The sequence below is a fragment of the Streptomyces incanus genome (assembly GCF_042656345.1).
GTDB lineage: Bacteria > Actinomycetota > Actinomycetes > Streptomycetales > Streptomycetaceae > Streptomyces > Streptomyces incanus.
The window spans coordinates 5,979-62,899 of the sequence record NZ_JBHSPC010000007.1; the positions used below are offsets into that span (position 1 = coordinate 5,979).

Genomic DNA, 56,921 nt, shown 5'->3' on the forward strand with positions numbered 1-56,921 from the left:
CGGCAGCGTCGCCGGGCTGCCGCCGTTGGCCTCGTAGCCCGCGACCGCCAGGGCCCGGTAGACCGCGAACTCCGCGGCGGGGTCGGGGGACAGGGTCCAGGGGAGCGCGCCGACATGGCCGTCGATGTGCGTCAACTGGGTCATGGCCTCCGCCCAGCGCTCACCGCGGACCAGGAAGAAGACCAGCAGGTGCCTCACGTGCGCCGCCATCGGGTCGTCGGGGCGGGCCGCGTGCACTGCGTGCAGCGCGCCGTGGACCGCCTTCGTCACCACCTGGCTCTGGTAGAAACCGCTGACCAGGTTCACCTCCGGCAGGTGCTCGAACACCGCGAACAGCGGCATCGCGGCCAGCAGCGAACCCTGCGGTGCCCGCGCGGCCGCGGCCTCCGCGAACGAGTACGCCAGCTCCCGCGAGCCGTGCCACTTCTCGCACCAGTAGTGCAGAGCGGCCAGATGCGCGCCCATGTGGGCCGGCGCACGGTCCAGGATCTTCAGCCAGACCTGCTCGAAGTCCCCGCGCTCGTAGGCCAGTCCACGGGCCACCGAGAGCTCCACGATGTACGGGACCGGGTCACCGGGGGCCAGCAGCGCCGCCCCGCCGCACGCCGCCCTCGCCTCCTCCATGATGATCCGGAACTCGTCCGTGCCGGGCGTCGCCGTACGCCATGCCTGCTGCACCAGGAACTCGGCGTGCACCGCCGCGCCCCCCGCGTCCTTGGGCACCTCCGCACGCCACACCCGCAGCCACTGCCCGCCCGGGGACTCACCGGCCCCGCCGGGCCGCGCGGCGAGCTCCAGCGAGGCGGCGCCCGCGAAGGCCTGCACGCGCTGCCAGCGCAGCTCGCTCGTCGCGTCGGTGCCGGCCAGCAGCTGCTGGGCCCCGCGGTAGTCCTGGGTGCGCTGCACCAGGTCCAGGACATCCAGCAGATCCTGGTCGGGGCCGGGCATGCGGACGTCCAGCTCCTCCTCGAGGGCGAAGCCGTACCCGGCCGGGTCCGCCGCGTCGGGGTGGCCGGCCGGTACCTGCGTGATCCCGCCGCGCCCGCGCCTCAGGAACGGCAGCACCACGAAGCCGATCATGACCGCCGCGAGCAGGACCAAGAGAATCTCCATGTCTCCAGCGAACCAGATCGCGTCCGCACTTGGCCAACGTGGTGCCGGGCCGGCGGGCGACTCGGCTGCCGCCATCGGGGCGTGGGCGGACTACCCTCGGTGCACATGAGCGACACGCACATCAGCCAGCACTTCGAGACGCTCGCGATTCACGCGGGCAACACGGCCGACCCCCTCACCGGCGCGGTCGTGCCGCCGATCTACCAGGTGTCCACGTACAAGCAGGACGGCGTCGGCGGCCTGCGCGGCGGCTACGAGTACAGCCGCAGCGCCAACCCGACCAGGACCGCGCTGGAGGAGAACCTCGCGGCGCTGGAGGGCGGCCGCCGCGGCCTCGCGTTCGCGTCCGGGCTGGCGGCCGAGGACTGCCTGCTGCGTACGCTGCTCGCCCCCGGCGACCACGTGGTGATCCCGAACGACGCGTACGGCGGCACGTTCCGCCTGTTCGCCAAGGTCGTCGCCCGCTGGGGCGTGGAGTGGTCGGTGGCCGACACCGGCGACCCGGCCGCCGTCCGGGCCGCCCTCACCCCGAAGACCAAGGCGGTGTGGGTGGAGACCCCCTCCAACCCGCTGCTCGGCATCACCGACATCGCCGCCGTCGCCCAGGTCGCCCGGGACGCGGGCGCCCGCCTCGTCGTCGACAACACCTTCGCCACCCCGTACCTCCAGCAGCCGCTCGCGCTCGGCGCGGACGTCGTCGTGCACTCCCTGACCAAGTACATGGGCGGCCACTCGGACGTCGTCGGCGGCGCCCTGGTCACGGGTGACGCGGAGCTCGGCGAGGAGCTGGCCTACCACCAGAACGCGATGGGCGCGGTCGCCGGGCCGTTCGACTCCTGGCTGGTGCTGCGCGGCGCCAAGACGCTCTCCGTGCGCATGGACCGGCACAGCGAGAACGCCACCAAGGTCGCCGACATGCTCGGCCGGCACGCGCGCGTGACGAGCGTCCTCTACCCGGGGCTGCCCGAGCACCCCGGCCACGAGGTCGCCGCCAAGCAGATGCGGTCCTTCGGCGGCATGGTGTCCTTCCGCGTGGAGGGCGGCGAGGAGGCGGCCGTCGAGGTCTGCAACCGGGCCAAGGTGTTCACGCTCGGCGAGTCCCTGGGCGGCGTCGAGTCGCTGATCGAGCACCCCGGACGCATGACGCACGCGTCCGTGGTGGGCTCCGCCCTGGAGGTCCCCGCCGACCTGGTCCGCCTCTCCGTCGGCATCGAGAACATCGACGACCTGCTCGAGGACCTCCAGCAGGCGCTCGCCCGTTAGGACGGGCCCCGAGGGCCGTCGAAGCCCGTACGAACGGGGTGGAGCCGTACCCGACGGCGGCTCCGCCCCGAAGGCGCGCGCCCGCGCCTGCCGTGTGCGGCTCGGAGGGCCGTACACGGCTCGGTTCAAGGGGGGCGTACCCGGCTCGGCTCAGGAGGCGGGCGGCTCCTCCTGCCCCGGTACGTCCTGTGCCGACATCCGTGCGGACAGCGCGCCGTTGAAGCGCGTGAGGAGCGCGCAGAACGCCTCGCGCTCCTCCTGCTCCCAGTCCTGCGTCAGTTCGGCCATCAACTGACGCCTGGAGGAACGGACTTCCTCCAGGCGTGAGCGCCCGCGCGGAGACAGTTGGAGCACCACCGCCCGGCCGTCCTCGGGGTGCGAGGTGCGTTTCACCAGACCGGTGTCGACCAGCGGGGCCACCTGGCGGGTGACCGTCGACGAGTCGATGCCCATGCTCGCGGCGAGCGCCTTGACCCCCATCGGGCCTTCGTTGTCGAGGCGGTTGAGCAGCAGATAGGCGGCGCGGTCCATGAAGTTGCGCACCTGGCCGACGCCGCCGAGCCGGGTCTGTTCGGCGCGGCGGGCGAACAGCGCCACCTCGTGCTGCAGCGTGTCGAGGAGGCCGGTGTCACCGACGGTCGTCGCGTCCATCGACATGTCAGGTGTTGTGGGCATGGCCGGAGGCTCACTTCGTGAAGGGCTGCTAATTGGGGGACAGGGTACGCGGCTGGGAGGCGGGCTGTACCGGCGCTGCGCAAAGCCGGGTCCGTCCGCTGGTCGTCGCGCACGCCCGCGTCCGTGAACTGCGATGCTGGAGTCATGAGCTACGGCACGGCTGACTCCTTGCGCACCGTCACCCTCGACGATGTGCGCGGTGCCCGGAAGATGCTCCAGGGTGTCGCGCGGGTGACCGCGATGGAGAGCAGCAGGCACCTGTCCCGCACGGTGGGCACGCCGGTGTACCTGAAGTGCGAGAACCTCCAGCGGACGGGTTCGTTCAAGCTGCGCGGCGCGTACGTCCGGATCGCCGGGCTGCTGCCGGAGGAGCGCGCCGCCGGTGTCGTCGCCGCGAGCGCCGGGAACCACGCGCAGGGCGTCGCGCTCGCGTCCTCGCTGCTCGGGGTGGGCTCGACGGTGTTCATGCCGAAGGGCGCCCCGCTGCCGAAGATCAGCGCCACCCGGGAGTACGGCGCCGAGGTGCGCCTGCACGGCCAGGTGGTCGACGAGGCACTGGCCGCCGCCCAGGAGTACGCGGCCGGGACGGGCGCCGTGCTCATCCATCCCTTCGACCACCCCGACATCGTCGCGGGCCAGGGCACCGTGGGGCTGGAGATCCTGGAGCAGTGCCCGGAGGTGCGCACGATCGTCGTCGGCACCGGCGGCGGCGGGCTGGTCGCCGGGATCGCGGTCGCGGTGAAGGCACTGCGGCCGGACGTACGGGTCATCGGGGTGCAGGCGGAGGGCGCGGCCGCGTATCCGCTCTCGTTGGCGGCCGGGCACCCGGTGTCGGTGCGCAACCCGGCGACGATGGCCGACGGCATCAAGGTGGGGCGGCCCGGCGACGTGCCGTTCGGGATCGTCGGGGAACTGGTGGACGAGGTCCGCACCGTCACCGAGGACGAACTGTCGGCCGCGCTGCTGCTGTGCCTGGAGCGGGCCAAGCTGGTGGTGGAGCCGGCCGGGGCGAGCCCGGTCGCGGCGCTGCTGAGCCGTCCCGACTCCTTCGAGGGGCCGGTCGTCGCGGTGCTGTCCGGCGGCAACGTCGACCCGGTACTGATGGAGCGGGTGCTGCGGCACGGGATGGCGGCGCAGGGCCGTTACCTGGCCGTACGGCTGCGTCTGACGGACCGGCCGGGCGCCCTCGCGACGCTTCTCGGGGCATTGTCGGTGGCCGACGCCAATGTCCTCGACGTGAGCCATGTACGGACCGACCCCCGGCTCGGGCTCACGGAGGTGGAGGTCGAAATGCACCTCGAGACGAAGGGCCCGGAGCACCGCGCCGAGGTCGACCAGATCCTGCACGACGCGGGCTACACGGTCATCGACTGACCCCACGGTCACCCTTCGTCACTCGTTCGTGTCAATGCATTGAGAGACGCGATACATCGCGTTATGGTGTGTGTCGCGCGTCCCGTCCCGGTGTGGCAGGGGCGGTCGGGCGCGGCAAAGAAAGCGGCAAAGAAAAGCGCGTATTCCTAGGCTTCCAGAAGAATCCCCGATGACGTGGAGACTCATATGCCAGGCGCCATCTATGCCGAAGGCCTGGTGAAGACCTTCGGCGACGTAAAGGCACTGGGCGGCGTCGACCTCGATGTTCCCGAGGGCACCGTCCTGGGCCTGCTCGGGCCGAACGGCGCGGGCAAGACCACCGCGGTCCGCTGCCTGACCACCCTGCTGCGGCCCGACAGTGGAAGGGCTGTCGTCGCGGGGATCGACGTGCTCCGGCAGCCCGACGCCGTGCGCCGTTCCATCGGCCTGTCCGGGCAGTTCGCGGCGGTCGACGAGTATCTGACCGGCCGCGAGAACCTGCAGATGGTCGGGCAGCTCTACCGGATGAGGGCCAAGGCGGCGAAAGCGCGCGCGGACGAACTGCTGGAGCAGTTCCACCTCGCGGACGCCGCCGACCGCACCGCGAAGACCTACTCCGGCGGTATGCGCCGACGGCTCGACCTCGCGGCGGCCCTCGTCGTCTCACCGCCCGTGATGTTCATGGACGAGCCGACCACCGGCCTCGACCCGCGCAACCGCCAGCAGCTGTGGGACGTGATCAAACAGCTCGTCTCCGGCGGCACGACGCTGCTGCTGACCACCCAGTACCTGGAGGAGGCCGACCACCTCGCGCACGACATCGCGGTGGTCGACCAAGGCCGGGTCATCGCCCAGGGCACCTCCGACCAGCTCAAGGCCCGCACCGGCGGAGAGCGCGTCGAGGTCGTGGTGCACGAGCGGGGGCACATCGGGTCCGCTTCCGCCCTCCTGGACAGGTTCAGCCTGCGCGGCTCCGGCAAGGGCGACACCAAGGTCGAGGAGCACATGCGCAAGATCACCACGCCGGTCTCCGGCGGCGCGAAGCTCCTGGCCGAGATCATCCGCGAACTCGACGCCCGCGGCATCGAGATCGACGACATCGGCCTGCGCCGCCCGACCCTCGACGACGTCTTCCTCTCCCTCACCGGTCATGTCGCGGAGGCCGAGGGGGAGGGCGGCGAGCAGCCCGGCGCCGCACAGGACGGCACGGGACAGGGACGCTTTCACAGGAAGGAAACCGCCAAGTGAGCGCCGTCACCGACGCCGTGCGGATCGCGGCACCCGGCAACCCCATCGGCCAGTCGATCAGGGACTCCCTGATCGTCGCCAAGCGCAACTTGATCAGAATGGCCCGAATCCCCGAAATGCTCATTTTCGGGCTGATCCAGCCGATCATGTTCGTGGTGCTGTTCAGCTATGTGTTCGGCGGCTCGATCAACGTCCCCGGTTCGGGTCTCAGCCCCTCCGGATACCGCGAGTTCCTGATGGCGGGCATCTTCGCGCAGACCGTCACGTTCGCCACCGCCGGAGCCGGCGCGGGCATCGCCGACGACATGCACAAGGGCCTCATCGACCGGTTCCGCTCCCTGCCCATGGCCCGGGGCGCGGTCCTCACCGGCCGCACTCTCGCCGACCTGGTGCAGACGGCCCTGACCCTGGTGGTCCTCGCGGTCGTCGCCGTCCTGGTCGGCTGGCGCACGCACGAGGGTTTCGGCAAGGTGCTGGCCGGATTCGGCCTGCTGCTCCTGCTCGGCTACGCGTTCTCGTGGATCGGTGCGCTGATCGGCCTTTCCGTACGCACCCCTGAGGCGGCGACCTCCGGCGGCCTGATCTGGCTGTTCCCGCTGACGTTCATCTCGAACGCGTTCGTGCCGTCGGAGAACATGCCGTCGTTCCTGCAGATCATCGCGAACTGGAATCCGTTCAGCGCCACCGTGCAGGCCTGCCGCCGGCTCTTCGGCAACCTCCCCGCGGGCTATCCGGTGCCGGACGCCTGGCCCATGCAGCACCCGGTGTGGGCCTCACTGATCTGGTCGGTCGCGATCATCCTGGTCTTCAGGACGCTCGCCGTGCGCAAGTACCGCTCGGCGACGGCCTGACGGAGTCCCTGGCAGCCTCCTGTACGGGAGGCTGCCCCAGGGACTCCGTCCGGACCTTCGCGGGTGCCACGTCGCGGGGAGCGGAGTCAGCCCTTGTACGGCTCGGCCTTGAGGATCTTCACCGAGGCCTTCTTGCCGTTCGGCAGCTCGTATTCCGCTTCCTCGCCGACCCGGTGGCCGCTGACGCCGGAACCCAGCGGGGACTGCGGTGAGTACGTCTCGATGTCCGCGCTCGCGTATTCACGCGAGGCGAGGAGGAAGGTCAGCGTGTCGTCCTCGTCGCCGTCGAAGGCGATCGTGACGACCACGCCGGGCGCCACCGTACCGTCGGCCGCCGGCGCCTCACCGACCTTGGCGCTTTCGAGGAGCTGGGTGAGCTGCCGCACGCGCAGCTCCTGCTTGCCCTGCTCCTCCTTGGCCGCGTGGTACCCGCCGTTCTCCCGCAGGTCGCCCTCCTCGCGCGCGGCGGCGATCTTGGCGGAGATCTCCGTACGCGCGGGACCAGTAAGGTACTCAAGCTCGTCCTTGAGCTTGTTGTACGCCTCCTGGGTCAGCCAGGTGGCATTCTCGCTGGTCTGGGTCACTGGTGCTCCTCGTAGGTACGTGGGAATACAAAGCATCGCCCTCCCTGAAGGATGTTCCTCCACGGATGGGCGAAACCACGAGCCTAACAATTCAGCGACGAAAGGGGGAGGACATAAGCCATCAGAATCATGTTTCCGCAGGTCAGTGGCCCTGTATTCCCCACAGTACCCGGACCGGCCGGGTTCAGTCGGCGTGGCAGCCGAGCAGCTCGGCCGAGGTGCCCGGAGAGGTCGTACGAAGCGTGACGACCTTGTCGATGCGGGTGTCGTCCCCGCCGAAGCGGAAGTCGGCGCGGCCCACCTCGGCGCCGTCCTTGGCCTGGGACCGCACTGTGCAGTAGCCCTCGACCCCGGCGTCCTTGTGGACCTCCAGGCGCACCTGCACCGCCGTCTTCGAGGTCTCGAAACCGATCAGCTCACCGCTGATCTCGTTCTTGACGACGTGGTGGTAGCCGAACCAGCCGAACAGGGCGAGCATGACCACGGCCAGGCCCGCACCGACGATCTTGAGAGTACGGTCCGCACGTTCGTCCGAAGAGCGGCCGTAACGGCCCTCGGGCGGTCGCGTGCTCGCCGTGCTCATGAACGTCTCCTCGGCAGGAACGGGACGCGCGCCTCCGGGGAGGCCCGGAACCGGGCTCCCGGAACAGGGCTCCCGGAATTATTCATCCCTGGCTTCGGTCACTATAGAAGCCTTCCGTCCACCGCCCGCCCGCCACCCCACCGCGACGTCCCACGGGACGGCCGCCGGCGGGTGCGCGTGCCGGGTGCGCGGGGCGCCTACCGACTTGAGGAATGAGTCTTGACTGACCAGTTGCGACTGATGGCCGTGCACGCCCACCCCGACGACGAGTCGAGCAAGGGCGCGGCCACCATGGCGAAGTACGTGTCCGAGGGGGTGGACGTGCTGGTCGTGACCTGCACGGGAGGGGAGCGCGGCTCCATTCTCAACCCCAGACTGCAGGGTGATCCGTACATCGAGGAGAACATCCACGAGGTACGCAGGAAGGAGATGGACGAGGCCCGGGAGATCCTCGGGGTGAAGCAGGAATGGCTCGGCTTCGTCGACTCCGGCCTGCCCGAGGGCGACCCGCTGCCCCCGCTGCCCGATGGCTGCTTCGCCCTGGAGGACGTGGACAAGGCGGCCGGGGAGCTGGTGCGGAGGATCCGCGCGTTCCGTCCCCAGGTGATCACCACCTACGACGAGAACGGCGGCTACCCGCACCCCGACCACATCATGACCCACAAGATCACGATGGTGGCATTCGAGGGCGCGGCGGACACCGGGACGTACCCGGAGGACGAGTTCGGCCCGGCCTTCCAGCCGCTGAAGCTCTATTACAACCAGGGTTTCAACCGCCCCCGCACCGAGACGCTGCACCAGGCGCTGCTGGACCGCGGCCTGGAGTCGCCGTACGGGGACTGGCTCAAGCGCTGGGCGGAGTCCGGGCACAAGGAGCGCACGCTCACCACGCACGTTCCGTGTGCGGACTTCTTCGAGATCCGTGACAAGGCCCTGATCGCGCACGCCACACAGATCGACCCCGACGGGGGCTGGTTCCGGATCCCGATGGAGATCCAGAAGGAGGTCTGGCCCACCGAGGAGTACGAACTGGCGAAGTCCCTCGTGGACACCTCCCTCCCCGAGGACGACCTCTTCGCGGGCATCCGCGACAATGCCTGACATGAGCGCAAGCGCAAACCTGGCAATGAGCCACCTGGTCACCCTCGCCGAGTTCGACGAGGACAAGGCCACCCCCGGTGTCCTCGGCTTCATCGTGTTCGCGGTGATGGCCCTGGCGGTCTGGGGCCTGATGAAGTCGATGAACCGGCACATGAACCGGGTCGACTTCGCCGAGCCCGGGTCCCGGGCGGCGGAAACCGAGAACGCCGGGCGGCCGGCCGCGGACGCGACAGAGAAGAAGAAGCAGGGCTGATCCGCACAGCCTTCCGGCGGCCCCGGAAGGCTGCGCGGCGGCACACTGCGCGGCAGCAGGCACACCGCGGGGCGGTGTGCTGCGGGGCGGTACACCGCGGGGTCGCCCGCGTCACAGGGTGGACCGCGTCACAGCGGTGCCCGCCTGCCCGGTCGCCCGCCCGGCCGGTTTACTCGCGTCGCCACGCCACCGGTCGACGCGGACCCACGACAGGGTCGTGTCGGCCTGCTCCGGGCGGTCGGTCCAGGACGTCTTCCGTCCCCGGTCCGTACCGTCACCGGTCCGTACCGTCACCGGTCCGTACCGTCACCGGTCCGTACCGTCCCCGGTCCGTACCGTCCCCGGTCCGTACCGTCCCCGGTCCGTACCGTCCCCGGTCCGTACCGTCCCCGGTCCGTACCGTCCCCGGTCCGTACCGTCCCCGGTCCGTACCGCTGCCGGCGGACAGCAGCAGTCGCCGGTGGTTCCGGCGGCGCCGGTCGCGCACGCCGGGCACGAGGTCCTGGAGCGCACCGCGTCATCCCACCGGGCCGCCCCGCGTCCGCGACCCCATGGGCACCCCCATCACCTCGCGTGCGTGGCGGCCGGGGACCATGCCCAGGCGCCAGGCCTGCCAGCCCGCCTCCAGGCTCGCCCCCCGCTCCAGCAGCAGCTGGTAGGCGTCCACGTAGTCGCCCAGCTTCTCGTCGCGGGCGGCGTGCGTGGTCCGGCCGAGCTGGGCCAGCTCCTCCTGGGCCACCGCCGTACCGACCTCCGTACCGCCCGGGGCCGCGTACGGGAGCAGGGTGCAGCGCAGGAACCGGGCCCAGTCCTCGCCGCGCCGGTCCCCGTAGGACGCGAACAGCGCCGCCGCCTCGTCGCACAGGGCCAGCGCCTGCTGGGTCCGGGCGTTGCCCGCGTCGACGACCGCCAGCTCCAGGCAGGTCCACGCCTCGCCGTGGGCCACCCCGATGCGCTGGAAGTCCGCGCGGGCGTCGACCAGCAGCTGACGGGCGAAGCCGGAGTTGCGCAGCGAACCGGTCTGCGCGGCCCGCTGGTCGCGGGTGACGCGAGCCGAGTGGTGCCGGGCGCAGGCCAGCCCGTACACGTCCCGCATCCGGGAGAACATGGTGCGGGACCGCTCCAGTTCGCGCACCGCCCGGTCCAGGTCCCCGGTCTCCTCCAGCGCCTGGCCCAGGTAGTACAGCGTCCACGCCTCCCCGCGCGCGTCCTCGTTGTCCCGGTGCCGGGCGGCGGCCCGCCGCAGGTCCTCCACCGCCGGCGAGGCGTCCCCCTCGACCAGCCGGGCACGGGCCAGCTGGGTCAGCGCCCACGCCTCGCCGCGGGCGTCGCGGGTACGGCCGTACAGCTCGAGCGCGGTGCGCAGCTCCGTCTCGGCGCGCGGGACGTCGCCCAGCCGCAGGTTCAGCTGCCCGAGCTGGAAGTGCGCCCACGCCTGGCCGTGCACGGACTCGCCCGCCCGGTGCAGCACCAGCGACTCGGTGAGCAGGTCCAGGGCCTCGGACAGCCGGGCCCGGTCGCGTTCCACCGCGGCCAGCGCGTGCATCGTCCATGCCCGGTCGGTGGCCAGCTGGGGCGCGGACTGCAGGTCCATCGCCTCCCGCAGCCGCGCCGACGCCTCCGTCAGATTGCCCTGGTGGTGCAGGGTGATGCCCAGCGAGGTCAGGGCCCGCGCGGCCCCCGCGTCGTGATGTGCCTCCCGGTACAGGTCGACCACCGACGTCAGGGTCGTCCGCGCCTTGTCCAGCTCGCCCAGCTGACGGGCCGCGATACCGGTGCGCCACTGCACCGAACGCACCAGCAGCCCTTCGTCCACGGCCTGCGCCAGCTCGCTGATCTCCCCGAGCCGGTACAGGTCGCCGCGCAGCAGGCAGTAGTCGCACAGGGCGCCGAGGAGGTTCAGCACCGCTCCCCGGTCGACGCCCTCCGCGTGCCGCAGTGCCGCCGTGATGAAGCTCGACTCGTCGTCCAGCCAGCGCAGCGCCTCGTCCAGCGAGGTGAAGCCGTACGGGCCGAAGCGGTCCGAGCGGGTCGACATGTTCCCGTCGACCAGCCGCAGCACCGAGTCGGCCAGCTCGGCGTAGTTCACGATCAGCCGCTCCTGGGCCGCCGCCCGCTCGGCCGGGTCCTCCTCGTCGAGGAGGCGGGCCAGCGCGAAGGCGCGGACGAGGTCGTGCAGCCGGTAGCGGCCCTGCCGCACCGGGGTGATCAGACCGGCCCGGGACAGCGCCTCCAGATGCCGCCGCGCCTCGGCCTCGTCGGTCCCGAGCACCGCGGCCGCCGCGGCCGCGGCCAGCGAGACCCGGCCCGCCAGCGCCAGCCGTCGCAGCAGCCGCCGCAGCGTCTGAGGCTGGTCGGTGTAGCGCAGCCACAGGGCGCGTTCGACCGGGGCGACCGGGCCGTAGGCGCTCAGGTCCGAGGCCAGCGCACGCGGCGAGCGCGCACCCAGCGACGAACCGGCGATCCGCAGCGCCAGCGGCAGACCGCCGCACAGCTCCCGGATCCGCTCGGCGGACTCGGCGTCGTAGGGTTCGGACGCGTCCTGCGCGGCGTCGGCCAGCAGCTCCTCCGAACCCGCCGGATCCAGTGCCTCCACGTGCAGCTGGTGCACCCGGGCAGGCAGATCGTCGGGCAGGCCGAGCGGCGCGCGGGAGGTCACCAGGACCAGGCTGTCGGAACGCTCCGGCAGCAGGGTGCGGATCTGCTGCGGGTCCGCGGCGTCGTCGAGGACGACCGTCACCGGCATGCCCGTCACGTGCTGGTGGTACAGCTCGCTCAGCCGTCTGACCTGCTGGTCGGGCGAGGACCGCTCACGGAACAGCAACTGCTCGCGGGGCGCCCCCAGCCGGTTCAGCAGATGCAGCAGTGCGTCCCGGGTGGGCAGCGGCGCCTCACCGGGGCTGTCGGCGCGCAGATCGACCACGCAGGCGCCGCGGAAGTAGTCCTTCAGGTCGTGCGTGGCGCGCACCGCGAGCGTGGTCCGGCCGCTGCCGGGCGCCCCGTGCAGCACCACCACCGTCGGCAGCGTCCGAGTGGTCGCCCGCGCGGCCTGCACCCACTGCCGGATCTGCGCCATCTCCCGCCGCCGCCCCGCGAACGTCCCCACCGGCTCGGGCAGGTGACCGAACGACTGCTCGAGGACACTGCGCCCGCGGGCCGCCGCGCTCTTGTCGGCGCCGCGCAGCCGCGGTCCCGTCTGCTTGGGTCCGGTGGACGCGGCGAGCATCCGCTGCTGGTCCAGGAACGGCCGGATGCCGCGCACCTCCAGCGCCGTCAGCCACTGCAGCCGCAGCTGCTCGGGCCCGCCCGGCTGGCTCACCGCGCCGGCCCGGTGGTGGGCGGCGGGCACATGCGCGCCCACGACCTTCACCACGGTCGCCGCCGCCCCGGCCACCCCGACGGCCACGCCCGTGCCGAGCGCCGTCCCGGTCCCGGTGCCGAGGACGAGGTCGGCGACCACGGCTGCCGCCCCGGCCACCCCGGCCACGAGCAACGGCGTCCCGGCGCCCTCGCGGGCGTACCGCTGGCGGAAGGTGAGCTGCCCGGCCGCCGCGTCGTCCAGGGCACGGGTGTACGCCTCGTACTCCTCGGCCGCAGTCCGCGCCATCGCGTCCAGCGCGCCGTGCGCCCTGGACAGCAGTACCTTTCCGTCGGTGCGCCCGCCCGACCGGCGCACCTCTTCCTCCACAGCCCGTGCCAACAGCCGCTCGGCGTCCGCACGATGACTGTCCCGCATGTCACGTCCCCTCCGGCGGCCCCGGGTCGCACCCGGTGTGCCCGGCTGTCCTCGGGCCCCTCCCGTCCCCTCCCCGAGACCCTCTCCGGTTATGCGCGGGCCGAGTGTCCTGTACACGCCATATCCCTGGGGGAGGGGAGCGAGGCCCCTCCGAGGAGACACCCGAGTGGACATCCGCTCGGACGTCCGGGCGGATATCCGGGTAACGGGCGGCGGCCGGGCGCATGGGCACAGCGGTGCCGTGCCGGTACTGGGGCAGGATGGACCCATGCCGAACCGACTGGCCCACGAGACGTCCCCCTACCTCCTTCAGCACGCCGACAACCCCGTCGACTGGTGGCCCTGGTCGGACGAGGCCTTCGCCGAGGCGCGCGAGCGGAACATGCCCGTCCTGCTGAGCGTCGGGTACGCGAGCTGCCACTGGTGCCACGTGATGGCGCACGAGTCGTTCGAGGACCAGGACACCGCCGACTACCTGAACGCGCACTTCGTGAGCGTCAAGGTGGACCGTGAGGAGCGGCCCGACGTGGACGCCGTCTACATGGAGGCCGTGCAGGCGGCGACCGGGCAGGGCGGCTGGCCGATGACCGTGTTCCTCACCCCGGACGCCGAGCCGTTCTACTTCGGCACCTACTTCCCGCCCGAGCCGCGCCAGGGCATGCCGTCCTTCCGACAGCTGCTCCAGGGCGTGCACCAGGCCTGGGACGAGCGCCGGGACGAGGTCGCCGAGGTCGCCGGGAAGATCGTGCGGGACCTGGCCGGACGGGAGATCTCCTACGGTGACGCGCAGCTGCCCGGCGAGGAGCAGCAGGCGCAGGCGCTGCTCGGTCTGACCAGGGAGTACGACCCGCAGCGCGGCGGATTCGGCGGGGCGCCGAAGTTCCCGCCGTCCATGGTGATCGAGTTCCTGCTCAGGCACCACGCCCGCACCGGCGCCGAGGGCGCCCTGCAGATGGCGCGGGACACCGCCGAGCGGATGGCGCGCGGCGGAATCTACGACCAGCTCGGCGGAGGCTTCGCCCGCTACTCCGTCGACCGGGACTGGGTGACCCCGCACTTCGAGAAGATGCTCTACGACAACGCCCTGCTGTGCCGCGTCTACGCCCATCTCTGGCGGTCCACCGGGTCGGAACTCGCGCGCCGGGTCGCGCTGGAGACCGCCGACTTCATGGTCCGCGAACTGGGCACGCCGGAGGGCGGGTTCGCGTCCGCGCTCGATGCCGACAGTGACGACGGCACGGGGCGGCACGTCGAGGGCGCGTACTACGTCTGGACGCCCGCGCAGGTGCGGGAGGCGCTCGGCGAGCAGGACGCCGAACTCGCCGCTCGGTACTTCGGGGTGACCGAGGAGGGCACCTTCGAGGAAGGCGCTTCCGTACTCCAGTTGCCGCAGCTGGACGAGGTGTTCGACGCCGAACGGGTCGCCGGACCCGGCGGGATCAAGGAACGGCTGCGCGCGGCGCGCGGCGCCCGTCCCGCTCCCGGCCGGGACGACAAGGTCGTCGCCGCCTGGAACGGGCTGGCCATCGCCGCGCTCGCCGAGACCGGTGCCTACTTCGGCCGGCCGGATCTGATCGAGGCCGCCGTCGCCGCCGCCGACCTGCTGGTCCGGGTGCACCTCGACGATCACGCCCGGATCGCCCGGACCAGCAAGGACGGCCGTGTCGGCGGCAATGCGGGCGTCCTGGAGGACTACGCCGACGTCGCGGAGGGCTTCCTCGCGCTGGCCTCGGTGACGGGGGAGGGGGTGTGGCTGGAATTCGCCGGGCTGCTGCTCGACCACGTGCTGGCCCGCTTCGCCGACCCCGAGTCGGGCGCCCTGTACGACACGGCGTCCGACGCCGAGCGGCTCATCCGGCGTCCGCAGGACCCGACGGACAACGCCGTTCCGTCCGGCTGGACGGCCGCCGCGGGCGCGCTGCTCGGGTACGCGGCGCAGACCGGCTCCGCGGCCCATCGCACCGCCGCGGAAAGGGCGTTGGGCGTGGTGAAGGCGCTCGGTCCGCGGGTGCCGCGGTTCGTCGGCTGGGGGCTCGCGGTCGCCGAGGCGGCGCTGGACGGGCCGCGGGAGATTGCGGTGGTCGGCCCGGCGCTCGACGACCAGGCCACAACAGCCCTGCACCGTACGGCACTTCTGGGCGTCGCCCCGGGCGCGGTGGTCGCCGTAGGGACGCCGGAGAGCGACGAGTTCCCGCTGCTGGCCGACCGGCCCCTGGTGGGTGGTGAACCGGCCGCGTACGTCTGCCGCAACTTCACCTGTGACGCGCCGACGACCGATCCCGATCGGTTGAGCGCGGCCCTGGGCGGCTGAGGCGGCGAAGAGGGCAGGCTGCGGCTGGGTCCAACCAGGATTTCTGGTCGCCCAGTCGACCTGGGATCGAGGAAACCGGCCACAGGGTGGCTCGATTCGGACGCAATCGGTCGCCTGAAGCAACGACAGGCAACAGGTTCTTTATCCGAACACCTCCCGGATTTCACAACTCCCCCCTAATGTCTGCACAGTGACGTGACAGGCGTGTCGCCGTGCGAGTGGTGCGCCGTCATGCGCCGGGGGATCTGGGATCTGGGGGGATCTGTTTGCTCACGTCTGTGTTCATCTCTGTCGTTTCGCTGGCCTTGTTCTGGATGGCCGCGTTCACTCTGTGGTGGCAGATGCACGCCTGGCGCACGCCGGAAGTGCTGGCCTCCACCCGGTTCAGCAGTCCGGACGGCGGGGAGCACCGGTCCTTCTCGCTGCTGTTGCCCGCCCGGCACGAGCAGGCGGTGCTCGACCACACCATCCAGCGACTGCTGGAATCGAGCCACACCGACTTCGAGATCATCGTGATCGTCGGCCACGACGATCCGGAGACCGCCGCGGTCGCCGAGGCGGCGGCCGACCGCGACCCACGCGTCCGGGTCGTCGTCGACACGCATGAGAAGAAGAACAAACCGAAGGCCATGAACACGGCGCTGCCGCACTGCCGCGGCGATGTCGTCGGGGTCTTCGACGCCGAGGACCAGGTCCACCCGGAGCTGCTCGCCCATGTCGACCACGCCTTCCGCTCCACGGGCGCGGACGTCGTCCAGGGCGGGGTGCAGCTGATCAACTTCCACTCCAGCTGGTACAGCCTGCGCAACTGCCTGGAGTACTTCTTCTGGTTCCGCTCGCGGCTCCATCTGCACGCGCAGAAAGGTTTCATTCCGCTGGGCGGCAACACCGTCTTCGTCCGCACCGACGTGCTGCGGGCGGCGGACGGCTGGGACCCCGACTGCCTCGCCGAGGACTGTGACCTCGGCGTCCGGCTCTCCAGTGTGGGGAAGCGGGTCGTCGTCGCGTACGACTCCGACATGGTGACCCGGGAGGAGACCCCCGGCTCACTGATGTCGCTGCTGAAACAGCGCACCCGCTGGAACCAGGGTTTCCTCCAGGTGTACCGCAAGAAGGACTGGAAGCAACTGCCCACGTTCGGGCAGCGGATGCTGGCCCGCTACACCCTGATGACGCCGTTCCTGCAGGCGTTCACCGGACTGGTCATCCCGCTGAACGTGGCGATCGCGCTGTTCCTCGACGTGCCCGTCGGCATCGCCTTCGTCACCTTTCTGCCGGCCGTCACCGCCCTGGTCACCTTCGTGTTCGAGGTGGTCGGGCTGCACGACTTCGGCAAGCAGTACGGGCTCCGGGTCCGCTTCGCGCACTACCTCAAGCTCGTCGTCGGCGGCCCCTTCTACCAGGTGCTCCTCGCCGGCGCCGCGATCCGTGCCGTCTGGCGCGAGCAACGCGGTCGCAACGATTGGGAGTTGACCACTCATGTCGGCGCACACCTCGCTGCGGACGACGTGACCCGAGAGGACGTTCTCGCGTGACCTCCCCCCTCCCCGCGGCGAACACCGCGGGAGCGATGACCGCTGCCCGAAGCCGGACCACCGGGGCCACCGGGGCTGTCGAGACCGTCGAGACCGTCGAGACTGTCGGGACTGCTGGGGTCGTCGGGACCACCGAGGTCGCCGGGGTCATCGGGACCACCGGGGCCGCCGAGACCGTCAGGGTCGTCGGGACCGCCGAGGTCGTCGGGGCCGCCGGGGCTGCCGGGACTGCCGGGACCATCGAGATCACCGGGGCCGCCGAGACCGTCAGGGTCGTCGGGGCCGCCGAGGTCGTCGGGGCCGCCGGGGCCGCCGGGACTGCCGGGACCATCGAGATCACCGGGGCCGCCGAGACTGACAGGGCCGCCGAGACTGCCAGGGCCATCGAGATCGCCGGGGCTGTCGAGACTGCCAGGGCCATCGAGATCGCCGGGGCTGTCGAGACTGCCGGGTCTACCGGGGCCGTCGGGGTTGTCGAGTCTGCCGGGACTGCCGAGGCTGTCGGGATCACCGGGACTGTCGGGGTCGCCGGGGTCGTCAAGACTGCCAGGGCCGTCGAGACCGCCGGGACTGCCGGGACCGCCGGGACTGTCGGGGCCGCCGGGATCGCCGGGGCCGCCGGGGTCGTCAAGACTGCCAGGACCGCCGGGACCGCCGGGACCGTCGGGATCACCGGGGCCGCCGAGTCGGCCCCGAAGGTCCCCGTTCAGCGCGGTTCCGCGCCCGGGGCCGGTCCCACCCGCATCCGTCGGCCGCCGGAGCCGCCGAGCCGCCTGCGCTCCTCCCGCTCCGACCTCCTCCTGTGCGGTGTCCTCCTGGTGGCGATCCTCGTCGTCCAGGGCTGGAACATCGGCTCCTATCCGACCCTCAGCGACGACGAGGGCACCTATCTCGCCCAGGCCTGGGCCGTCCAGGAGGGCAGGGGCCTCGCCCACTACACCTACTGGTACGACCACCCGCCCTTCGGCTGGATCCAGCTCGCCGTGCTGACCTGGATCCCCGCGACGATCAGCCCCGAGTCGATGACCGTCGGCACCATGCGCGCCGTGATGCTGCTGATCAGCGGTATCAGCGCGGTCCTCGTCCACGTCCTCGGACGGCGGTTCGGGCTGCCCCGTTGGGCGGCCGGCCTCGGCATGGTCCTGTTCGGGCTGTCCCCGCTGTCGGTGGTGCTCCAGCGCGAGATCTTCCTCGACAACCTCGCGGTGATGTGGACGCTGCTCGCGTTCACCCTCGCCGCCTCCCCGAGCCGTCACCTCTGGCACCACTTCGGCGCCGGGATCGCCGCCGCCACGGCGGTGCTCACCAAGGAGACGATGCTCGTGGTCCTGCCCGCCCTGTTCGTCACCGCGTGGCTGCACAGCCACCGGGACACCCGCAAGTTCGCGCTGACCGGAGCCGTCACGGCCTGTGCGCTGATCGGGTTCTCGTATCCGCTGTTCGCCCTGCTCAAGGGCGAGCTGTTCCCGGGCGGCGGGCACGTCTCCCTGTGGGAGGGCGTCCAGTACCAGCTGACCAGACCCGGTTCGGGATTCATCCTCGACCAGGGCTCCGGCTCGTGGGGCGTCCTGCAGTCCTGGCTGTACTACGACCGGGTGCTGCCGCTGGGCGGCCTGGCCGGCGCGCTGCTGCTGCTCGCCACCTGGCGCTGGTCGGTCACCGCCCGCGCGCTCGCCGGACCGGCGCTCACCGTGGCGGTCCTCGCCGTGCTCGCCCTGCGCCCGAGCGGCTACCTGCCCGCCATGTACGTGATCCAGGCGCTGCCGTTCCTCGCGCTGGTCCTCGCGGGCGGCACCGCGAGCGTCGCCCACGCCGTACTGCGCCGATGGCGGTCCGACACCGAGCGCCGGTCCGTCGGGTACGCCCGGTACGCGCTTGCCGCAGCCCTCGCCCTCGCCGCCTGCGCCTATGTCGTGCCCCGCTGGTACGACGGTGCCCGCACCGCCGTCACCGCCGACGCCAACGCCCCCTACGAGGCCGCGTCGCACTGGATGGCCACCGAGGTGGCCGACCCGGGCGGCACCCGGGTGCTGGTGGACGACGCGATGTGGCTGGACCTGGTGCACGCCGGGTACCGGCCGGGGCTCGGCGTCATCTGGTTCTACAAGGCCGACCTGGACCCGGCGGTGACGAAGACGATGCCGCGCGGCTGGCGGGACATCGACTACGTGGTCGCCTCGCCGACCGTACGGCGCGACGCGGTGGACCTGCCCAACGTCGAGGCGGCCATCGAGCACTCGGAGCCGGTCGCCGTGTTCGGCACGGGCGCGGACCGTATCGAGATCCGCCAGGTCATCGCCACCGGAGGTACCCGATGAGCCAGGAGTCCACGGTCCACGGCGAGCTGGAGGCCCCGGCCCCCGACGCCGCCCCGGCCCCCGACGCCGCTCCGGCCACCGCGGGCGTGCCGGAGCCCGGCGCGGTCACGATCGTCGTGCCGACGTTCAACGAGTCGGCGAACGTACGGCAGTTGCTGCGGCTGATCACCGAGTCGGTGCCGGCCCGGCTGCCCTGCGAGGTCCTCTTCGTGGACGACTCCACCGACGACACCCCCGACGTCGTCCGCGAGGCGGCCCGCGACTGCCCCTTTCCGGTGACCGTGCTGCACCGGGAGGAGGCGGTGGGCGGCCTCGGCGGTGCCGTCGTGGAGGGCATCGGGGCGGCCTCCTCGGACTGGGTCGTCGTCATGGACGGCGACTGCCAGCACCCGCCCTCCCTGGTACCGGAGCTGGTGGCGACGGGGGAGCGGGCGCAGGCCCAACTGGTCGTCGCCTCCCGGTACATCGAGGGAGGCAGCCGCGCCGGGCTGGCCGGAAGCTACCGGGTGGCCGTCTCGCGCGGGGCGACCTGGCTGACCAAGTCCCTTTTCCCGCGGCGGCTGCACGGCATCAGCGACCCGATGAGCGGCTTCTTCGCCGTCCGCCGCAGCGCTGTCACGGCCGACGTCCTCAAGCCCCTCGGCTACAAGATCCTCCTCGAACTGGCCGTCCGCAGCCGCCCCCGCACGGTCGGCGAGGTGCCCTTCGTCTTCCGGGACCGGTTCGCCGGGGAGTCCAAGTCGACCGTCAAGGAAGGGCTGCGCTTCCTGCGGCACCTCGTCGGGCTGCGGATGGAGTCCTCGCCGGCCCGCATGATCGCCTTCGGGCTGATCGGGCTGACCGGCTTCGTGCCCAACCTGCTGGCGCTGTGGGCGCTGACCGGGGCGGGCCTGCACTACCTGCCGGCCGAGATCGTCGCCAACCAGTTCGGCGTGGCCTGGAACTTCCTGCTGATCGAGACACTGCTGTTCCGCGAACGGCGGCGGCACCGGCACTGGGCCGACCGCACGGCGCGGTTCGCGCTGCTGGCCAACGCCGATCTGCTGCTGCGGCTGCCGCTGATCGCCCTGCTGGTCGGCCGGTTCGGGATGGCCGTACTGCCGGCCACCGTGCTGGCCCTCGTCACCACCTTCGTCCTGCGCTTCGCCGCCACCGAGGCGCTGGTGTACCTGCCCCGGAAGGGCCGCACCCGGAAGGGCCGCACAGCCAAGAGCCGCACCGCAAGGCGTCGTTCAGAAGAGAGCCGCACCGAAGAGAGCCGCACCGAAGAGAGCCGCACCGAAGAGAGCCGCACCGAAGAGAGCCGCACCGCAAGGAGCACCGTATGAGAGCGCACCGTACGAGAACGCCTGTGCGAGCCGGACGCCGTACCGCCCTGCTGGCCGTCGGCGCCCTGACCAGCGGTCTTCTTCTCACCGCCCCGCAGCCCGCCTCGGCCGCCAACCTGATCACGAACCCCGGGTTCGAGACCGCCGGCGCGGACGGCATGCCGCACTGCTGGGAGAAGTCCGGCTGGGGCGACAACGACTTCTCCTTCACCACCACCTCCGACGCCCACTCCGGCGACAAGGCGATGAAGGTCGAGCTGACCCGCCGCACCGGGGGCGACCGCAAGGCGCTGATCACAGAGTCCGCCGAGTGCGCGCCGGTCGTGACGCCGGGCAAGCAGTACGACCTGGGTCTCTGGTACAGGACGACGACTCCGGACGCGTCCCTCACCCTGTTCCGGCACGACGAGACGGCCGGCTGGCAGTACTGGACGGATCTGAAGACGCTGGACATGCGGCCCGCCGTCTGGACCGAGGCCACCGTGCGCACCCCACAGGTCCCGGCCGGCACCGACCGCATCTCCTGGGGTGTCTCCGTCTACGGCACCGGCGCGGCCACCACCGACGACTACACGATGGAGCAGGTCGCCGAGCCGGTCCCGGACCCGGGCTGTACCGGTACCGCCCGGGAGTGCGCCGACGGCACGTGGGAGGTGCTGCCCACGCAGAACCCGGTCCGTTCGATGCACTCCGTGGTGCTGCACAACGGCAAGGTGCTGCTGATCGCGGGCTCCGGCAACAGCGAGGAACTGTTCGAGGCCGGCACCTTCACCAGCGCCGTCTACGACCCCGAGGACGGCACGTACGAGGTCGTCCCCACGCCGGACGACATGTTCTGTGCCGGACACGTGCAGCTCCAGGACGGCCGGGTGCTGGTGATGAGCGGCAACAAGGGCTATCCGTCCGCCGACGGCACGATCGGCTACCAGGGTTACAAGGACTCGTACGTCTTCGACCCGGAGACCGAGACCTACACCAGGACCAACGACATGAACGACGGCCACTGGTACCCGTCGGCGACGATCCTCGGCAACGGTGACGTGATCAGCTTCGGCGGTCTGCGCGAGGACTCCACCGGTTCGGTCACCGCCGACCTGTGGTCCGACGCCGAGCAGCGGTGGCTGCCGATGAACCGGGTCAACCAGACCTGGTCGTACTGGGGCCTGTACCCGTCGATGATCCTCATGCAGGACGGGCGCCTGTTCTACTCGGGCAGCCATGTCTTCGGCAACAACATCCCGGGCACCGGCTCCGCGATCTACGACTACGACGCCAACACGGTCACCGAGGTCCCGGGCCTGCGGAACAAGGACGAGCGGGACCAGTCGGCGAGTGTGCTGCTGCCCCCGGCGCAGGACCAGAAGGTGCTCACCCTGGGCGGTGGCAACATCGACTCCAACCCGGACGCGAACCGGCTGACCGACATCATCGACCTCAAGGAGGCGAACCCCTCCTACGTCGCCGGGCCGCCGATCCCGCAGGGCACGGTCGACCACGGCGACGGCCCGGTGCAGCAGACCGGCGACCAGGGCAAGATGTACGTCTCCGCGGTCCTGCTGCCCGACGGCAAGGTGCTGGAGACCGGCGGCGCGCTGCACAACCGGGCCGACCCGGTCTTCGAGACGTCGGTCTTCGACCCGGCGTCGGAGACCTTCGATCCGGTGGCTGTCGACCCTCAGGCGCGCGGCTACCACTCCTCGGCGTTCCTGCTGCCCGACGGCCGGGTCATGACCACGGGCGACAACCCGGGCAACGGCAGCTGGAACCACAACGTGTCGGTCTACAGCCCGCCCTACCTGTTCAAGGGCGAGCGGCCGGCGATCACCTCGCTGATCGACAGCGAGTGGACCTACGGCGACACCCAGCGGATCACCGTCGACCGGCCCATCGCCAAGGCCGAGCTGATCCGCCCGGCGGCCGTGACCCACTCCTCCGACCCGAACCAGCGGTTCGTGGATCTGCCCCTGTCCGTCGACGGAAACGACGAGAACACTGTCGACCTGAACGTGACGAGCAATCCCGACCTGGCGCCGCCCGGCTGGTACATGCTGTTCGCGGTGGACGCCCATGGCGTGCCCTCGGTCGCCGAGTGGGTGCACCTGCGGGGTCCGGCGGCGCTGACCGCCCAGGACGCCGGCGCCCATGTGCACGACTTCGCCGAGGCCCCACAGGGCAAGGTCACCGGGCCCGGGAGGAAGCGCGCCGCGGAGCCGGTCCCGCCGGCCGTCTCGGGCTGCGACCGGCACTACGGCTCGGCCAACGTCTGCGTACCGACCGCCTTCCCGGCCGAGGTCGGGGCGACGGCCGCCGCCCGCTGCACCTGGCTGAAGCAGAACGACTACGGCACGCTCGAGGTCAACGGCAAGGACGACCCGCTGCGGCTGGACAAGAACCGCGACGGCGTCGCCTGCGGCAAGGGCGACGTCCGGCGCGGCTGAGCACGGGCCGCACGGAGCTTTACGAGCCTTACGGAGCCGTACGGCGAAGCGCTGAACGGGCCGGGTTGCTCAGTTCCCCTGGGCGACCCGGCTCAGCGCGCGTTCCACGATCGCCTCCAGCTGGTCGTGGTGCGCGCCCCGCCAGTAGACGCGACCGCAGTCGGTGCACTGGGCGAACACGTCGTACGAGCGGTGCGTGCCGTTCTTCAGCTGGTCGGCGACCTCGTCCTTGGTGGCGGCACGGAGCAGCCCGTTGCAGGCGGTGCAGCGGGTCCAGGGGCGCAGCTCGGGCCGGAACCGGTCCAGGACGTACGGGAGCTGCTCGTCGGGCCCGGTGCTGTAGACGAACGCGCCGGCCCACAGTTCCCGGCGGCGCAGCAGTCCGCGGTCGCGGCTGAGCATCACCCGCTTCTCGGACGCGGACCGGGCGGCCAGGGCGGGGTCGCCGATGTCCGTCGACTCGTACGCCGTGTCCACGCCCAGCAGCCGCAGCCGGCGGGCCAGCGTGCCGAGGTGGACGTCGAGGAGGAAGCGGAGCGGGGCGCCGGGTACGCGCTGGGGGTGTGCGACGGGGCGGACGGTGACCGACTCGCCCGCGGCCGGGAGGTGCGAGACGGGCACCTCCCGGCCGTCCACGAGCAGCGCGCCGACCTCGGTCAGTGGGACGCCGAGGGACTCGACGACGTGACCGAGGGTGGAGACGCCGTCGGCCGGGGCCCTCGTGGCGCCGGTGGTGCGTGCCCGGGGGACGAAGACGAGCAGTTCGGGGGCGAACTCGACGTGGATCTCGGGACCGTTCACCGGGCCAGGATGTCATGTGCGCGGCCCGCGGCCCCGGGATTTCCGGGTGCTCCGGCCGAGGGCCGCGAGGGCGCCCCTCGGCTCATCCGTGCTGGTAGGCCACCAGGGAGATACCCACGTAGTGGGCGATGAAGGCGGCCAGGGTCAGGGAGTGGAAGACCTCGTGGAAACCGAACCAGCGCGGTGACGGGTTGGGCTTCTTGAGCCCGTAGATCACCCCGCCCGCGCTGTAGAGCAAGCCGCCGACGATCACCAGGACCAGGACGGCGATGCCGCCGGTGCGCATGAAGTCGGGGAGGTAGAAGACGGCGGCCCAGCCCATCGCGATGTAGCAGGGGGTGTAGAGCCAGCGCGGGGCGCCCACCCAGAACACCCGGAAGGCGATCCCGGCCAGGGCGGCCGCCCAGATGCCCCACAGCAGCCACTGGCCCTTGGCCTCCGGCAGGAGCAGCAGGGTGAGCGGGGTGTAGGTGCCGGCGATGATCAGGAAGATGTTGGCGTGATCGAGGCGCCGGAGCACGCCGTCCATGCGCGGACTCCAGTCGCCCCGGTGGTACAGGGCGCTCACGCCGAACAGCAGGCAGGCCGTCAGCGCGAAGATCGCGCAGGCGACACGGCCCCGGGTCGAGTCGGCGAGGGCGACGAGCACCAGCCCGGCGACCAGGACGGCGGGGAACATGCCCAGGTGCAGCCAGCCGCGGAGCTTGGGTTTGACCGGGTGCGGGAGGTCGAGCGGGACCGGGCCGCGGCCTTCGGCCGGCTGTCCCGCGGGTGTGTCAGGCGCGTCGGGGGCGTCGGAGGCGAACGCTGTCATAGCCGCCATCGTACCTACGGAACCGTAAGTTACGGGTCGGTGCACCAAAATCGACCCTGTCGGGGTTGCCATCTTCTCATGTGACGTACTCGCCGGTAGGCCCATGGTGCGTTCCGGGCCGAGCGGGGAGCCGGGAGGGGGCGCGAGGGGTCGCGGGCGAGGCGGTAAAAGGATGGCCGGGTGAACGTAACGTGCCCGTAAAGAGACCCGGCGTGCATGTGTGCCCTTCCGGAAACCGTGGCCAGCGTCACTCTGCTCACATGTGAGACCCCCTGGACAGATGGGCACTCGCATCGGAGGATCATATGAGTGCGGTCGGCACCGGATGAGCGCCCAAAATCTCACCGTGAAGCATCCGGGCCGCAGCCCCCACGGGGCCCTCCAGACAAAGAACCCTCACTTAGGAGCAATCGTGGCGCGCGACATCGCGGCTCCCAGCGTCCCCACCACCCACCAGGGACTCATCTCCTGGGTCAACGAGATCGTCGAGCTGACCCAGCCGGACCACGTGGTCTGGTGCGACGGTTCCGAGGCCGAGTACCAGCGGCTGAGCGAGGAACTGGTCGACAAGGGCACGTTCCGCAAACTCGACCCGATCAAGCGCCCCAACTCCTACTACGCGGCATCCGACCCCAGCGACGTCGCCCGCGTCGAGGACCGCACCTTCATCTGCTCCGAGAAGGAGGAGGACGCCGGGCCCACCAACCACTGGAAGGCCCCCGGCGAGATGCGGGAGATCTTCACCGGTGAGAAGGGCGTCTTCCGCGGCTCCATGAAGGGCCGCACGATGTACGTCGTGCCCTTCTGCATGGGCCCCCTCGGCTCGCCGCTGTCCGCGATCGGTGTCGAGATCACCGACTCCGCGTACGTCGCCGTCTCCATGCGCACCATGACCCGCATGGGCCAGGACGTCCTGGACGAACTCGGCGACGACGGCTTCTTCGTCAAGGCGGTGCACTCCGTCGGCGCCCCCCTGGAGCCCGGTCAGAAGGACGTGCCCTGGCCCTGCAACCGGACCAAGTACATCTCGCACTTCCCCGAGGACCGCGAGATCTGGTCCTACGGCTCCGGCTACGGCGGCAACGCCCTGCTCGGCAAGAAGTGCTACGCCCTGCGCATCGCCTCCGTCATGGCCCGCGACGAGGGCTGGCTCGCCGAGCACATGCTGATCCTCAAGCTGACCCCGCCGCAGGGGGAGTCGAAGTACGTCGCCGCCGCCTTCCCGAGCGCCTGCGGCAAGACCAACCTCGCCATGCTGGAGCCCACGATCTCCGGCTGGACCGTCGAGACGATCGGCGACGACATCGCCTGGATGCGGTTCGGCGAGGACGGCCGCCTCTACGCGATCAACCCCGAGGCCGGCTTCTTCGGCGTCGCGCCCGGCACCGGCGAGCACACCAACGCCAACGCGATGAAGACCCTGTGGGGCAACTCCGTCTTCACCAACGTCGCCCTCACCGACGACGGCGACGTGTGGTGGGAGGGCATGACCGAGGAGACCCCGGCCCACCTGACCGACTGGAAGGGCAACGACTGGACGCCCGAGTCGGGTACCCCGGCCGCCCACCCCAACGCCCGCTTCACCACCCCCGCCGCCCAGTGCCCGATCATCGCGCCCGAGTGGGAGGACCCCAAGGGCGTGCCGATCTCCGCGATCCTCTTCGGCGGGCGCCGCGCCACCGCCGTACCCCTGGTCACCGAGTCCTTCGACTGGAACCACGGCGTCTTCCTCGGCGCCAACGTGGCCTCCGAGAAGACCGCCGCCGCCGAGGGCAAGGTCGGCGAGCTGCGCCGCGACCCCTTCGCCATGCTGCCGTTCTGCGGCTACAACATGGGCGACTACATGGGCCACTGGATCGACGTGGCGAAGGACAAGGACCAGTCCAAGCTCCCGAAGATCTACTACGTCAACTGGTTCCGCAAGAACGACGAGGGCAAGTTCGTCTGGCCCGGCTTCGGCGAGAACAGCCGCGTCCTGAAGTGGATCGTGGAGCGCCTGGCGGGCAAGGCGGACGGCGTCGAGACCCCGATCGGCGTCCTGCCGACCAGGAAGGCCCTCGACACGGACGGCCTCGAACTGGCCGACGCGGACCTGGACTTCCTGCTCAGCGTCGACAAGGAGGTGTGGCGCGAGGAGGCCGCCCTGGTCCCCGATCACCTCAACACCTTCGGCGACCACACGCCCACCGAGCTGTGGGACCAGTACAACGCCCTGGTGCAGCGCCTGGGCTGAACCGCCCGGCACACAGACTCCGCGGCCGGTTGGGATGGGATGCCCTGACCAGCGATCGTCACGACCGGCCGCGGGACAGACCGGCGAGGCTCCGCACAACGGCGTGCGGGGCCCTGGGCCTGTCGTCACCCTCCCGCCCGCCCCGGCGGGACAGGGCGACGACAGGCCTTCGCCCATGTCAGCCACGTCCACCACCGTGCCCGTACGAACGCGTCGACGGCCTCCGGGGCCTGGGCGGTGATCCCGGCGCCCACCCGGGATCGAGCAACGCGGTCAGCAGCTCGGTGAGCCGCCGGCCTTCACGCCGCCACGGCCAACTGCTCCCTCCGGCGGCTCAGGCTGCGTCGGTGTGGTGTGCGGTGAAGGTCACCCGGGTGTCGTTGTCGTCGAGGGCGATGTTCAGCGTCGCGTCCAGGGCCGTGGCCAGCTTGGCGAGGAGCGGCAGTGTCGGGACGGTGTCGGAGCCTTCGATCCGGGAGATCTTCGCCTGGCTGAGACCCGCGCGGTCGGCCAGCTCGGTCTGGGTGAGTCCGAGCTCGGCGCGCCGGTCGTACACGGCCTTCGCCAGGGCCATGGACAGCCGGATCTCGCGGCGGGCCTCGGCCACGTCCTCCGGCTCGGTGAGCCCCTCGGCGAGCTTTCGTTGACGCAGGGTCTTCCAGCGGCTGTGGCTCATGGCTCCACTTCTCCCTTCTCGATGGTGCGGATGAACTCGTCATGGGCGGGGCCGTGTTCGGCCTCGCACACCTTCTTCGCGAGTTTGGCGCGCCGGACCTCGGCGTCTTCCCGCATGCGCGTCTTGCGGAAAACGGTCAGCAGGGCCGCAGTGCGGTCCGGGGCGAGCCAGTACGTGAGACGTACAGCGGCACCGTCGAGCGTCGGGCGTAACTCGCGGACTCCGTCGCCGAGATGGCGGGCGTAGGGCTCGCCAAGAGCGTCGGCGTGGTCCGCGAGTAGCCCGACGTATTCGTCGATCTTGAGGAAGTGCTCGGCTGGCAGAGCTTCCAGCCAGTCCCGTACCTCGGGTTCGAGCTCGATGGTGAAAGCGCATCCACACCCACCACGTTATATGTCGTCAACGACATATAACGTGGTGCGTGCCGTTTCGGTCCTTGCTGCCCGTGGCCGGGGCAGCGCTCCTCGCCCTCTGGGGCCGCCCCCTCATCACCCGGACCGTCCTCGAGGGCAACCTCGGGCCCGGACAGTAAGCGGTGGAACCTTGGCCTCCATGCCAGGTCAAGCAGGCGCTCGCCGACATCTCCGCCTGGAAGCTCGGCCTGCACGGCGTCGACCCGGAGGCGAAGGCGGCCCTCACCGCCGCGGCTGACACCGGGGTCTGGAAGAACGGCGACAAGGCCGCGCTGAACACCGTCTCCGGCCACCGCGACGGCTTCGCCACGCTCTGTCCGGGCGTCGCGCTCTACTCGGCGCTGCCGGAGATCCGCCGCACGGCGGGCGCGTCGGAGTACACGGGCCGATCCAGCGGACGTGGGCTGACCCGCGTCCGCGAGCCGATCGCGCGGGGAAACGGCGACGGGGCGCTCCAGGCAGCCCGCCCGGAGCGCCCCGTCGGCCGTGTGCGTGGTGCGAGGCGCCCGGTCCGCGCCTCGCTGTGGGTGCACGCGGACCGGGGCCGTTGGCGGGAGCCCCGGGGGGCGGGGCTCAGCGGGACGCGAGTTCGCGTGACTCGAGGGCCGCGGTGTGCGCGTCCATCCGCTCGGCGGCCAGGATCGCGGCCACCGTGTCGGCGCGGGACGCGGCGACGACCAGGGCGCGGCCCGCGAGGGCGTGCGCCTGTCGGTGCAGGGCGGTGACGCAGGGCGCGCTCCCGCTCGTGGTCGCCGACGCACGGGCCGGCTCACGTCCTCCCCGCAGGCGGGTCACCTGCTCGGCGAGCCGCTCGGCCGCCGTGTCCAGATCGGCCGAGGGTGCCGCGGCGCGCAGCTCGTCGGTGACGGCGAGCAGTGCGTCGAGATGGCCCGCGAGCTGAGTGTCCAGCTCTTCCTCGCGAGAGCGGCGGGGGAAGTCGTGAGGAGTGCCGGCCATTGCGCGGTGGACCGACTTGGTGCGGATCGGTTCATACATGGATGGCCTCCAGAGTGCTATCAGGAAGCCATCCTAGCTTAGAATTCGTCTAAAGTTGATTGCTTGACAGGATCGGACGAAGTGAACACGTAGCGTCAGGGCTGGTGGTAGCCGTCCAGGAAGCGGGCGATCCGGCCCACCGCGTCCCGCAGGTCGTCGGCCGACGGCAGGGTCACCACCCGGAAGTGGTCGGGCTCGGACCAGTTGAAGCCCGTGCCGTGCACGACCATGATCTTCTCGCTGCGCAGCAGGTCGAGGACCATCTGCCGGTCGTCCTTGATCTTGAAGACATTGGGGTCGAGCCGGGGGAAGAGGTACAGCGCCCCCTTCGGCTTCACGCAGGTCACGCCCGGAATCTGGGTCAGCAGTTCGTACGCCGTGTCCCGCTGCTCGCGCAGCCGGCCGCCCGGCAGTACCAGGTCGTTGATCGTCTGGCGTCCGCTGAGCGCGGCGACCACGCCGTGCTGGCCCGGCATGTTCGCGCACAGGCGCATGTTCGCCAGGATCGTCAGGCCCTCGATGTAGGAGTCGGCGTGCGCGCGGGGCCCGGAGATCGCCATCCAGCCCACCCGGTATCCGGCCACCCGGTACGCCTTCGACATGCCGTTGAAGGTGAGGGTGAGCAGGTCGGGGGCGATCGATGCGGTGGGGGTGTGCGTGGCGTCGTCGTAGAGGATCTTGTCGTAGATCTCGTCCGAGCAGACCAGCAGGTTGTGCCGGCGGGCGATGTCGGTCAGGCCCTTGACCATCGCCTCGTCGTAGACCGCGCCGGTCGGGTTGTTCGGGTTGATGATGACGAGCGCCTTGGTGCGGTCGGTGACCTTGCGTTCGATGTCGGCGAGGTCCGGCATCCAGTCGGACTGCTCGTCGCAGCGGTAGTGCACCGCCGTACCGCCGGACAGGGCGACGGCCGCCGTCCACAGTGGATAGTCCGGCGACGGGACCAGTACCTCGTCCCCGTCGTCGAGCAGCGCCTGCATCGCCATCACGATCAGCTCGGAGACGCCGTTGCCGATGTAGACGTGCTCGACGTCGGTCTCGATGCCGAGGGTCTGGTTGTGCATCACGACCGCCCGGCGTGCGGCCAGCAGCCCCTTCGCGTCGCCGTAGCCGTGCGCCGACGACACGTTGCGGAGGACGTCCTCCAGGATCTCGGGCGGGCACTCGAACCCGAACGCGGCCGGATTGCCGGTGTTGAGCTTGAGGATGCGGTGCCCGGCCGCCTCCAGCCGCATCGCCTCCTCGAGCACCGGGCCCCGGATCTCGTAACAGACGTTGGCGAGCTTGGTCGACTGGATCACCTGCATGGGGGGAGCTTACGGCCCGGTAACGCCGTGTGCGGTGTGTTATCCGCTACGTGAGACGTGTCGGTTCGGGTGATATGTCGGACGGTCCGCCCCGGGGGCGCCCCGGGCGCCGTCGTCGAGGTCGCCGTCGCGGCTGCCGTGGGAGCCGCCTTCACCACCTTCGCGCCGGGCCTCCCCGTCGCGGGCGCCTCTCCTGCCGCCTGCGCGGGGAGGGTGGTCCGGGCGGCGGGACCTTCCGGCCGGAAGGCCGGAAACGGCGTCTTGCCCCCGGGCTGCGGCGTATTGACAATGCGCATGTCAATCAATCCTGTGGGCGGCCGCAGGAATCCCGCCGCCTTTCGCAGGATCCGTCGCTGGAGGGGACCCCCTATGAGAAAGCCTCTCGTCGTCGCGCTCTGTGCCCTGGCCCTGGCCGGGGCGGGCGTGACCCCCGCGGTCGCCGCCGCGCCCGCCCCCACGGGCGCGGACACGGCCACGGGTACCGGCGCGGGTTCGGGTTCGACCGCGGTGCTCGACCTCGTCGACGGCGTCGCCGGCGCCGCGGCGGACACTCTGTCCGGTCTCACCGGGCCAAAGGCCGCCGCGGTGAACTTCGCGGGCACCGTCTCGCTGAGCAACTGCTCGGGCTCCGTCGTCCGCCTGCCCCGGTCGGCGAGCAGCGACCCCGCGCTGGTGCTCACCAACGGCCACTGCCTGGAGAGCGGCTTCCCCGCGGCCGGCGAGGTCCTCGTCGACCGGGCGTCCAGCCGTACCTTCGGACTGCTCAACTCCGCCGGCACCCGGGTCGCCACCCTGCGCGCCAACCGGCTCGTCTACCTCTGATCTTGGCCAGTGCTCCGCCCTTCAGGGCGGGGGTGAAGGCCGTCCTTGGCCCGGAGGCGCGGAGCGCCGGAGTGCTCTTCGTCTCCGGGGTGACGGTCAGCCGGGACGCTGCCGGCTTTCGATGTACTGCTTGACGACGGTCAGGGGTGCCCCGCCGCATGATCCTGCGAAGGAGGAGCCGGACCAGAAGTGTCCGCCCCACAGGTACCGGCGGACCTGCGTGCTGTCCTCTCCCCCAGCCCTCGGCCGGGAGGTGCCCCCAGGCGGAGCCTGCGGGAGCTGACGCCCTCGAGGGAGTCGACCGGCCTGGAGAGCTGGACAGTGGGAGGGTGGTGCACCAGCAGGTGGACGTGGTCCCGTTCGCCGTTGAACTGTTTCAGCCCGGCCTCGAAGCCGGCACAGACCTCCCGCATGACCGCCTCGGCGCGGCATGGTGTCGGTGAACGCATTCCGCCGGTACTTCGTAACAAAAACCAAGTGAACATGCAGGTGGTGAACAACATGGCGGCCGGTTCCGACATCGGGATTCGGGTGCCGGCGCGGTGACACCAACCATGGCTATTCTCGCGATCGTGAGTCGAGACACCCTGGTCAAGCGGCAGTTCGGGCATCGTGCCCGGCTTGCACTGCCCCCTGCCGGGGTTCGCGCGGTGGATGATCAGGCGCACGCGGCCCGCACCCTGTGGAACCTGCTGCACGCCTGGTGGCAGATGATGCCGAAGCAGAAGCGGACACTCCACCACGCGGACGCCGCGATCCGCCAGGCCCGTATGGATATCGACTTCCTGGCCGTCCTGCCCGCGCAGGCCGCGCAGGCGGTACTCAAGGCGTATTTCCGGGCGTGGAAGAACTGCTGGGAGCACCGGGCCGACGCCCCGAACTTCAAGGGCCGCATCCGCACGGTGATGTCCGTGGACATCCCGCAGGGCCGGGATCTGCACATCGTCCGGGTGCACCGCCGCTGGGGGCAGGTCAACCTTCCCAAGGTGGGCCGGGTCCGCTTCCGCTGGACCAAGGACCTGCCGGTGGGCAAACACGCAGGCCCGGAGAACCGGATCACCGGGGCCCGGCTGGTCAAGGACGTGCTCGGCTGGCACATCGCCTTCCGCGTCCAGACCCTTCGGGCCGGGCCCGAGCCCCACCAGGGGCCGGACATCGGCATCGACGTCGGTATCACCGTGCCGATCGCCTGCTCGGACGGCACAACCTACGAGCACGGCGCATGGCTGACACCGAAGGAGAAGACCAGGCTCCTGCATCTGGAGCAGCGCGCCGCGCGGCGCAAGCGGCACCGCAGGCCCGGCGAGCGCACCAGCGGCCGGCTGCACCGCACCTATGACCGGATCGCAGGACTGCGCGCGAAAGCCAAGCGCCGGGCCCTGGACTGGCAGCACCGCACGACCACCGCCATCGCCCGCACCTACGCCACCGTCGTGGTCGAAGCCCTCACCATCCCGAACATGGTCAGATCCGCCAGGGGAACCATCGAGGAGCCGGGGAAGAACGTCGCCCGGAAGTCCGGGCTGAACCGCTCCATCAGCGGTGAGGCCTGGGGTCGCACGGTCACCCTGCTGACCTACAAGGCCGCCCGGTACGGCGGCACCCTGCACAAGGTCCCCGCCCCTGGTACCTCCAGGCGCTGCTCGGCGTGCGGCTTCACCACGCCCGGCAGCCGGGAGTCCCAGGCCGTGTTCGTGTGCAGGAAACCGGACTGCGGCTGGTCGGGCAACGCCGACCACAACGCGGCCCGCAACGTCCTGCACCTGTACCGGACGGGCCTCGCGCCCCTCCCGGCTGCCGGGAGGGCAGTCGTCAGGCGCGCCAAGCGCGTCAAGCCCGCCACCGCAAGGTAGGCAGGAATCTCCTCCCTGAGTTCGCGAAGGGAGGAGAGCACTTCAAGCGACCATGACCGACACCGACGCGGCGGTCTACCGGCTCAGCACCACCTACGCGCAGATCAAGAGCACGTACGGCATCGACCCGCTCACCCTCGACAGCGCCCGCCCGGCCGCCGGCACCGCCATCAGCGTGGTCTCCGGGTACTGGAAGCGGATCTACACCTGCTCCGTCGACGGATTCGCCTACCGGTTGAAGGAGGGGGACTGGACCTGGAAGGACTCGGTCCGCTACACCTCCGCCTGCGACACCATCGGCGGTACCTCCGGCTCACCGGTCGTCGACGTCGCCACCGGCAAGGTGGTGGCCGTCAACAACACCGGCAACGAGGACGGCGCGCGCTGTACGGTCAACAACCCGTGCGAGGTCGACGCGAACGGCGTCGTCACGGTCCGCCGGGGCATCAACTACGCCCAGCAGACCTACCCGTTCACCGCCTGCTTCGGCACGGGCAGCAGGCTCGACCTCGGCGCGGGCGGCTGCACCCTGCCCAAGCCGTAGGCGCGGGGCCGGCCGGATCGGACATGGAACAGGCCGGACGGGTGGTCAGCGGGGCGACCTGCGGACCGCCCGCCCCGCCAGTACGCCGGTGCGCCGCCCGTCCTCGATCACGAACCGCCCGTCGACCAGCACGTACGGGATGCCCGTCGGCGGTGTCCGGGGCTGCTCGAAGGTGGAACCGGCGGCCACCGTCCGAGGATCGAAGAGCACCAGGTCCGCCTTGTAGCCCTCGCGGACCAGCCCGCGGTCCGCGAGCCGCAGCCGGGCGGCCGGCCGGGACGTCAGATGCGCGACGCACTCCTCCAGCGAGAGTACGCCCAACTCCCGTACGTACCGCCCGAGATACTGCGGGAAGGTGCCGTACGCGCGCGGGTGCGGCTTGGCGCCCTGGAGGATGCCGTCCGAGCCGCCGGTGTGCACCCGGTGCCGCATGATCTCCCGCACGTTCTCCTCGTGGCCGACGTGCTGGAGGATCGACGGGACCAGCCTGTCCTTGAGCAGCAGCTCGCGGGCGAGGGCCCACGGGCTCTCGCCGCGCAGCGCGGCCGACTCCTGGACCGTGCGGCCCACGTACTCGCCCAGCGCGGGGTCGCCCACCCCGGAGATCTCGATGGTGTCCCACTCGATGGGCACGCCGTGACAGCCGTCCGAGCCGGTGACCTCCAGATGATGCCGGATCCGCTCGGCCGTCGCGTCGTCCGCGAGCCGCCTGAGGATCTCCTCCGGACCGCCCTCGCTCGCCCAGCTCGGCAGCACGGCGACCAGCGTGGTGCAGCCCGGCGTGTACGGGTACGTGTCGAGGCTGATGTCGGCGCCGGCGGCGAGCGCGTCGTCCAGCAGCGCCAGCAGCTCGGGCGCCCTGCCCTTGTTCACTCCGAAGTTCATCGTCGCGTGCGCCAGGTGCAGCGGGCAGTCCGCCTCCCGGGCGAGCGTCACCATCTCCTCGTACGCCTGGAGCGCGCCCGCGCCGTAGGAGCGGTGGTGCGGGCAGTAGTAGCCGCCGTACCGGGCCACCACCCGGCACAGTTCGGTCAGTTCGGCGTCCTTGGCGTACATGCCGGGCGTGTACGTCAGCCCCGACGACATGCCGACCGCGCCCTGCTCCATGCCCTCGGCGACCAGGTGGCGCATCCGGTCCAGCTCGGCGGGGGTGGCCTCCCGGTCCTCCCAGCCGACGGCGAGCGCGCGGACCGTGCCCTGCGGGATCAGGTACGCGGCGTTGACCGCGATGCCCCGGTCGAGCCGGTCCAGGTACTCGCCCACCGACCGCCAGTCGAAGTCGATGTCGTCCCCGCCGCCGTTCCACCCGGCGATCGCGCGGCGGACCTCGCCGAGCGTGCGGTCGTCGACCGGCGCGTACGACAGGCCGTCCTGGCCCAGCACTTCGAGGGTGACGCCCTGTGCGGCCTTGGCGCTGTGGTCGGGGTCGCGCAGCAGCGCCAGATCGCTGTGGGCGTGCATGTCGATGAAGCCGGGGGAGAGGACCAGCCCCTCGGCGTCCAGTTCGCGGCGGGCCTTCGGACGCTGACAGCCCGCTGCCGCAGCCTCCTTCACGATCGAGACGATACGGCCGCCGTCGACGACCACGTCCGCGCGGTACGCGCTGTCGCCGGAGCCGTCCACGACGTCGGCGTCCCGGATGACGAGCTCTTCCATGCCACGGCCCCCTAGAAGAACGTACGGATGTAGTCGACCACCGTGCCGTCCGCCTCCGCCACGGGAATGAGTACCCATTTGTCGAAGGAGGTGCACGGGTGGGAGAGCCCGAGGCCCAGCCAGTCGCCGACCTCCAGATCGGCCTCCGGGGCGGTACGCAGCCAGGCGTGCTGGTCGGAGAGGGAGACGACCGAGATCCCGGTCGCCGGGCGCTCCGTGCCGCCTCGGCGGACCACCTGGGCGAACGGCAGGTCGAGGTCGTAGGCCGCGTCCCGCTTGCCCGCGTTGGCGAAGGCCTGCTCGGCGGACGGCCGGGACACGATCTGCGTCCACAGCCGGAACGCCGGTTCCAGCGCACCTTCCTCCGGTACCCGGTTGAACGGGGTCAACTCGCGGTAGTGCCCGTCGTCGTGCGAGACGTACGCCCCCGAGCGCAGCAACTTCAGTACGGGCAGGGAGAGTTCGGGAATCTCCGCGAAGACGTCGGCCACCGCGTCGAACCAGGCGCTGCCGCCCGCGCTCACCACGATCTCGTCGAGGCCCGCGAACCGCCCGGCCTTGTCGAAGTCCACCGCCAGGGCCACCAGGCGCCGCAGCCACGCCCGCACCCGCTCCGGGTCGGCGTCCGGCACCTCGCCCTCGTACCCGGCGACCCCGGCCAGCCGCAGACCGCGCGCACCCGCCACCGCGTCGGCGACGGCGGCGCACTCCGCCTCCGTCCGCACCCCGGTCCGCGCGCCCTCGCCCCCGGCCAGCTCGACCACGACGTCCACCGGGCGGGCGGACCCGGCGAGGACCGCGTCCATCAGCTCGACACCGCGCACGGAGTCGACGTAGCAGACGAAGCGGAAGTCCGGGTCGGCGTCCAGGTCGGCGGAGATCCGGCGCAGGGCCGCCGGGTCCACCAGCTCGTTGGCGAGGAAGACCCGCCGCACGCCGAACGCCCGCGCCACCCGTACCTGATGCGGCACCGCGAGCGTGATGCCCCAGGCGCCGTGCTCGATCTGGCGCCGGAAGAGCTGCGGGGCCATGGACGTCTTGCCGTGCGGGGCGAAGGCGAGGCCGTGCCGGGCCGCGTACGTCTCCATCAGCTTCAGGTTGTGCTCCAGGCGCTCGGCGGACAGCGCGAGCACCGGGGTGGTGAAGCCGCCGGTGAACAGATTCCGGCGCTGGGCGGCCAGCTCGCCGACGGTCAGCCCGTCGGCGTCCGGCGGGAGGCCCTTGAAACGGTGGTCGACGCGTTCCTCCGTGAGCTGCGTGTAGGCGTCGGAGCCGGGGCCGAGGACCATCAAAGCCTCCCTGATCTGGTGTGTTGCGTTCCCTGCAACACCCATTGCGTATGTCGCTTACCGCTGTCTAACATCTCGGCCACACGGGGTCAATGGAACCGGGTTCCGGCGGCCGGCGAGGACAATGCGGGCAGACACCGACGATCCGCCCCCGCCCGGCCCCGCGCCACCCGTCCCGCCCCCGCCCCGCACCACCGACACCGCCCGACCCCGCCGCATCGAGGAGCCACTCCACCGTGACCGCCACCGGACCCCGCCCCGCCCCCGACGTCGTGGAGACCGTCGATGTCGTCGCGCTGGGCGAGTCCATGGTGACGTTCCTGCCCTCCCGGCCGGGCCCCCTCGCCGACGTGCCCTCCTTCGAGCGCGCCATCGGCGGCGCGGAGTCCAACACCGCCTGCGTCCTCGCGGCGGCCGGCCACTCGGCGCGCTGGATCAGCGCGGTCGGCCGGGACGGCTTCGGCGACCACCTCCTGCGGGCGATCGGGGACTACGGCGTCGACGTGTCGTCCGTCCGGCGCGACCCGCACCGCCCCACCGGCATCTACTTCCGCACCGCCGGCGACCGCGCCACCGACGCCCACGAGGTCGCCTACTACCGGGCGGGCTCCGCGGCCTCCGCGATGACCACCCGCACCGTCGACCTGGCCGCCGCCCGCGCCGCCCGGGTCCTGCACCTGTCCGGCATCACCGCCGCCCTCTCCGCCGGCTGCCTGGACCTCCTACGGGAGCTGACCACTCGTCGCCCCGGCCGTCCGCTCGTCTCCTTCGACGTCAACCACCGGCCCGGACTGTGGCGCGACAGCGACGCCCACGGCCCCGAGGTGCTGCTGGAACTGGCCCGCGGCGCCGACCTCGTCCTCGTCGGCGACGACGAGGCGCGCGAGGCCTGGGGCCTGCGCGACGCCGCCGCCGTACGCGAGGCGCTGCCCGAGCCGGAGATCCTGGTCGTCAAGCACGGCAGCCGCGGCGCCACGGCCTACGGCCCGCACGGCGCTCGGACGTTCGCCCCCTCCCTCGGTGTGGACGTCGTCGCCGCCGTCGGAGCCGGGGACGCCTTCGCCGCCGGGTTCCTCTCCGCCACCCTGCGCGCCCTGCCCGTACGGGACCGGCTCCGGCACGGCCACCTCATGGCCGCCGCCGCCCTCACCGTCCCCGGCGACCTCGCCGCACCTCCCGCCCGCGACCTGGCCGACCGGCTGGCCGCCCTGGACGACACGGCGTGGGGGAGACTGCGTCTCGGCCCCGGTTGGACCGAGACCGCCACCGCGGGCGCGCACACGGACGCGGGCGCGGACCGGGCCGAGGAGGAGGTACGTACCCCATGAGCCAGACCGTCGACCGCGCACTGAGCATCCTGCCGCTGCTCGCCGAAGGGCCCGCCGACCTCGGGCAGGTCGCCGACCGCCTCGGCGTGCACAAGTCCACGGCCCTGCGGCTGCTGCGCACCCTGCACGAGCACGGACTCGTCTACCGCCAGTCCGACCAGCACTACCGGCTCGGCGCCCGCCTCTTCGCCCTCGCCCAGGAGGCGATGGAGAACCTCGACGTCCGCGAGATCGCCCACGCCCACCTCGTCCGTCTCAACGAGCAGTGCGGCCACACCGTGCACCTCGCCGTGCACGAGGAGAACGAGGTCCTCTACATCGACAAGGTGGAGAGCCGCTACCCGGTCCGCATGTACTCGCGGATCGGCAAGCCCGTCGCCATCACCGTCGCCGCCGTGGCCAAGCTGCTCCTCGCCGACCTGCCCGAACACGAGCGCCGCGCCCTCGCGGAGAAGCTCGACTACCCCCTGTACACGTCCCGTTCGACGCCGGGCCCGGCCGCGTTCCTGCGCGAGCTGGAGAAGGTGCGCGAACAGGGCTGGGCCACCGACCTCGGCGGCCACGAGGAGTCCATCAACTGCGTCGCCGCGCCGATCCGCGGCGCCGACGGCCGGGTGGTCGCCGCGATGTCGGTCTCCGCGCCGAACGTCGTCGTCACCGCCGACGAACTCCTCACCCTGCTCCCGCTGGTCCGCCGCACCGCGGACGCGATCAGCGGCGAGTACTCCGGCAGAACTCCGGCAGAACTCCAGTGAAGGACCACCCCGCATGACCGAGAAAACCGAGAAAGTCGCCCTCACCCCGAGCACGCACACCACCCCGCCCGCGAAGTTCTCCCACGGCGTGCGCAAGGGCAACATCCTCCAGGTCGCCGGCCAGGTCGGGTTCCTCCCCGCCGAGGAGGGCAGGCCGCCCACGCCCGCCGGCCCCACCCTGCGCGAGCAGACCCTCCAGACCCTCGCCAACGTCAAGGCGATCCTCGAAGAGGGCGGCGCGACCTGGGACGACGTGATGATGATCCGCGTCTACCTCACCGACGTGGGCCACTTCGCCGAGATGAACGACCTCTACAACACCTACTTCGAGGAGCAGGGCCTCACCCAGCCGCCCGCCGCGCGCACGACCGTCTACGTCGGCCTGCCCGCGGGGCTCCTCATCGAGATCGACGCACTGGCCGTACTGGGCTGACGCGCACTCACCCCTCACCCTTTCCGGTCACCACCCCGCACCCCGCACCCCGTATGCCACGGCACGGCGTCCGCCATCCCTGTGACGCCGTGCCGCGATTCCCCATGCCCGAAAGCTTCATGTGCTCAAGCAGAGGACCCCCGAATGTCCCAACCGTCCCTTTCGCTCGCCGCCGGCGCCGCGGCCGAGACACCCCCGCACACCGGCGGGTTGCTCCTGCTGATCGACGGCACCGCCGGTCTGCTGACCGTCGCCGCCATCGGTATCGCGCTGCTTCTCTTCCTGATCATCAAGGTCCGGCTCCAGCCGTTCGTCGCCCTGCTCGGCGTCTCCATAGCCGTCGGCCTGCTGGCCGGCCTGTCGGTCACCGAACTCTTCGGCACGGTCCAGCGCTCGGACGCGGTGTCCACCATCGAGTCCGGCATGGGCGGCATCCTCGGCCATGTCGCGATCATCATCGGCCTCGGCACCATGCTCGGCGCGATCCTCGAGGTCAGCGGCGGCGCCGCGGTCCTGGCATCGCGGCTGCTCGGCCTGTTCGGCGAGAAGCGGGCCCCGCTCGCCATGGGCCTCACCGGCCTGATCTTCGGTGTCCCGGTCTTCTTCGACGTCGGCATCTTCGTCCTCGCGCCGATCGTGTACGCCGCCGCCAAGCGCTCCGGCAAGTCGATCCTGCTCTACTGCCTGCCCCTGCTCGCGGGCCTGTCCGTCACCCACGCCTTCCTGCCCCCGCACCCCGGCCCGGTGGCCGCCGCCGGACTGCTCGACGTCGACCTCGGCTGGGTCATCCTCATGGGTGTCGTCACCGGCCTCCCGGCCGTCGTCGCCGCCTGGGTCTACTCCGCCTGGATCGGCAAGCGGATCTTCGTCGCCGTACCGCAGGACATGGTCGAGGCCGCCGAGGAGTCCCGCCAGGCCGTCCTCGACGAGCAGCGCGATGGGGGTGCCCCCTGCTCGAGCGAAGCCGAGAGCTTGGGGGACGGCGTCGCGCCGCGCGAGACGCCCGTGCCGCTCGGCACCGTCCTCGGCATCATCGGTACGCCGCTCATCCTGATCCTCGCCTCGACGTTCTCCTCGATCGCCCTGGACGAGTCCACGCTGCGCTCGGTCGTGGAGTTCTTCGGCCACCCGTTCGTCGCGCTCACCCTCGCCCTGTTCATGGCGTACTACCTGCTCGGCATCCGGCGCGGCTGGTCCCGCAAGTCCCTGGAGACCGTCTCGACGTCCTCGCTGAAGCCGGTCGGCAACATCCTGCTGGTCGTCGGCGCCGGCGGTGTCTTCGGCGCGGTCCTCAAGGGGAGCGGTGTCGCCCAGGCGCTGTCCGACACGTTCAACGACGTCGGCCTGCCGGTGATCGTCCTGTCGTACCTGATCTCCGTGGTGCTCAGGGTCGCGCAGGGCTCGGCGACGGTGGCGATCGTCACGACGGCGGGCATCGTCGCCCCGCTGCTGTCCGAGGGGGACCACTCGCAGGCGTTCGTGGCCCTGGTCATCATGGCCATCTCGGCAGGCTCCATCTTCGCCTCGCACGTCAACGACGGCGGCTTCTGGATGGTCGCCAAGTACTTCGGCATCAGCGAGCGGGACACGCTGAAGACATGGACGGTGCTGGAGAGCGTCCTGTCGGTGGCGGGCTTCGTGGTCGCGGCGGTACTCAGCTTGTTCGTCTAATGCCTGATGCCTGATGCCTGACGCCCCGTTCGTCCGGCTCCGCGCGTGCGTCCAACCCTGTGTGATCATCCTCCGATTCGTACGAACGGTGGGGCGCATGTAGGCGTCTGATAACGAAGTGAGGGGCTGACTGTGCTCCACACAGGATCGTCGACCATACTCATCCGGTGTGGAGCAGCGCATAGGTTCGAGCAGCCAGCCCCAGCCCCTGGAAGGCGCCGGATTCGACCCGGCCTTCATCCCCGGGCTCACCGCACCCGTGTCCGGCACGTCCGACCGCAAGGCGGACGTGAAGGACGCGCAGGGCGAGGAGGAACCCGAGGACGCGAAGCCCGCCTCGGAGCCGGAGGACGCGGCGCCCGAGACGGACCCGGTCACGGAACCGGGGGCGACGACCTCGCTGGAGAAGCCCGGGACCTCCGAGACCTCGGAAGCTTCTGCGTCCTCCGAGTCCTCCGAGTCCTCCGAGTCCTCCGAGGAGGAGCCCGTCCCCGACGGCCCCGTCTTCGAGGCGTCCGACCGCCGCGCCGAGGTCGTCGCCGATCACAGCGGCGTACGGCTCCGCCTGGACGACCAGGCGTGCGAGTTCCGCTGGGACGAGATCGGCGCGGTGGAGACGGAGACCGCCCGCTTCGGCAAGCGGTACACGGTCACCGTCCACACCACGGAACGCCGTTGGTACCCGCTGGAGATCGAGGCCACGTCCCGCAGCCATTTCGCCACGTGGGACACGGAACTGGACGCGGTCCTGGACGCCTACTTCGACGACGGGGCAGCCGAACCCGAGACGCCCGAGGCGGACTCGTCCGAGGCGGACACGCCCGACACCGACTCGTCCGACACGGACGCCAAGGCCGGGAAGCCCGAGCCGGACGCCGACGTGGGCCCGTCCGAGGACACGGGCGAGTCCAAGCCGGACGCCGACGTGGGCCCGTCCGACGACACGGACAAGCCCAAGCCGGACGCCGACCTCGTGGGCTAGGCACCACGACGGCTCCTCGCGCCGGGCGGCGCCGCTAGCCGCAGTACTGCGCCGCCTTGCCGATGGAGCGGTACATGCAGTCCGCGTTCTCCAGGAGCTGCAGGACGGCATCCCGGTTCCGGGACGTCTCCCGCTCGATGACCTCGTCGGGCGGGTAGAAACCGCCGCTCGACGAGGACCGCGGATACATCTCGTAGGTGTAACCGAAGATCTTGTGGGTGCCCCACAGGTAGTCGTCGATCGACCCGTCCGTGATGTACAGATCGCTGGACTGCTCGGCCGTGTAGCCGTTGCTCGCCGCCATCTTCTGACCGACCGTCCGGAAGGCGGCCTGGTCGTCGGCCGTCATCCCGGTCGTGGTGTCGGAGTAGGTGTAGCCGAAGGGCCACAGCACCAGCTCGCTGTACGTGTGGAAGTCGACGCCCGCCTTGATCTGCTGCACGCCCCCCACGACCCGGCTGCGCACGAAGTCGGCGACGACCTTCACCTCGGGTGCGGATTCGGGAGCCGAACCCCGGTAGGTCTCGGAGGACGTGGAGCCGGAGGAGCCGTTGCAGCAGCCCCAGCGGTAGTCCCAGTTGCGGTTCAGGTCGGTTCCGACGTTCGACGAACCGGAGTTGGGCTGCCGGTTCTTGCGCCATGAACGGTAGGAGCCGGTGGCGATGTCGTACTCGCCGCCGTCCGGGTTGAGGTCCGGGACGATCCAGATCTCCCGGCCGTTGACCATGTTGGTGATCCGCGAGTCGCTGCCGTATCCCGCGCCGAGTTCGCGCAGCAGATACAGCGCCATCTCCACGGTCAGGTGCTCGCGCGCGTGCTGGTGGTGGGTGAACAGGACCTCGGGCTCGTTCTCGTCCGTCGTCACGTTGTCGCTGATCTTGATGGCGACGATGTCCCGGCCCTGGTAGGACCGGCCGATCACCCGCTTGCTCATGATGTTCGGGTACGCCGACAGCCGCTGGTCGATCTCCGCGTTCATCTCGGCGTAGTTGTGGTAGCGGGAGTCGGCCGAGGGGAAGTCGAACAGACGCAGATCGCCGGCGTCGGACGAACGGTCCGGAGCCGCGCCCAACGGCGTGATTGCATAGCCCTGCTGACGCAGGGTGCGGATCTGCTCCGCGCGGCCGGAGACGACCACCGTCTCCTCGTCGGCCTCGTCCACGGTGACCCCGGCCCGCTGAATCGCCGTACGGGTCACGGGAGTCGTGTGCTGATGGATCTCGTACTGGCGGATGTCGTCGGCCGACGGCGCCGCCCGTTTCGCGCTGTCGGCGCCGGCCTCCGTGGCCGTCATCGACACGGGCGCGGCGAGGGTGAGGGCGAGGAGCGCGGCGAGCACGGCGGAGCGTCTGCCGCGTGTGCGAAGTCGCATGAAGTCTCCTTGTGGGAGGTGGGGTTGTCCATGGCGACGTGCCTGGTGCGGTGTGCGGTGCCGCAATCCTGCGCGTGTGACATGATCAGGTCAATACCGTCGTGTCGGCCGACCACTCGACCAGGTGCATCCGGTGAAGATCCCCGCACGCCCCCTTGTCCCGTCGGCGCCCATCCGCTTTCTTGACCTTCATGGCGGACACCATGGGAAACACCCAGGACACCGGAGCACCACCCCACGGCCCCGGCCCCCAGCCCCGCAAGTCCAGTTGGCGCTACATCGGCCCCGGCATCGTTGTCGCCGCATCCGGTCCGCGACGCGGCGCCCCCGTACCGCCGGCGCTGTCGCCGAGGTGATGCGAACGCGTGTGTCTGTGGTCGCTGGTGGGGGTGGTGGCTGTGGGATCGGGGTGTGTCTGTGCGGCTGTCGTACGTATGGTCCTTCGGAGGGCCCGGGGTGGCGGAGTGTCCCGGCGGGGCCGTGAGGGGGCGAGGTGGCGCAGGTGAGGGCGGATGCGGGGGTCGGGCATGCCCGGTACACCTACCGGTTGCGCGTGTCGTGCGCTGCCCGTACCGTCCTGGCGGCGGAGTGGGACCGGTGCCGCTGGGTGTGGAACGAATGCGTCGCCAAGTCCAGGGCCGTGCACCTGCACAACAAGTCCACCGGGCAGAAGGCCACATGCGGCCCGGCTCGGCTCGACAGGATGCTGACCGAGGCCCGCGCCCGTACGCCGTGGCTGCGTGGGGGCTCGTCGGTTCCCCAGCAGCAGGTCATCCGCGACTTCGGTCGCTCCCGCGCCAAGGCGCACAAGAACATCAAGGAGCGCCTGCCCATGGCGCGCCGGGCCGGGATGCCGAAGTGGAAGACCAAACGCGAGGCACTGGCGACCCTCAACTACACGAAGCGCGGGTTCCGGTTGAAGGACGGCCGGCTGCACCTGGCGGGCGGCGTCGTCCTGGCGGTGGTCTGGTCGCGGGAGCTGCCGGCCGAGCCGTCCTCGGTACGCCTGTACCAGGACGGCCTCGGGCATTGGTACTGCTCGTTCGTCGTCCCCGCCCAGGTCCAGCCCCTGCCGGAGACCGGTCACGTCCTCGGCGTCGACTGGGGTGTGAAGGAGACCGCGACCACCACGTCCGACGCGCACGACCTGCCACACGCCGAGCACGGCAGGAAGGCCCGAACGAAGCTGGCCCGGTACGACCGGATGATGGCCCGCCGCAAGCCGAAGAAGGGCGAGCCCGCATCGAAGGGCTACCGCGAGGCGGGGAAACTGCGGGCGAAGGCCCACAAGAAGGTCGCGAGCCAGCGTGCGGACACCGGGCGCAAGTGGGCCAAGAAAGTTGTCCGCGACCACGACATCATCGCGGTCGAGAACTTCCGCCCGAAGTTCCTGGCCAAGACCACCATGGCCCGCAAAGCAGCCGACGCCGCCATCGGCGCCACCAAGGCCGCCCTGCTCGAGATGGGCCGCAAGCACGGGCGGGACATGCGTCTCGTACATCCCGCGCACACCACGATGGACTGCGCGCACTGCGATGCGAGAGCCAAGCACGCACTGCCGCTGGGTGAACGCACCTACACCTGCGCCGCCTGCGGAACCGTGTCCCCGCGGGACAAGAACTCCGCACGCGTGATGCTGATCCGGGCTGGTCTGGCCCCGGCTGGTGCCGAGGGCGGAAGACCTCCCGGAGCGCTGCTCCGGGAGGCGGCCTGAGCCAGGAATCCCCTTCCCTTCAGGGAGGGGAGGATTCAAGTCGCTGATCGGCGTGTGGCACGGGTGAGCCTGATGTTCGCCGACTTCGTGACGCGCGGCCGGAAGAAGGCGAAGGCGTCGACGGGCGAGGCCATCGCGTCGGGCCGCCCGGAGAAGTCCTGGCCGTTCCGCGCCTACCTGCTGTGGCTGACCTTCCCGCCCATGATCCTCCTGTTCGAAGGCCAGCCCTTCCGCCTCATCATCATCTACGGCGTCCTGGGCGCCGCCTTCATGCCCTTCCTTGCCCTGACCCTGCTCTGGCTCCTCAACTCCGCCCGCACACCGCGCGAATGGCACAACGGGGCCCTCAGCAACAGCATGCTCGTCATCGCGGGCCTCCTCTTCCTGGTCCTGTGCGTCAAGCAGGTCTGGGACCATCCCTGGTCGGAGTTCTTCTAGCGGTCAGGCCAGGCCAGGTCGTCCCACCGGGAGCTGAGGGTGATCTTCCGGAGTTCCTTCATGCTCAGCGCGGGGGCGTCGCGCGTGGCGTCCTCGTGCTGAGCGCCGGTGTTGAAGGCGCTGATCACCACACGCATGCCGTCGGCCCGCAGGGTGTCGACGGTCCACATGACGACACCGACGGCGCCCTTCTCTCCCGGCCCCTGCTGGGTAGCGACCCGGGTTCCGTCGTCCAGCATCTCGGCGGAACCGTAGAGCCGGTCCGCGTCATCCAGGCTGCGGTGCTGGACGTTGAGCTGGACGAAGCTCTTCCCCTCGCCGTCGTCGACGACGAGATAGGCGTACTCCTCCGGCAGATCCGGGAACACGGCGGTCGAGCGCTCGGTACTGCTGCGCCGCCGCCGGTGGGTGAGGAACGCGCGGGTGAGCACGGTCTGCGCGTACCCGGCGGGGTTGTCCACGCGGGAAACCCGCCCCCAGTGCACGTACACCCGCCCGAGTGTCTCCTGGACGAGGTCCTCGGCGAGGTGCGTGTCCCCGGCGGTGAGCAGACACGCGGACCGGTACAGATGCCCGGCCCGCGCCACCGCGAAGTCCCCGTACCCGCCCTCGCGGCCGTCCTTCCCCATGATCGCATCCCCCTCGGCTCACCCCACGGTTCTCACCTCATTGATGCGCCGGGCCCGGGGGAATGTTTCACCCCCACGTCACACCAGGCCTCCGTTGGCCCGCAGGATCTGGCCGTTCACCCAGTGGCCCTCCGGGCCGGTGAGGAAGGCGACCACCTCGGCGATGTCCTCCGGGGTGCCGAGCCGCTCCAGCGCGGGGGCCTTGGCGAGCGGGGCGATCTGCTCGGGGGTCTTGCCTTCGAGGAACAGGTCGGTGGCCGTGGGTCCGGGGGCGACCGTGTTCACGGTGACGTCCCGCCCGCGCAGCTCGCGGGCGAGGATCAGTGTGATCGCCTCGACGGCGCCCTTGCTCGCCGTGTACGCGCCGTAGGCGGGGAGCTGCGTGCCGACCACGGAGGTCGAGAAACCCACGAACGAGCCGCCCGCACGCAGCCGCCGCGCGGCCTGCTGGGCGACCACGAAGGTGCCGCGGATGTTCGTGCGGTGCACGGCGTCGAGCACCGCCAGGTCGAGGTCGGCGATGGGGGAGAGCGCGAGCCGGCCGGCGGCGTTCACGACGACGTCCACACCGCCGAACTCGCCCTCCGCCCGATCGAACAGCGCGGCGACCGCATGCTCGTCCGCCACGTCCGCCCGTACGGAGATCGCCTGCCCGCCGACCGCGGTGATCGTCTTCACCGTCTCCTCGGCGGCAGCCGTGTCGCCGGCGTAGTCCACCACGACGGCCAGACCGTCCCGGGCGAGCTTCAGGGAGACCGCCCGGCCGATGCCGCGCGATCCACCGGTCACGACGGCGACGCGAGCGGCCGACGGTGCGAGGGCTTCAGGGTTCGTAGTCATGTCTTCCACGATGCGCACAGACGACCGGTGGAACCAGGGGACGACACTCCCTGTGTCGCTGACCCGGCCGACCCCACCGGCACCGGCTTCACAGCAGGTGGTCGGCCTTCCCCGCCTTGATGTCGAGGATCATGCGCCGCAGGGCGTCACGGCTGTCGGTGAGGTAGTCGTCCTCGGAGCCGGCTATGGCGATGTAGCCGTTGCCGTCCTGGTCGGTACCGAGGCGGAAGCAGGCCGATCCCTCGGCGCAGAACGGTTCTTCCCAGACGATGTCGAGCATGGTGATGTCTCCTTAAAGCCGGCTGGCGATGTCCTGGATGAAGCCGTGGGAATCCGCGGGCGACAGGGCGTGCTGCTCCATCCAGTCGAGCTGAGCCCGGTACTTGGACAACTGTGCTTCGTGGTAGATGAATTCCGGGCCGTGGGTGCTGTCGATCTGTACGGTGTCGAGGCGCCGTACCGGCCCTTCCATGTAGACGACGGTCTGACCTGCGCCAGGAAAGGCTCCGGCTGCGAATGGAATGACCTGCAACGACACGTGAGGCAAGTCGGACATGGTGAGCAGGTGCTCCAACTGCCCACGTGCCACTTTCGGTCCGCCGAACTGCATGCGCAGAGCCGCTTCGTGGAGTATCCCGACGTATGCGGTGGGGTTGTCGCCTTCCAGTACTCGCTGACGTTCCAGGCGGTGTGCCAGCCGTAGCGCGACCTCATGTTCTGGCAGCGGAGGCAGCGCGGCCTTGAACACGGCTTGTGCGTGAGCAGTCGACTGGAGCAGTCCGGGCATGTGGATCAGGTGCACACTGCGTAGGCGTACCGCGTGGTGCTCCAACTCGGCGATGTCGAGCAGCCCGGCCGGGAGGCTGCCCCGGTACTTGTCCCACCAGCCCTGTCCTGCAGACCGTGCCATCTCGACAAGGGCGTCAACGTAGGCATCGTCGTCGCAGTCACAGTTGCAGGCCAGCGTGCGCAGCCGCTCGGGGCTGATGGCGCGAGTACCGGACTCGATGTTGGAGATCTTGCCCCGGTCCACACCGAGTAGTCCGGCGGCGAACTCGCCGGTCATACCGGCAGCCGTACGCATCCTCCGGACCTCTGCACCCAGCCTCTTCTGACGTTCGGTCGGCGACGTCCTCGCGCCCATGCTGCCCCTTCTCTGGCTCGCGCCACTCTATGGGGTGCCTTTGTTGCCAAATGTAGGGGCAACATAACCCCGTCATGCTTACATCGAGTAGCGCACAAGCTACCTGGCGCAGTCGGCAGTGCGTCGCGCAAGCCTGCCCGCGTGATGGAGCCACCGACTGCCGCCGGCCGTCATCGACCACTGACCACTGACCACTGACCACTGACCACTGACCACTGACCACTGACCGCCGACCGCCGACCGCTGCCCATGGCAGGGCGCTGCCGTACCTCACCGAAGGAGCCACCGATGTCTGTGTCCCGCTGCCCCGTCGCACCCACGCTCTCCGCCGCTCCCACGGCCCCCGTCCCCGAAACCCTGGCCTACGGCTTCACGCTGCCCGCGCAGCTCACGAGCCCGGCGCTGGCGCGAGCGGCGTCGCGCGAGGTGCTGAGGGCGCACGGGCTGATGGGCCTGCTGGACCCCGTGCTGCAAGCGGTGAGTGAGCTGACGGCGGTGGCGTGCCAGTTCACGGCGTCGGCGGACGTCTACCTCTCCCTCCGCTACCGTGCCTCCGCCCTCCAGGTGATCGCCTACGACAGTCACCCGCGCCACACCCACCCCAAGCTGGCCACGGCCTGCGACACGCGCCGCCGCGCGGCCCTGCGCTTCCTGTCCTGCGTCTGTCGTGCCTGTGGAGGCACCTGGGGCTTCGGAGAGGCGCGCGAACCGGGCGGCGGCACCCGCATGTGGGCAACGCTGCCCAGTACGGGCGCGAGGGCGTACGGCAGCCCACCCGCCCCTGTGTCCCTGCCGTCAAAGTGACCCGCCCCGCAGGGTGGCTTACTGAAAAGCGTGAACACTCGGCGCCCAACTGTCACACATGTGCTCAAACGGGCGATATCAGGACAGAGGAAGTCGAACTGTTCACGCTTTCGGGAGGGTGTGCGGTGCTCCCGGCCGCGACCGGCAACCGTGGTTCGGCTGAGGGCACCGCTCCGCCCGTAGCCGTGCGGGTGGAGCGGCGCCCTCGAGGCGGGGTGACCGGGGGGAGTTCGGTTACGGCAGGGCGTGGACGTGGGGGCCGACCGTGTTGGACCAGGCGTTGCCGGCGGTGGCGTCCCAGTTGGTGGACCAGGTCATCGCGCCGCGCAGGCTCGGGTAGGTCCGGGACGGCTTGAAGGTGCCGCAGTTCGTGCCGCGCGTCAGGCAGTTCAGGGCGTTGTTCACCACGGTCGGGGAGACGTAGCCGCTGCCCGCCCCACGCGTGGAGGCCGGGAGGCCGAGGCCCACCTGGGACGGGTCGAGGCCGCCTTCCAACTGGATGCAGGCCAGCGCGGTCAGGAAGTCCACGGAGCCCTGGCTGTAGACCTTGCCGTCGCAGCCCAGCATCGAACCGCTGTTGTAGTACTGCATGTTGACGACCGTGAGGATGTCCTTCACGTTCAGCGCGGTCCGGAAGTAGGAGTTGGACGTGGACTGCATGTCGATGGTCTGCGGAGCCATCGTCAGGATCATGCCCGGGCCGGCCTTCGCGGACAGCGACCGCAGTGCCTGCGTCATGTAGGTCGTGTTGAGGCCGTTCTCCAAGTCGATGTCGACGCCGTCGAAACCGTACTCCTGCATCACCGTGTACACCGAGTTCGCGAAGTTCGTCGCGGAGGCGGAGTCGTTCACCGAGACGGTGCCCTTCTCGCCGCCCACCGAGATGATGACCTTCTTCCCGGCCGCCTGCTTCGCCCGCACGTCCGCCTTGAACTGGGTGACGGTGTAGCCGTTCAGGCCCGCCGAGTCCAGGTTGAAGGTGACCGCGCCCGGCGTGCCCGTCGCGTCCGCGAAGGCGACCGCGATGATGTCGTACTGGCCGGGCACGTCCGAGATGCGCTGCACCGCCGCGCCGTTGTTGAAGTTCTGCCAGTAGCCGGTCACCGCGTGCCGGGGCAGGACACCGCCGCCACCGCCGTTGCCCTCCGTCGTCCGGGCCGTCACCGCCGTCGACTTGGGGGACTCGCCCGCCGCGTTGGTCGCCGCGACCTGGAAGGAGTACGAGGTGGAGGCCGCGAGGCCGGTCACCGTCGCGGACGTGCCCGTCACCGCCGTGATTCTCGTACCGTCACGGTAGATGGTGTAACCCGTCGCGCCTGAGACGGAGTTCCACCTCAACGACGCCGTCGACGACGTCGTACCCGAGACGCTGAGGCCTCCCGGCGTGCCGGGAACGGTCGGAGCCGGGTCACCGCCTCCGCCTCCGTCGGGGCCGAAGACCGACAGGTCGTCCGCGTAGTAGGGCTGCTGCCCGTACCAGCCGTGGGTGTAGACCGTGACGGACGTGGTCGCGGAGCCGGTGCGGAAACTCGTCGTCAGCTGCTTCCAGCTCGTGGAGTCCGGGGTCCAGGTGGAGACGTCCGTCGTGCCGGTGCCGGTCACGCCCAGGTAGGCGTAGCCGCCCTGCACCCAGGTGCTCAGGGAATAAGTGGAGTTGGGCCGCACAGCGACGGTCTGCGCGCAGCGGGCGTTGTCCTGGCCGGCCGGGGTGGCCTTGAGTGCCGCCGTGCCGCCGTGCACGGGGGACGAGACGGTCGTCCCGCTGTTCGCCGAACAGGTCCAGTTGCTCAGACCCGACTCGAAACCGGCGTTCCTGACGTTGTTCACGTCCGCCGCGGACGCCTGGCCCGCCCCCACGAGGGGGAGGGTGAGAGCGAGGGCCGAGACGAGGGCGCCCGCCCAGAGGCGGCCCTTGCCGCCGGCCGGCTTTCTGGCGGCGTCTCTGCCTCGGGGTTCGGTCATGGCTGGTGCGCGGTCCACTGAAGCCTCCGGTGGGGGGATGGGGCGGGATACGGGGGTACAGAGGTATAGGGGCGGAAGTGGGAGGGGAGAGCCATGGGGATGGCAGTCGCCTCCACTGGACCAACAAGGTGGTCCAGACCAATAGGGTTGTCAATGGGTCCAGACCAATTTCGGGGAGCCGGGTCGCCTTCGGTCGCTCGGCGCTCCGGGTCGCCGGTCGCCTCCGCGCCCGGGTTCCGGCGTCAAGGCGGTGCACGGGATCTCCACCCTGTGAGTCATATCGAGACCAGCGAGATGCTCAACGTGCCCCGTTTTGGCGCAACTTGTGCAACGCCAGTTGCTTACGAGCTACACAAACGCTGTTCTCCGGCCATGGAGCCGTGGTTACAGTGCTCGCATAGTCACGCAGCGAAGTCATCAGGGTGCGCCGGAGTGACTTCCGGTGGACCGAGGGGCATGGGGAGAACGGGGAGCCGCGCGTGCAAACTGCCATTGCCGTGACCAGTGCCGACCTGGCGCTGCCACCGCAGGACGAACGGACCCTGCCCGCCGCGGTGCTGCGGGACATCGCCACCCTGCCGCTCGAACAGGCCCTGACCGAACTCCAGGCGCTCATCGAGCAGCACGGGCACGTCATCGTGGTCTGCTCCCAGGCGACACCCGTCGCCGTCCTGCGGCGGCTGCACACCCTGCGCTCCCTGCTGGAGAGCGACCGGATCGCCCTCTTCAGCCCCGATCTGCCCCCGCTCGGAATCGCCGTGCTGGCCCGCCAGTTGCGGCAGCTGGGTTCCTGCGACCTCAGCCCCGGCGTGCTCGCCTCGGCCGGCCGGCTGCTGGTCCACTACATCCACTCCGGTGCCGTGCTCGGCTCCGTCACCCGGCTCGACCGGATCCCGGTGAACCTGAAGCAGCACGCCAAGTCCTGGGTGCCCGGAAGTCAGTTCGCCGTCCTCGCCCACCCGCAGCCGCAACTCGTTCGCCTCGGCCCCGAAGCCGCCCTGGAAGGACCGGAGTTCGGAACCTGGATGCTCGTCGCCAAGGGGCAGCTCCAGTCCGACTGGGTCACCGGCACCCTGGCGCCGTCCTGGAAGGTGCAGGGGCTGCGCGAGGCGCCGCTCCCCGCCGAGTCCCCGAGCTGGTGGGGGACCGGCAAGGTCATCGAGTTCTGCACCTACCTGCCCGACCTCTCCGTCCTCTATCAGCTGGTCACGAGCGTGCGGCGCGGCATCTGTCACTGGTGCGGCATCGACGTCATCGGCGACCGGTGCGTGTTCTGTTCGGCCACACCACCGTCCGTACCCGCCCACGACAGCAGGAACAGGAACAGCAACAGGAACGCCGGCAGGGCCCTCGTCCGGCGCACCTGACCCGGACGGCCGGACGGCGCTGTCGCCGGCACGCCGTCCCCGGCCGTCCCGCTCGGCCGTCCCACTCGAACCCGCTCGGCCCACATCCCCCAATGAGGTTGCACGGTCTATGAACTCCCGTCAGCGCCGCGGCGTGATACTCCTGCTCCTGTCGATCCTGTGCGCCCTCGCCGCGTTCGCCGGCGTGCTCTCCGTCATCAACGACGTGGAGTCCAAGGTCGGTCCCGAGGTCAGCGCGTACCGGCTGAAAACAAATGTGGCACCGTATACGCCCCTCAGTACGGGCCAGTTCGAGAAGATCGAGATGCCCGAGCGCTGGCTGTCGGAGAACGCGGTCACCGATCTCGGCGACATCCGGGGCAAGATCGCCGTCACCACGCTGCGCGAGGGTTCCCTGCTGCAGAGCGACATGATCGTGAACCAGCCCGCCCTGCAACCGGGGCAGCAGGAGGTCGCCATCATGATCGACGCGGCCACCGGCGTCGCCGGAAAGATCACGCCGGGCTCGTCGGTCAACGTCTACGCCACCTTCGAAGGGGAACGCGAGGGCGCCCCCGCCCAGTCCAAGATCATCGTGACCAACGCCAAGGTCCTCGACGTCGGCCGGATCACCGCCCTCGAACCCGACGAGAACGACCGCGGCCGGCAGCCCACGGACGCCGTCCCCATCACCTTCGCGCTGTCCACCATCGACGCCCAGCGCATCACCTACGCCGAGTCCTTCGCCCAGCGGGTCAGGCTCGCACTCGTCGCCCCCGGCGGCGACACCACGGTCCCCGAGCAGGACCGTACGTACGAACTCGCGAAGGACAAGTGAGAGGCCCGCATGCCCACGAGGATCCTCCCGGCAGTCGGTGACGCGGACGCCGTCCGGTCCATCATCATGCTGCTCAGCCAGCTCCCGGACGCCGAGCCGATGACCCCGGTGGCCGACTCCACCCAGCTCGTCGACACCCTCGCGCGCCTGGCCGCCGAGTCGATCGACGAGCTGCCCGAGGTCGTGGTCGTGCACGAGCGGATCGGCCCGGTCCCCGCGCTGGAACTGATCCGCGAAGTGGCCCTGCGCTTCCCCGCCGTCGGGGTCGTCCTCGTCACCTCCGACGCAAGCCCCGGCCTGTTCCAGGCCGCCATGGACTACGGAGCCCGCGGCCTGGCCGCCCTGCCGCTCAGCTACGAGGAACTCGCCAGCCGCGTCCACGCCGTCGCCCAGTGGTCGTCCGGCGTACGCCGCCATCTCGGAGCCGGCGGCGACGTGTTCACCGGCGTCGGCGGCACGGTCGTCACCGTCAGCGGCGCCAAGGGCGGCGTGGGCGCGACCCTGACCGCCATCCACCTCGCCCTCGCCGCCCAGGCGTCCGGCCGCAGCACCGCCCTGGTCGACCTGGACCTCCAGAGCGGCGACGTCGCCTCCTTCCTGGACGTCCAGTTCCGGCGGTCCGTCGTGGACCTCGCGACGATCACCGACATCTCCCCGCGCGTCCTGGCCGACGCCGTCTTCCGCCACGACACCGGCCTCACCCTGCTCCTCGCCCCCGCCGAGGGCGAACGCGGCGAGGACGTCACCGACCGGGCCGCCCGCCACATCGTCGGCGCCCTGCGCTCCCGGTACGAGGTCGTGGTCGTCGACACCGGAGCCCAACTCGTCGGGGCCGGCGCGGCCGCCGTCGAGACCGCCGACACCGCGCTCCTGGTCACCACCCCGGACGTGGTCTCCGTCCGGGGCGCCAAACGGACGGTACGGATGTGGGACCGGCTCCAGATCCGCAAGGCGGAGGAGACCACGGTCGTCGTCAACCGCCACACCCGGGGCACGGAGATCCAGCCCCCGCTCATCCAGAAGATCACCGGCACCGCGGTCGCGGCCACCGTGATCCCCGCCAACTTCAAGGAACTCCAGCACGTCGTGGACGCGGGCCGGGTCCACGAACTGGAGAACAAGAGCACGGTGAAGCAGGCCCTGTGGGCCCTGGCCGGAGAGCTCGGCCTGGTCAAGCCCACCGAGGGCGCCCACAAGTCCGGTCGGCTGCGGGGAGACCGGCCGCGCGGCGACCGCGGAGCGGTGAGCATCCGACGACGCAAGGACGGAGGGGGATGAGGTGAAGGGGGAGGAGAAGCACGCTCACTCGGGCCGGGGTCAGGGCCGGGACCGAGGACAGGTCACCATCGAGTTCCTCGGCATGATCCCGACGATCCTCGTGACGCTCGTGGTGCTGTGGCAACTCGTGCTGCTGGGATACACGTTCACCCTCGCGGGGAATGCTGCGGACGAGGCGGTACGGGCGGCCACCGCCGCGGACCCGGGCGCGCGCGACGGCGCCTGCCAGGCGGCAGGACTGGACAAGCTGCCCGGCGCCTGGGAGGGAGCGGCGACGGTGAAGTGCGGAACCGGGGGCGGCTATGTCACCGCCGACGTGACGCTGCGCGTCCCCGTCCTCTTCCCCGGCACTGCCAACTTCCCCTTCGAGGTGAAGGGTCACGCGGGCGCGGTGGAGGAGGAGGTGGGGGACTGACATGAGGTACGACGACAGGCGGGGCGAGCGAACGCGGACCGAGCGCGTGGGGACCGACCGCACGCGGGGCGAGCGCACACGGCACCGGGACCGCGGGCAGGTGGCGATCGAGTACCTCGGCTTCCTGCCGGTCCTGATCATCGTCGCCATGGCCGCCGTACAACTGGGCCTGATCGCGTACACCGCCCAGCAGGCCGGGACCGCGGCCCGTGCGGGTGCCCGCAGTGCCTCGCTCGACGAGGCGGCGGGGCCGGCCTGCGCCGTCGCGGTCAGCGGCTGGCTGGCCGGCCGTACCGACTGCGGGGCGTCCGGTGGCGGCGACGAGGTCACCGTCACGGCGACGATCGACATCCCGTCGATCGTGCCGGGCTGGGACTTCGGCCGGGCCCGGAAGACCGCCACCATGCCCGTCGACCACTGACCACCCACCGGCAACCGATCGTCGTACCCCGACCGCCGACTGCCGACCGCCGACTGCCGACTGCCGACCGCCGACCGCCGACCGCCGACCGCCGACCGACCGCCGTCGACCGACCGCCGCCGACCACCGACCGCCGCCGACCACCGACCGCCACCGACCGGAAACCGACCACCGCACAAGGAACCAGCAACGAGGAGCGCCGGACTCATGAGTCTGCGGGCACGTATCAACTCCCCCGAGGAGAAGGGCAACCGGGGCGAGGACGGCCATCTGGTCGCCTCCTACCGAGCCAAGCTCCTCGAGGAGATCGACCTCGCGGAGATGAGTTCGCTGGCCGCCGCCGAGCGCCGGGCGAGACTGGAGCGGGTGCTCGGGCACATCATCAGCCGCGAGGGCCCGGTCCTGTCGACCGTGGAGCGCTCGCAGCTGATCCGCAGGGTCGTCGACGAGGCACTCGGCCTCGGCATCCTGGAACCGCTCCTCGAGGACCCCTCCGTCACGGAGATCATGGTCAACGGCCCCGACGCGATCTTCGTGGAGCGCGGCGGCCGGGTCGAGCAGCTGCCGATGCGCTTCGCCTCCCACGACCAGCTGATGCAGACCATCGAGCGCATCGTCTCGACGGTCAACCGCCGTGTGGACGAGTCGAATCCGATGGTGGACGCGCGCCTGCCGTCCGGCGAGCGCGTCAACGTCATCATCCCGCCGTTGTCCCTGACCGGCGCCACCCTCACCATCCGCCGCTTCCCGCGCTCCTTCACCCTCCATGAGCTGATCGGCCTCGGCTCGCTCGACGAGCACATGCTGTACCTGCTGGCGGGCCTGGTGCAGGCCCGCTTCAACGTGATCGTGTCGGGCGCCACCGGCACCGGGAAGACGACCCTCCTCAACGCCCTCTCCGGCCTGATCCCCGAGGGCGAGCGCATCATCACCATCGAGGACTCCGCCGAACTCCAGCTCCAGCAGCCGCACGTGATCCGCCTGGAGTCGCGCCCGCCGAACGTCGAGGGCAAGGGCCGCATCACCATCCGCGACCTGGTGCGCAACTCGCTGCGCATGCGCCCCGACCGGATCGTCGTCGGCGAGGTCCGCGGCGGCGAGTCCCTGGACATGCTCCAGGCGATGTCCACGGGCCACGACGGCTCGCTCGCCACCGTCCACGCCAACAGCGCGGAGGACGCGTTGATGCGGCTCCAGACCCTCGCCTCCATGTCGGAGGTGGAGATCCCCTTCGTCGCGCTGCACGACCAGATCAACAGCGCCGTCGACGTCCTCGTCCAGCTCACCCGCTTCGCCGACGGCGCCCGCCGCATCACCGAGATCGCCCTGCTGGAGAGCCACGGCGGTGAACCGTACCGGCTGGCCACGGTCTCCCGGTTCAACGCGCAGCCGATGGCCTCCGACGGCCGTATCTACGGCGCGTACGAGCATCACCCGCTCCCGCGCCGGACCGCCGAACGCCTCTACATGGCGAGTCAGCCCGTCCCGCCGGCCTTCGGTATCGCCCGCTCCCTCGACCAGCTCACCACCCGAGAAGCCAGGTAGGACCGCTGCCATGGATCTGCAGAACCTGATCACGCTGACCACCGGCATCGCGCTGCTGACCTGCGTCCTCGCGGTGGTCGGCGTGCACCTGTACGCAGCGGGCAGGGCTCAGCGGCAGGCGCTGGTGGACCGGTTGGCGTACACCGGCCAGGTCACGGTCAACGGGCGCCGACGGCACTTCCCCACCCTGGACCGCCGGCTGCGCAGCACCGCGTTCGGCAGGAAACTGGAACTGCGTCTGATGGCGACCGGCCTCGACATCACCCCGGGTGAGTTCTTCGCCTGCATGGTCGCCATGGGCCTGGGCCTCTTCCTCACCGGCCAGGCCGTCCTGGCCCCGTTCTTCGGCCCGCTGGCCGGACTGCTCGGCATCTGGGCGGCGTTCCAGTTCCTCGACTGGCAACGCCAGAAACGCATCGAGAAGTTCATCAACCAACTCCCCGAACTCGCCCGCATCCTGGCCAACGCCACCCAGGCCGGCCTGGCCCTGCGGACGGCGATCGGCATGGCGGCGGAGGAGCTGGAGGCCCCGGCCGGCGAGGAACTGGCAAAGGTGGACAACCAGTTGGCCCTCGGTGCCTCGATGGACGATGCGCTGGGCGAGCTGGCCCAGCGGCTCCCGTCCCGCGAACTCGTCGTCCTCGTCACCACGTTGGTGCTGTCCAACCGGGCCGGCGGCCAGGTGGTGAGCGCTCTGCGCAACCTCACCGAGACCCTGGAGGAGCGCAAGGAGACCCGGCGCGAGGTCCGTACCCAGCTCTCCCAGGTGAGCATGACGTCGTACGCCGTCCCCGTTCTGGGGGTCGGCTCGTTGTTCCTGATGAACGGGGTGAAGGACGGCGCCCTGGAACGCATGACCGGCTCCCCGGTCGGCCAGGGTGCGGTGATCGTCGCCTTCGGCCTGTACGCGAT

The 56,921-nt window shown here is 70.8% G+C and carries 48 protein-coding genes and 4 pseudogenes (1 of these 52 only partly in view); 31 read left to right on the forward strand and 21 right to left on the reverse strand.

Annotation, left to right across the window (positions count from 1 at the left end; all coding sequences use genetic code 11):
* The coding region (locus tag ACFP2V_RS01385; RefSeq protein ID WP_381204425.1) for a hypothetical protein at nucleotides 1-1,113 on the reverse strand (1,113 nt) is incomplete at its 3' end.
* Between the two features lie 105 nt (nucleotides 1,114-1,218).
* Here ACFP2V_RS01385 and ACFP2V_RS01390 point away from each other — a divergent pair.
* Nucleotides 1,219-2,376, forward strand: coding sequence for a cystathionine gamma-synthase (locus tag ACFP2V_RS01390; protein WP_381204426.1), 1,158 nt, complete (start codon nucleotides 1,219-1,221; stop codon nucleotides 2,374-2,376).
* A gap of 150 nt (nucleotides 2,377-2,526) precedes the next feature.
* On the opposite strand, the gene ACFP2V_RS01395 is transcribed toward ACFP2V_RS01390, so the two are convergent.
* Nucleotides 2,527-3,033 (reverse strand): MarR family winged helix-turn-helix transcriptional regulator, encoded by a 507-nt coding sequence (locus ACFP2V_RS01395; RefSeq protein ID WP_381204555.1) that lies wholly within the window; start codon nucleotides 3,031-3,033, stop codon nucleotides 2,527-2,529.
* 162 nt (nucleotides 3,034-3,195) lie between these two features.
* On the opposite strand from ACFP2V_RS01395, the gene ilvA reads away from it, so the two are divergent.
* From ilvA to ACFP2V_RS01410, 3 genes are all read left to right on the forward strand, one after another.
* The gene (gene ilvA / locus ACFP2V_RS01400) at nucleotides 3,196-4,425 is read left to right on the forward strand and encodes a threonine ammonia-lyase (RefSeq protein ID WP_381204427.1); all 1,230 of its coding nucleotides are present in this window, start codon (nucleotides 3,196-3,198) and stop codon (nucleotides 4,423-4,425) included.
* A 186-nt stretch (nucleotides 4,426-4,611) separates the two neighbouring features.
* A complete protein-coding gene (locus ACFP2V_RS01405; RefSeq protein WP_381204428.1) occupies nucleotides 4,612-5,652 on the forward strand; it encodes an ATP-binding cassette domain-containing protein in 1,041 nt (346 codons plus the stop codon).
* Nucleotides 5,649-6,503 carry an ABC transporter permease gene (locus ACFP2V_RS01410; protein ID WP_381204429.1) on the forward strand — a complete coding sequence of 285 codons (855 nt, stop codon included), beginning with the start codon at nucleotides 5,649-5,651 and terminating at the stop codon, nucleotides 6,501-6,503. Before ACFP2V_RS01405 ends, ACFP2V_RS01410 begins: the two co-directional genes overlap by 4 nt.
* Nucleotides 6,504-6,589: 86 nt before the next feature.
* On the opposite strand, the gene greA is transcribed toward ACFP2V_RS01410, so the two are convergent.
* Nucleotides 6,590-7,087: a transcription elongation factor GreA gene (gene greA, locus ACFP2V_RS01415; RefSeq protein ID WP_381204430.1), complete on the reverse strand. Its 498-nt coding sequence runs from the start codon at nucleotides 7,085-7,087 to the stop codon at nucleotides 6,590-6,592.
* Between the two features lie 184 nt (nucleotides 7,088-7,271).
* Nucleotides 7,272-7,670, reverse strand: coding sequence for a DUF4307 domain-containing protein (locus ACFP2V_RS01420; RefSeq protein WP_381204431.1), 399 nt, complete (start codon nucleotides 7,668-7,670; stop codon nucleotides 7,272-7,274).
* Between the two features lie 219 nt (nucleotides 7,671-7,889).
* Here ACFP2V_RS01420 and mca point away from each other — a divergent pair, with 219 nt between their 5' ends.
* Complete coding sequence (gene mca / locus ACFP2V_RS01425; protein WP_381204432.1) at nucleotides 7,890-8,771, forward strand: mycothiol conjugate amidase Mca; 882 nt, start codon at nucleotides 7,890-7,892, stop codon at nucleotides 8,769-8,771.
* Nucleotides 8,764-9,024, forward strand: a complete 261-nt coding sequence (locus tag ACFP2V_RS01430) for a hypothetical protein (protein ID WP_381204433.1) — start codon at nucleotides 8,764-8,766, stop codon at nucleotides 9,022-9,024. The genes mca and ACFP2V_RS01430 overlap by 8 nt, the downstream gene beginning before the upstream one ends.
* Before the next feature lie 111 nt (nucleotides 9,025-9,135).
* On the opposite strand, the gene ACFP2V_RS01435 is transcribed toward ACFP2V_RS01430, so the two are convergent.
* Complete coding sequence (locus ACFP2V_RS01435; protein WP_381204434.1) at nucleotides 9,136-9,318, reverse strand: hypothetical protein; 183 nt, start codon at nucleotides 9,316-9,318, stop codon at nucleotides 9,136-9,138.
* A gap of 223 nt (nucleotides 9,319-9,541) precedes the next feature.
* A complete protein-coding gene (locus ACFP2V_RS01440) occupies nucleotides 9,542-12,760 on the reverse strand; it encodes a tetratricopeptide repeat protein (protein ID WP_381204435.1) in 3,219 nt (1,072 codons plus the stop codon).
* Between the two features lie 268 nt (nucleotides 12,761-13,028).
* Between ACFP2V_RS01440 and ACFP2V_RS01445 the strand changes: the two genes are divergently transcribed.
* The 5 genes from ACFP2V_RS01445 (at nucleotide 13,029) to ACFP2V_RS01465 (ending at nucleotide 22,690) form a co-directional block, all read left to right on the forward strand.
* Nucleotides 13,029-15,071, forward strand: coding sequence for a thioredoxin domain-containing protein (locus ACFP2V_RS01445; protein WP_381204436.1), 2,043 nt, complete (start codon nucleotides 13,029-13,031; stop codon nucleotides 15,069-15,071).
* A gap of 266 nt (nucleotides 15,072-15,337) precedes the next feature.
* Nucleotides 15,338-16,606, forward strand: coding sequence for a glycosyltransferase (locus ACFP2V_RS01450; RefSeq protein WP_381204437.1), 1,269 nt, complete (start codon nucleotides 15,338-15,340; stop codon nucleotides 16,604-16,606).
* Between the two features lie 668 nt (nucleotides 16,607-17,274).
* Nucleotides 17,275-18,924, forward strand: coding sequence for an ArnT family glycosyltransferase (locus ACFP2V_RS01455; protein ID WP_381204556.1), 1,650 nt, complete (start codon nucleotides 17,275-17,277; stop codon nucleotides 18,922-18,924).
* A complete protein-coding gene (locus tag ACFP2V_RS01460; RefSeq protein ID WP_381204438.1) occupies nucleotides 18,921-20,252 on the forward strand; it encodes a glycosyltransferase in 1,332 nt (443 codons plus the stop codon). Before ACFP2V_RS01455 ends, ACFP2V_RS01460 begins: the two co-directional genes overlap by 4 nt.
* The gene (locus ACFP2V_RS01465) at nucleotides 20,249-22,690 is read left to right on the forward strand and encodes a galactose oxidase-like domain-containing protein (protein ID WP_381204439.1); all 2,442 of its coding nucleotides are present in this window, start codon (nucleotides 20,249-20,251) and stop codon (nucleotides 22,688-22,690) included. Before ACFP2V_RS01460 ends, ACFP2V_RS01465 begins: the two co-directional genes overlap by 4 nt.
* A 69-nt stretch (nucleotides 22,691-22,759) precedes the next feature.
* Here the strand turns inward: ACFP2V_RS01465 and ACFP2V_RS01470 are convergent, their stop codons facing one another.
* On the reverse strand, nucleotides 22,760-23,491 hold the full coding sequence (locus tag ACFP2V_RS01470; RefSeq protein WP_381204440.1) for a Mut7-C RNAse domain-containing protein: 732 nt from the start codon (nucleotides 23,489-23,491) through the stop codon (nucleotides 22,760-22,762).
* Between the two features lie 82 nt (nucleotides 23,492-23,573).
* Nucleotides 23,574-24,305 (reverse strand): PAQR family membrane homeostasis protein TrhA, encoded by a 732-nt coding sequence (gene trhA / locus ACFP2V_RS01475; RefSeq protein ID WP_381204441.1) that lies wholly within the window; start codon nucleotides 24,303-24,305, stop codon nucleotides 23,574-23,576.
* Nucleotides 24,306-24,717: 412 nt separating this feature from the next.
* Here trhA and ACFP2V_RS01480 point away from each other — a divergent pair, with 412 nt between their 5' ends.
* The gene (locus ACFP2V_RS01480) at nucleotides 24,718-26,538 is read left to right on the forward strand and encodes a phosphoenolpyruvate carboxykinase (GTP) (protein ID WP_381204442.1); all 1,821 of its coding nucleotides are present in this window, start codon (nucleotides 24,718-24,720) and stop codon (nucleotides 26,536-26,538) included.
* 334 nt (nucleotides 26,539-26,872) lie between these two features.
* On the opposite strand, the gene ACFP2V_RS01485 is transcribed toward ACFP2V_RS01480, so the two are convergent.
* From ACFP2V_RS01485 to ACFP2V_RS01500, 4 genes are all read right to left on the reverse strand, one after another.
* Nucleotides 26,873-27,214 carry a helix-turn-helix domain-containing protein gene (locus ACFP2V_RS01485; RefSeq protein ID WP_381204443.1) on the reverse strand — a complete coding sequence of 114 codons (342 nt, stop codon included), beginning with the start codon at nucleotides 27,212-27,214 and terminating at the stop codon, nucleotides 26,873-26,875.
* Nucleotides 27,211-27,576, reverse strand: a complete 366-nt coding sequence (locus tag ACFP2V_RS01490) for a type II toxin-antitoxin system RelE/ParE family toxin (protein ID WP_381204557.1) — start codon at nucleotides 27,574-27,576, stop codon at nucleotides 27,211-27,213. The genes ACFP2V_RS01485 and ACFP2V_RS01490 overlap by 4 nt, the downstream gene beginning before the upstream one ends.
* A gap of 624 nt (nucleotides 27,577-28,200) precedes the next feature.
* The gene (locus ACFP2V_RS01495; RefSeq protein ID WP_381204444.1) at nucleotides 28,201-28,623 is read right to left on the reverse strand and encodes an SCO4983 family protein; all 423 of its coding nucleotides are present in this window, start codon (nucleotides 28,621-28,623) and stop codon (nucleotides 28,201-28,203) included.
* 95 nt (nucleotides 28,624-28,718) lie between these two features.
* A complete protein-coding gene (locus tag ACFP2V_RS01500; protein WP_381204445.1) occupies nucleotides 28,719-29,930 on the reverse strand; it encodes a pyridoxal phosphate-dependent aminotransferase in 1,212 nt (403 codons plus the stop codon).
* Nucleotides 29,931-30,299: 369 nt separating this feature from the next.
* Here ACFP2V_RS01500 and ACFP2V_RS01505 point away from each other — a divergent pair.
* Nucleotides 30,300-30,746: pseudogene (locus ACFP2V_RS01505) on the forward strand (serine protease); the annotation flags it as partial.
* A gap of 102 nt (nucleotides 30,747-30,848) precedes the next feature.
* On the opposite strand, the pseudogene tnpA reads toward ACFP2V_RS01505, so the two are convergent.
* Nucleotides 30,849-31,301 (reverse strand): annotated as a pseudogene (gene tnpA, locus ACFP2V_RS01510) (IS200/IS605 family transposase).
* 23 nt (nucleotides 31,302-31,324) lie between these two features.
* On the opposite strand from tnpA, the gene ACFP2V_RS01515 reads away from it, so the two are divergent.
* Both ACFP2V_RS01515 and ACFP2V_RS01520 read left to right on the forward strand, forming a co-directional pair.
* Complete coding sequence (locus ACFP2V_RS01515; RefSeq protein ID WP_381204446.1) at nucleotides 31,325-32,605, forward strand: RNA-guided endonuclease InsQ/TnpB family protein; 1,281 nt, start codon at nucleotides 31,325-31,327, stop codon at nucleotides 32,603-32,605.
* Nucleotides 32,606-32,651: 46 nt separating this feature from the next.
* Nucleotides 32,652-33,149 (forward strand): annotated as a pseudogene (locus ACFP2V_RS01520) (S1 family peptidase); the annotation flags it as partial.
* 45 nt (nucleotides 33,150-33,194) lie between these two features.
* Here the strand turns inward: ACFP2V_RS01520 and ACFP2V_RS01525 are convergent.
* Nucleotides 33,195-34,805, reverse strand: a complete 1,611-nt coding sequence (locus ACFP2V_RS01525) for an N-acyl-D-amino-acid deacylase family protein (protein ID WP_381204447.1) — start codon at nucleotides 34,803-34,805, stop codon at nucleotides 33,195-33,197.
* Nucleotides 34,806-34,816: 11 nt separating this feature from the next.
* Entirely contained in the window at nucleotides 34,817-36,094 is a 1,278-nt protein-coding gene (locus tag ACFP2V_RS01530; protein WP_381204448.1) for an amino acid deaminase, read from the reverse strand.
* A 236-nt stretch (nucleotides 36,095-36,330) separates the two neighbouring features.
* On the opposite strand from ACFP2V_RS01530, the gene ACFP2V_RS01535 reads away from it, so the two are divergent.
* The 5 genes from ACFP2V_RS01535 to ACFP2V_RS01555 all read left to right on the forward strand — a co-directional run bounded on the left by ACFP2V_RS01535 (nucleotide 36,331) and on the right by ACFP2V_RS01555 (nucleotide 41,263).
* Complete coding sequence (locus ACFP2V_RS01535; protein WP_381204449.1) at nucleotides 36,331-37,422, forward strand: sugar kinase; 1,092 nt, start codon at nucleotides 36,331-36,333, stop codon at nucleotides 37,420-37,422.
* Nucleotides 37,419-38,177 carry an IclR family transcriptional regulator gene (locus ACFP2V_RS01540; RefSeq protein WP_381204450.1) on the forward strand — a complete coding sequence of 253 codons (759 nt, stop codon included), beginning with the start codon at nucleotides 37,419-37,421 and terminating at the stop codon, nucleotides 38,175-38,177. Before ACFP2V_RS01535 ends, ACFP2V_RS01540 begins: the two co-directional genes overlap by 4 nt.
* A gap of 13 nt (nucleotides 38,178-38,190) precedes the next feature.
* Nucleotides 38,191-38,610, forward strand: a complete 420-nt coding sequence (locus tag ACFP2V_RS01545; RefSeq protein WP_381204451.1) for a RidA family protein — start codon at nucleotides 38,191-38,193, stop codon at nucleotides 38,608-38,610.
* 144 nt (nucleotides 38,611-38,754) lie between these two features.
* Nucleotides 38,755-40,281: a GntP family permease gene (locus tag ACFP2V_RS01550; protein WP_381204452.1), complete on the forward strand. Its 1,527-nt coding sequence runs from the start codon at nucleotides 38,755-38,757 to the stop codon at nucleotides 40,279-40,281.
* Between the two features lie 169 nt (nucleotides 40,282-40,450).
* Nucleotides 40,451-41,263, forward strand: coding sequence for a hypothetical protein (locus ACFP2V_RS01555; RefSeq protein WP_381204453.1), 813 nt, complete (start codon nucleotides 40,451-40,453; stop codon nucleotides 41,261-41,263).
* A 34-nt stretch (nucleotides 41,264-41,297) separates the two neighbouring features.
* Here the strand turns inward: ACFP2V_RS01555 and ACFP2V_RS01560 are convergent, their stop codons facing one another.
* A complete protein-coding gene (locus ACFP2V_RS01560) occupies nucleotides 41,298-42,635 on the reverse strand; it encodes a M14 family metallopeptidase (RefSeq protein WP_381204454.1) in 1,338 nt (445 codons plus the stop codon).
* Nucleotides 42,636-42,826: 191 nt separating this feature from the next.
* Between ACFP2V_RS01560 and ACFP2V_RS01565 the strand changes: the two genes are divergently transcribed.
* From ACFP2V_RS01565 to ACFP2V_RS01575, 3 genes and pseudogenes are all read left to right on the forward strand, one after another.
* A complete protein-coding gene (locus tag ACFP2V_RS01565) occupies nucleotides 42,827-42,991 on the forward strand; it encodes a hypothetical protein (protein ID WP_381204568.1) in 165 nt (54 codons plus the stop codon).
* 137 nt (nucleotides 42,992-43,128) lie between these two features.
* On the forward strand, nucleotides 43,129-44,349 hold the full coding sequence (locus ACFP2V_RS01570; protein WP_381204455.1) for an RNA-guided endonuclease InsQ/TnpB family protein: 1,221 nt from the start codon (nucleotides 43,129-43,131) through the stop codon (nucleotides 44,347-44,349).
* A 34-nt stretch (nucleotides 44,350-44,383) separates the two neighbouring features.
* Nucleotides 44,384-44,787: pseudogene (locus tag ACFP2V_RS01575) on the forward strand (Nramp family divalent metal transporter); the annotation flags it as partial.
* Here ACFP2V_RS01575 and ACFP2V_RS01580 read toward each other — a convergent pair.
* The 4 genes from ACFP2V_RS01580 to ACFP2V_RS01595 form a co-directional block, all read right to left on the reverse strand.
* Entirely contained in the window at nucleotides 44,784-45,416 is a 633-nt protein-coding gene (locus ACFP2V_RS01580; RefSeq protein ID WP_381204456.1) for a sigma factor, read from the reverse strand. The pseudogene ACFP2V_RS01575 and the gene ACFP2V_RS01580 overlap by 4 nt on opposite strands.
* 78 nt (nucleotides 45,417-45,494) lie before the next feature.
* On the reverse strand, nucleotides 45,495-46,256 hold the full coding sequence (locus ACFP2V_RS01585; protein WP_381204457.1) for an SDR family oxidoreductase: 762 nt from the start codon (nucleotides 46,254-46,256) through the stop codon (nucleotides 45,495-45,497).
* Between the two features lie 88 nt (nucleotides 46,257-46,344).
* Nucleotides 46,345-46,536 (reverse strand): hypothetical protein, encoded by a 192-nt coding sequence (locus tag ACFP2V_RS01590; protein WP_055592396.1) that lies wholly within the window; start codon nucleotides 46,534-46,536, stop codon nucleotides 46,345-46,347.
* Nucleotides 46,537-46,548: 12 nt separating this feature from the next.
* Complete coding sequence (locus ACFP2V_RS01595) at nucleotides 46,549-47,400, reverse strand: helix-turn-helix domain-containing protein (protein ID WP_381204458.1); 852 nt, start codon at nucleotides 47,398-47,400, stop codon at nucleotides 46,549-46,551.
* A 288-nt stretch (nucleotides 47,401-47,688) separates the two neighbouring features.
* Between ACFP2V_RS01595 and ACFP2V_RS01600 the strand changes: the two genes are divergently transcribed.
* Complete coding sequence (locus ACFP2V_RS01600) at nucleotides 47,689-48,204, forward strand: ATP-binding protein (protein WP_381204459.1); 516 nt, start codon at nucleotides 47,689-47,691, stop codon at nucleotides 48,202-48,204.
* Nucleotides 48,205-48,438: 234 nt separating this feature from the next.
* On the opposite strand, the gene ACFP2V_RS01605 is transcribed toward ACFP2V_RS01600, so the two are convergent.
* The gene (locus ACFP2V_RS01605) at nucleotides 48,439-50,166 is read right to left on the reverse strand and encodes a chitinase (RefSeq protein ID WP_381204460.1); all 1,728 of its coding nucleotides are present in this window, start codon (nucleotides 50,164-50,166) and stop codon (nucleotides 48,439-48,441) included.
* 497 nt (nucleotides 50,167-50,663) lie between these two features.
* Between ACFP2V_RS01605 and ACFP2V_RS01610 the strand changes: the two genes are divergently transcribed.
* The 7 genes from ACFP2V_RS01610 to ACFP2V_RS01640 all read left to right on the forward strand — a co-directional run.
* Nucleotides 50,664-51,533: a hypothetical protein gene (locus ACFP2V_RS01610; RefSeq protein ID WP_381204558.1), complete on the forward strand. Its 870-nt coding sequence runs from the start codon at nucleotides 50,664-50,666 to the stop codon at nucleotides 51,531-51,533.
* A 109-nt stretch (nucleotides 51,534-51,642) separates the two neighbouring features.
* Nucleotides 51,643-52,350: a Flp pilus assembly protein CpaB gene (gene cpaB / locus ACFP2V_RS01615; protein WP_381204461.1), complete on the forward strand. Its 708-nt coding sequence runs from the start codon at nucleotides 51,643-51,645 to the stop codon at nucleotides 52,348-52,350.
* Between the two features lie 9 nt (nucleotides 52,351-52,359).
* On the forward strand, nucleotides 52,360-53,628 hold the full coding sequence (locus ACFP2V_RS01620; protein ID WP_381204462.1) for a CpaE/TadZ family protein: 1,269 nt from the start codon (nucleotides 52,360-52,362) through the stop codon (nucleotides 53,626-53,628).
* 82 nt (nucleotides 53,629-53,710) lie between these two features.
* A complete protein-coding gene (locus tag ACFP2V_RS01625; protein WP_381204559.1) occupies nucleotides 53,711-54,043 on the forward strand; it encodes a pilus assembly protein in 333 nt (110 codons plus the stop codon).
* Nucleotide 54,044: 1 nt separating this feature from the next.
* Nucleotides 54,045-54,464, forward strand: coding sequence for a TadE/TadG family type IV pilus assembly protein (locus tag ACFP2V_RS01630; protein WP_381204463.1), 420 nt, complete (start codon nucleotides 54,045-54,047; stop codon nucleotides 54,462-54,464).
* 207 nt (nucleotides 54,465-54,671) lie between these two features.
* A complete protein-coding gene (locus ACFP2V_RS01635) occupies nucleotides 54,672-56,009 on the forward strand; it encodes a CpaF family protein (RefSeq protein WP_381204464.1) in 1,338 nt (445 codons plus the stop codon).
* Between the two features lie 10 nt (nucleotides 56,010-56,019).
* A protein-coding gene (locus ACFP2V_RS01640) for a type II secretion system F family protein (protein ID WP_381204465.1) crosses the window boundary here: on the forward strand, nucleotides 56,020-56,921 show its 5' portion. The gene runs 43 nt beyond the window's last position; the window shows 902 of its 945 coding nt (coding positions 1-902); its start codon is at nucleotides 56,020-56,022; the stop codon falls past the right edge of the window.

Bases quoted from the DNA above. Each gene is read 5' to 3' on its own strand.
- ACFP2V_RS01390 (WP_381204426.1), top strand. From the start codon at position 1,219: ATGAGCGACACGCACATCAGCCAGCACTTCGAGACGCTCGCGATTCAC.
- ACFP2V_RS01395 (WP_381204555.1), bottom strand. From the start codon at position 3,033: ATGTCGATGGACGCGACGACCGTCGGTGACACCGGCCTCCTCGACACG.
- ilvA (WP_381204427.1), top strand. From the start codon at position 3,196: ATGAGCTACGGCACGGCTGACTCCTTGCGCACCGTCACCCTCGACGAT.
- ACFP2V_RS01405 (WP_381204428.1), top strand. From the start codon at position 4,612: ATGCCAGGCGCCATCTATGCCGAAGGCCTGGTGAAGACCTTCGGCGAC.
- ACFP2V_RS01420 (WP_381204431.1), bottom strand. From the start codon at position 7,670: ATGAGCACGGCGAGCACGCGACCGCCCGAGGGCCGTTACGGCCGCTCT.
- ACFP2V_RS01430 (WP_381204433.1), top strand. From the start codon at position 8,764: ATGCCTGACATGAGCGCAAGCGCAAACCTGGCAATGAGCCACCTGGTC.
- ACFP2V_RS01440 (WP_381204435.1), bottom strand. From the start codon at position 12,760: ATGCGGGACAGTCATCGTGCGGACGCCGAGCGGCTGTTGGCACGGGCT.
- ACFP2V_RS01445 (WP_381204436.1), top strand. From the start codon at position 13,029: ATGCCGAACCGACTGGCCCACGAGACGTCCCCCTACCTCCTTCAGCAC.
- ACFP2V_RS01460 (WP_381204438.1), top strand. From the start codon at position 18,921: ATGAGCCAGGAGTCCACGGTCCACGGCGAGCTGGAGGCCCCGGCCCCC.
- ACFP2V_RS01465 (WP_381204439.1), top strand. From the start codon at position 20,249: ATGAGAGCGCACCGTACGAGAACGCCTGTGCGAGCCGGACGCCGTACC.
- trhA (WP_381204441.1), bottom strand. From the start codon at position 24,305: ATGACAGCGTTCGCCTCCGACGCCCCCGACGCGCCTGACACACCCGCG.
- ACFP2V_RS01485 (WP_381204443.1), bottom strand. From the start codon at position 27,214: ATGAGCCACAGCCGCTGGAAGACCCTGCGTCAACGAAAGCTCGCCGAG.
- ACFP2V_RS01495 (WP_381204444.1), bottom strand. From the start codon at position 28,623: ATGTATGAACCGATCCGCACCAAGTCGGTCCACCGCGCAATGGCCGGC.
- ACFP2V_RS01500 (WP_381204445.1), bottom strand. From the start codon at position 29,930: ATGCAGGTGATCCAGTCGACCAAGCTCGCCAACGTCTGTTACGAGATC.
- ACFP2V_RS01525 (WP_381204447.1), bottom strand. From the start codon at position 34,805: ATGGAAGAGCTCGTCATCCGGGACGCCGACGTCGTGGACGGCTCCGGC.
- ACFP2V_RS01530 (WP_381204448.1), bottom strand. From the start codon at position 36,094: ATGGTCCTCGGCCCCGGCTCCGACGCCTACACGCAGCTCACGGAGGAA.
- ACFP2V_RS01540 (WP_381204450.1), top strand. From the start codon at position 37,419: ATGAGCCAGACCGTCGACCGCGCACTGAGCATCCTGCCGCTGCTCGCC.
- ACFP2V_RS01545 (WP_381204451.1), top strand. From the start codon at position 38,191: ATGACCGAGAAAACCGAGAAAGTCGCCCTCACCCCGAGCACGCACACC.
- ACFP2V_RS01550 (WP_381204452.1), top strand. From the start codon at position 38,755: ATGTCCCAACCGTCCCTTTCGCTCGCCGCCGGCGCCGCGGCCGAGACA.
- ACFP2V_RS01560 (WP_381204454.1), bottom strand. From the start codon at position 42,635: ATGCGACTTCGCACACGCGGCAGACGCTCCGCCGTGCTCGCCGCGCTC.
- ACFP2V_RS01565 (WP_381204568.1), top strand. From the start codon at position 42,827: ATGGCGGACACCATGGGAAACACCCAGGACACCGGAGCACCACCCCAC.
- ACFP2V_RS01580 (WP_381204456.1), bottom strand. From the start codon at position 45,416: ATGGGGAAGGACGGCCGCGAGGGCGGGTACGGGGACTTCGCGGTGGCG.
- ACFP2V_RS01585 (WP_381204457.1), bottom strand. From the start codon at position 46,256: ATGACTACGAACCCTGAAGCCCTCGCACCGTCGGCCGCTCGCGTCGCC.
- ACFP2V_RS01590 (WP_055592396.1), bottom strand. From the start codon at position 46,536: ATGCTCGACATCGTCTGGGAAGAACCGTTCTGCGCCGAGGGATCGGCC.
- ACFP2V_RS01595 (WP_381204458.1), bottom strand. From the start codon at position 47,400: ATGGGCGCGAGGACGTCGCCGACCGAACGTCAGAAGAGGCTGGGTGCA.
- ACFP2V_RS01600 (WP_381204459.1), top strand. From the start codon at position 47,689: ATGTCTGTGTCCCGCTGCCCCGTCGCACCCACGCTCTCCGCCGCTCCC.
- ACFP2V_RS01605 (WP_381204460.1), bottom strand. From the start codon at position 50,166: ATGACCGAACCCCGAGGCAGAGACGCCGCCAGAAAGCCGGCCGGCGGC.
- cpaB (WP_381204461.1), top strand. From the start codon at position 51,643: ATGAACTCCCGTCAGCGCCGCGGCGTGATACTCCTGCTCCTGTCGATC.
- ACFP2V_RS01620 (WP_381204462.1), top strand. From the start codon at position 52,360: ATGCCCACGAGGATCCTCCCGGCAGTCGGTGACGCGGACGCCGTCCGG.
- ACFP2V_RS01625 (WP_381204559.1), top strand. From the start codon at position 53,711: ATGATCCCGACGATCCTCGTGACGCTCGTGGTGCTGTGGCAACTCGTG.
- ACFP2V_RS01630 (WP_381204463.1), top strand. From the start codon at position 54,045: ATGAGGTACGACGACAGGCGGGGCGAGCGAACGCGGACCGAGCGCGTG.
- ACFP2V_RS01635 (WP_381204464.1), top strand. From the start codon at position 54,672: ATGAGTCTGCGGGCACGTATCAACTCCCCCGAGGAGAAGGGCAACCGG.